The following is a 57671-nucleotide window of genomic DNA, read 5'->3' as shown; positions in this document are numbered from 1 at the left end:
TTGTTACTCTCTCGAAGAAAATAGCGGAACTTTTTGCCCTTATTCGGGGCAACGCTTGAAAAACGGCTTTTTTATCCCCATCTTACTAAAATAGGGACAAAAAAATCCTCTATTCTCGCCACACTCCTTTTTTGACGAGAATAAGGACCATTTTTTCCGTTATTTTTCTGGGCCTTTACAATAAGCCTGTTGCCTGCGGTTTGCAGGAACAGGCCGATACTGGTGAACCGTCCGGAATCAATCGGCTCGATTGTACCGAATTTAAGCGATCCCCGCGTTGCTGCGGGCCCGGCAAATCAAGGACTGCTTTCCAGACCTTGAATCACTGCCTTATCTTCTTGTTTTGGGACAAGCACCGTAAACGAATCGTCGTGAATGGTCAGCTGCACAATCTTTTTGCCTTTCTCGTAAACTCGGGTTGAACCGGCGCGTTCCTCTTTTTGTTCGGTCCAGCCCCATTCTTTTATGACCTTCTCATAAGCATCCGGTATGCCGCCGCTTTCGCTTAACCCCTTCAGCGAGTAGTGAACATAGTCCATTTTTGAGTTATTTAATGCGTTATCCGTCTGATCGGCTTCTTTGGGAACCGGGAAGCTTTTTTCCACAGCCGCCCCTACGTAATTTGTCCACGAAGGCTCGGAAGACGCACAGCCCGCGATGACGAACATCATCATCAAGACTCCCCACATGAAGCATAAGGAATACGCAACTCCTCTGCGCTGCATGATCCATTCCTCCTTACCCTGCCTATATACTGTAAACGTTATCCCATGTTGTCGATGCCTGATATAGAATTCGGAAGGCTATATGCCCTAGACAATAACATATCATTACAATTATAACGGTTGACTTGCCGTTGTCGGTAACAAAAAGGTTACATTCTTTTTGATAGGTTCTAAGTATAGTAAACCCGTATAGCTCAAAATGCAATACTGAAGCGAAAAATCGCGTGATTTAAATGTTATGTTATTTTACACAAACTTTCAGTTACTTTATTTAATGATTGCACGAATTCGGGAGATTTATAAAGCATTATAAATTAAATCAATTATGTATGCGCTTATTTGAAGTTAAAGTGGCTTTGTCATAATACCTTACATCTATTTATGATGGTATCCATATTCTTTACATACGATTTCAGGAGAGGAGAGAAATAAAGAGATGAAACGACATCGTTGGAATTGGAAAAAAAGCAGTTCCCTGCTATTAACCGGGGTTCTGATGACCGGGCTATGGACCGGCGGCATACCAGCGGAGGCCGCTTCGGCCTCTGCTGCGGCTTCTTCCGCAGCTAGTAGTGCCAGGGCTGGGAAAACCCAAGGTTTTATCACGGCAGATCAATTTTACCTTTCGATGAAGGAGGCCGCCGCCGAAGCGGGATCCGCCCTAACGCTCGACGTTCCTCAAGGCGCGAAAATGCAGCGCAGCAACGCCGCCGTCTTCCTTCAGCAATGGCTGAATTTGAAAGATGCAGCGGAAACCTTCGATGATGTAGCGGACGATGCCTCCTATGCACCGGCGGTTGGGGCTGTTGTCAAAGCCGGCTTAATGGAGGGGTACTCCAAAACCCTGTTTATGCCGGGGCAACCGCTAACGGCTGAGGACTTGACGATTTTGCATGATCGCGTCACGGGTTATTTGAAACCGTTTGTGCTCGAAGAGGCGACGATTGCCGATATGCAGTTAGCGATAGATCAGGGCAAGCTGACCTCCAAGCAACTCGTTCAAATGTATTTGGACCGCATCGCCAAATACGACGACCAGGGCGTCTCGCTGCAGGCCGTTCTGACCTTAAATCCCGACGCTTTGAGCATTGCCGAAGCTCTCGATCAGGAACGGGCCGCGAAAGGGCCGCGCGGACCGCTTCATGGCATCCCTATTTTGGTCAAGGACAATTTCGATACGGCTGACATGCCTACCACCGCTGGCTGCCTATGCTTGAAAGATTCCATTCCGGGCAAGGATGCCGAGCAAATCGCCAAACTGAAAGAGGCCGGCGCCATTATTTTGGGCAAAACCAACCTGCATGAGTTCGCTTTCGGCATCACGACCTCCAGCTCCCTTGGCGGGCAAACGAAAAATCCGTACGCGCCCGACCATTATCCCGGCGGCTCCAGCGGCGGCACCGGTGCGGCGGTCGCGGCCAATTTCGCCGCAGCCGGCCTTGGGACCGATACCGGCGGATCGATTCGCATCCCGTCCAGCTTCAACAGCCTGGTGGGCATACGCCCTACGGTCGGTTTGTCCAGCCGCGACGGCATCATCCCGCTGGCCCTGACGCAGGACGTCGGCGGCCCGATGGCCCGCTCGGTGGAGGATGCCGCTATCATGCTGGACGCCACCGCCGGGTATGATCCGGATGATACGGCAACCGCGTACAGCGTCGGGCATATTCCCGCAAGCTATACCGCGTTTCTGGATGCGGACGGTTTAAAAGGCGCCCGGATCGGTGTCGCCGTCGAATTGTTTCAAAACGGCAATGATCGGGAAAAGACCGTCTCCGATGTCGTTTACCATGCGGTCGATGAGCTGAAGGCCCTGGGAGCTGCGGCCATTCCGGTCACCATTCCGAACCTGGCGGAAATCAACGAGTACCCCAGCCTAAGCGGATACGAGTTCAAATTTCAATTGAATGAGTATCTTCAGGAGCTGGGAGACGGCGCACCTTATTATAGCCTGGCGGAAATTATCGCATCGGGAGAGTATGACAAGGCTCAGGAGCAGTCCATGAAAGCCCGCGAGGCTCGGGAAACGCTGGAAACGGAGGAATATAAGGATATTTTGCTGAACCGGACCAAATTGACGCGCGATGCCCTTCTAAAAGTGATGGCCGATTACGACCTGGATGCCATCGTTTACCCGACGACGACGCAACCGGCCGCGTTCATCGGCGAAAGTCAGGCTTCCGGCAACAACAACCGCCTTAGCCCATTCTCCGGTTTCCCGGCCATCACCGTTCCAGCCGGGTTTACCCCAGACGGTTTGCCCGTCGGCATTGAATTCCTGGGCCGGGCTTTTGACGAAGGGACCCTGATTAAGCTGGCATACAGCTATGAACAAGGGACTCATCATCGTCACGCCCCTAAATTGACACCATAACGAAAAGCAAAAAGTACGGTCCGGGGTGTAGCCCGCTTCGGCCGTACTTTTTTTGTGCGTTATATTTCCAGTATTCAAACCCCGTTCCGGAAAAGAGAACCTACAACAAACCGTCCACTTCCCCCCGCTCATCCAGACGGATTCGTTCCGCCGCCGGAGATTTGGGCAAACCGGGCATCGTGACGATATTGCCGGTATGCGCAACGATAAAGCCCGCTCCCGCGGACAGCGTTACGTCCCGCACCTGGACAGTAAAATTGTCCGGGGCTCCGAGAAGCGTTGCCTGATCCGAGAAGGAATAAGGGGTTTTCGCCATGCACACCGCCAAGCGGCCAAATCCGAGGCGCTCGAGCTCCCGTATCTTCGCTTCCGCCTTAGCGGACAGCTTGATGCCTTTGCCGCGGTAGATTTCCCTCACGATGGCTTCGATTTTTGCCCGGATATCAAGCTCTTCCGGATACAGCGGCGCATACCGCGAAGGCTCCCCCCGCAAAATATCCTGCAAGGCCCGGGCCATTTCCAAACCGCCCTCGCTGCCTTTAGCCCAGACATCGGACAACTCCGCCCGAACCCCCATGCGGCGGCAGGCTTCGGTAACCAGCCGGATTTCATCTTGCGGATCGTCGGCATAATGGTTTATAGCCACCATCACGGGAACTCCGAATTTCCCGATGTTCTCCAAATGCCGTCTAATGTTGGCAAGACCGGCTTCCAGCGCCGCGGGATTCGGTTTGTCCAGCTCCGCTTTGGGGACCCCGCCGTTATATTTGAGCGCTTTTACGGTAACGACGAGCACCGCGGCGTCCGGCGTTAATCCGGCCTGACGGCACTTGATATTGAAAAATTTCTCCGCGCCTAAATCGGCTCCAAAACCGGCTTCCGTAACCACGATTTTGGCCAGCTTCAGGGCGGCCTTCGTACCGATCACACTGCTGCAGCCGTGGGCGATGTTGGCGAACGGGCCTCCGTGAACAATGGCCGGGGACCCTTCGGCCGTTTGCACCAAATTGGGCTTGATCGCCTCCTTGAGCAAAACGGTCATCGCGTCGACCGCGCCGATCTGCGCCGCGGTGACCGCTTCCCCGGACATGTTGCAGGCCACAACCATACGGCCAAGCCGCCGTTTCAAATCGTCCGCGTCCTCGCTGAGGCACAGCACCGCCATAACCTCCGAAGCGCTAGTAATCATAAAGCCGGATTCATGAACCTGGCCGTTCCCGTCACCCAACCCGACGACGATTTGCCGAAGACTCCGGTCGTTCATATCCATCGCGCGCTTCCACAAAATGCGCCCCGGGTCGATTTGCAGTGCATTCCCTTGAAAAATGTGGTTGTCGATCATCGCCGCGAGCAGGTTATGCGCGGAAGTGATGGCGTGCAGGTCGCCGGTAAAATGCAAATTAATGTCCTCGAACGGTAAAATTTGCGCTTTACCACCGCCGGTCGCTCCGCCCTTCATGCCAAAGCACGGTCCCAGCGACGGCTCCCGCAGCGCAGCGATCGACGGCTCGCCGATCGCGTTCAGCGCCTGCGCCAGGCCGATCGTCGTCAGTGTTTTTCCTTCCCCGGCCGGCGTAGGATTCATAGCCGTCACCAGCACTAATTTCCCGTCGGGCCGATCTCGCATATCGCTTAGCAGCCGAAGATCCAGCTTACCCTTATAACGGCCGTACAATTCCAAGTATTTATCCGCAATCCCAAACGTATCGGCTATCTCCAAAATCGGCTTCATTCCCGCAAGTTACCTCCAGCAATATGATTCGTGCAAAATAAGGCAAATATCAAAACACAATCATATTGTACATGAAAACAACCGGGATAGGCGTGACGGAATTGGCATCATAATAACCTTAGGCCGCTCTCTCAAGAGTGTAATCAACCGGATTCCGCGTTATTTGAAGGAGGCAAACGGACTACTGCCTTTCGGGAGCAATTCGTTCCAAGCAAAACTAAACTCCGGAAAACCGGCGGCATAAGGCGTGTATTCATATAATTGGAAGAAAATTTGCACGCGGCCCGGCAGCAAATAGAAATCCGGATTGTCCTTTAACCCTTTGAAGCCCCCCATATAACCGGGGTCTGCTTTCAACTCCTTGCTTAGCCGGGCGTTCATCCGCTTTTCATAATCCTTATTCGCGCCCAGCAAGTCCTTAAGTTCCAAAAGCTTGCCGTCTTTCAACGAGAAAGTGTATCCGGTGCGGTAACTCATACCATGCGCTCCGCCCGTATACTCTGTATATTGGAACAAAAGGCTGAGCACGCCATTTTGGTTATAGGTGACAAGATACGAGCTCTCAAAACTATTCGGATTCGTTATATTCTGATCGCCGAGATCCTTCATGACCTCGTCGATGTACCCTTTGTGATCTTCCATTTGCTTTTCAAAAAACGTATTGATCGCCTTCTCCGCTTTCGCATCTCCCATGCCGTCCAATTGAGGATATTGGAGATGAACCGAAACCCGTTTGCTTTCCTTGTCATAGCTTGAAGTGGTCACCGTGATTTTATTCTCTCGGCTCTTGATGACGTTTAACTGCTTAGCGCCATTATTCCAGACCGCATCATAACCGAGGTAATCCTTGACCCATTGAAAAGGAATGTAGATTTTACCGTTAATGAGCTTGACCTCTCCATCTATATAGAAACCGTTAATGGCGGGTTCCACGCTCCCTCCGGCCACCATCATTGTTAGCTGCCGGTAACCTTGGCCAATCTTCCAGGTCTTCGTTTTTGAGTCATAGTTAGTGGGAATTTTCAACGCATCCCGCAAAAAAGCGACCGGAACCAAGGTTTTTCCGTTTAGCAGCAGCCCCTTAAGCCCCGTATTCTCCCCATTAACTTTAAGGTTAATGGCATCGCCGGCAGCGCTCTTGCTCTTGCTCTTGACCACGGCCGCATTGAAATTCCCTTGCCGGACGTCTGCAGCCGCTTGGCCCGGGTTAACCGGCAGCAATATTGCGGAACATAACAAACCTGTTGCTACACCCACAGTCCCTAAACGCATCAATTTGTTCATCTCGGTTTCTCCTCCTGCCAAATACCACTTTTGTATTTACAGAGCCGCTTCTTCATTCTCTGTTGTTGGTCACCTTAATCATTATAGTGACTGCTTAGGCGGAATAAGTTACATCCCACCTTACAGTTTTTTTTCTCTTTCGTCCGGATTTCGCCCGAATATTGACGTTTTCTTTACGTCTTTTTAACTGATTGACAAGCGGAATCGTAAAGCAGAAAACAAAAAAGCACAGCCAAAGGGTTCGGCCGTGCTCTTCCGGGACTGTGCGGTATTCTTAACGCAAACTGACTTTTTTCGCGCATGTTATAAACTCTAACGGACTGAAAAGACCTTATCTCCCCATTTCTCGAGTATTTCCACTGGCGTTGCATTAACTTTTGCTCAAGCTTTCCCGTAAAAGCTATCCGAAATCTAACGGTTGTAGCAGCGGCTATTTCGCGAAAAAAGCCCTTTTCTAAATTCTAACGGTTGCGAGCGCCGTTATTTGCCTGAATCCAAGTAAAAATTACCGGTTTTCAGCGAAATAAGCACCATGGCAACCGTTAGAATTTGAAATCAACGGTATTGGAACAAATAGCGCTTGTGGCAACCGTTAGAATATTGGTGTGCCCAGAAAATGTAACTTGTCAGATTTAAATGCAAACGCTTGTAGAGTATTTCCCGTTCTAACGGACCCAGATGACGCTATCGGGCTAAAAATAACGCCATTCACGCTAATCTGAGGGAAATAAGGTCCGCTCGGTCCGTTAAAATTTTTAGTCCTTCACTTTGGAACAAATAACGCGCTCAGGTCCGTTAGCCTCGTTTGCTACGTCTCCTCTCCATCGCAACCCATCGCTAGTGACCATCCCCCGGTGTCCGCTGTACAACGTTCTATCCATCTCATCCCGCTGCAGCATTCCGACAATGCAAAAAAAACACCGCCGATCACTCGGCGGTGCTCTTCTTCATGCTTGGCGGCGTCCTACTCTCCCAGGACCCTTCGGTCCAAGTACCATCGGCGCTGGAGGGCTTAACGGTCGTGTTCGGGATGGGTACGCGTGGAACCCCTCCGCCATCGCCACCAAACGATTCAAGGCGTTAATCCTTGAAAACTGGATACGAAACTTGATTTGCGTGTTAGCCCCTATTCAGTTCCCGGGGTCCCCGAAAAGTAATCGAAATTACCTTCGAAGCCTCGCGTCACTTTTTGGGGTATCTTTTTGGATAAGCCCTCGACCGATTAGTACCTGTCAGCTCCATGCATTGCTGCACTTCCACCTCAGGCCTATCAACCTCGTCGTCTTCAAGGGGTCTTACTAATTGGGAAATCTCATCTTGAGGGGGGCTTCACGCTTAGATGCTTTCAGCGCTTATCCCGTCCGCACTTAGCTACCCAGCTGTGCTCCTGGCGGAACAACTGGTACACCAGCGGTGCGTCCATCCCGGTCCTCTCGTACTAAGGACAGCTCCTCTCAAATTTCCTGCGCCCACGACAGATAGGGACCGAACTGTCTCACGACGTTCTGAACCCAGCTCGCGTACCGCTTTAATGGGCGAACAGCCCAACCCTTGGGACCTACTTCAGCCCCAGGATGCGATGAGCCGACATCGAGGTGCCAAACCTCCCCGTCGATGTGGACTCTTGGGGGAGATAAGCCTGTTATCCCCAGGGTAGCTTTTATCCGTTGAGCGATGGCCCTTCCATGCGGTACCACCGGATCACTAAGCCCGACTTTCGTCCCTGCTCGACTTGTCAGTCTCGCAGTCAAGCTCCCTTTTGCCTTTGCACTCTGCGAATGATTTCCAACCATTCTGAGGGAACCTTGGGGCGCCTCCGTTACTCTTTAGGAGGCGACCGCCCCAGTCAAACTGCCCGCCTGACACGGTCCCCGTACCGGCTTACGGTACTGGGTTAGAACTCCGATACGATCAGGGTGGTATCCCAACGTCGCCTCCATGGAAGCTTGCGCTCCCACTTCCTAGGCTCCCACCTATCCTGTACAAATCGTATCAAAGTCCAATATCAAGCTGCAGTAAAGCTCCATGGGGTCTTTCCGTCTTGTCGCGGGTAACCTGCATCTTCACAGGTATTAAAATTTCACCGGATCTCTCGTTGAGACAGCGCCCAAGTCGTTACGCCATTCGTGCGGGTCAGAATTTACCTGACAAGGAATTTCGCTACCTTAGGACCGTTATAGTTACGGCCGCCGTTTACTGGGGCTTCGGTTCACAGCTTCGGGTTTAACCCCTAACCGCTCCCCTTAACCTTCCAGCACCGGGCAGGCGTCAGCCCGTATACTTCGCCTTGCGGCTTCGCACAGACCTGTGTTTTTGCTAAACAGTCGCTTGGGCCTTTTCACTGCGGCCCCCTCGAGCTATTCACTCTACCGGGGCACCCCTTCTCCCGAAGTTACGGGGTCATTTTGCCGAGTTCCTTAACGAGAGTTCTTCCGCGCGCCTTAGAATTCTCTTCTCGCCTACCTGTGTCGGTTTGCGGTACGGGCACCTTCTCCTGGCTAGAGGCTTTTCTCGGCAGTGTGAGATCATGACCTTCGGTACTGTAAATTTTCCCTCCCCATCACAGCCCAGCCTTACGGTGTGCGGATTTGCCTACACACCAGCCTCACTGCTTGGACGGGGCATTCCATCGCCCCGCGTCACTACCCTCCTGCGTCACCCCATCGCTCATAACGGATTATGGTGGTACAGGAATTAGAGCCTGTTGTCCTTCGACTACGCCTTTCGGCCTCGCCTTAGGTCCCGACTTACCCTGAGCGGACGAACCTTCCTCAGGAACCCTTAGGCTTTCGGCGGATCAGATTCTCACTGATCTTTTCGTTACTCATACCGGCATTCTCACTTGTGTACCGTCCAGCTGTCCTTCCGGTCAACCTTCAACCTATACACAACGCTCCCCTACCCCTGATGCAAAGCATCAAGCCATAGCTTCGGTGGTGTGTTTAGCCCCGTTACATTTTCGGCGCAGAGTCACTCGACCAGTGAGCTATTACGCACTCTTTAAATGGTGGCTGCTTCTAAGCCAACATCCTGGTTGTCTGTGCAACTCCACATCCTTTCCCACTTAACACACACTTGGGGACCTTAGCTGATGGTCTGGGCTGTTTCCCTTTTGACAATGGATCTTAGCACTCACTGTCTGACTCCCGGTGAATCAGTCTATGGCATTCGGAGTTTGACTGAGCTTGGTAACCCTTGCGGGCCCCGCACCCAATCAGTGCTCTACCTCCACGACTGTCACACCGAGGCTAGCCCTAAAGCTATTTCGGGGAGAACCAGCTATCTCCGAGTTCGATTGGAATTTCTCCGCTACCCCCACCTCATCCCCGCACTTTTCAACGTACGTGGGTTCGGGCCTCCAGTGCGTGTTACCGCACCTTCACCCTGGACAGGGGTAGATCACACGGTTTCGGGTCTACGCCTGCAAACTAAATTCGCCCTATTCAGACTCGCTTTCGCTGCGGCTCCGGCTTCTCGCCTTAACCTTGCTTGCAAACGTAACTCGCCGGTTCATTCTACAAAAGGCACGCCATCACCCATATAGAGGGCTCTGACTTCTTGTAAGCACACGGTTTCAGGTTCTGTTTCACTCCCCTTCCGGGGTGCTTTTCACCTTTCCCTCACGGTACTGCTTCACTATCGGTCGCTAGGGAGTATTTAGCCTTACCAGATGGTCCTGGCAGATTCATACGGGGTTTCACGTGCCCCGCACTACTCGGGATCCGTCTCGGAGGGCAGAGACTTTCGATTACAGGGCTTTTACCTTCTCTGGCCGGCCTTTCCAGACCTGTTCGTCTAACCTCTGCCTTTGTAACTCCATGTGAGACGTCCCACAACCCCGAAGAGCAAGCTCTTCGGTTTAGGCTAATCCGCGTTCGCTCGCCGCTACTGACGGAATCACTATTGTTTTCTCTTCCTCAGGGTACTTAGATGTTTCAGTTCCCCTGGTATGCCTCTTCACCACCTATGGATTCAGTGATGAGTGACTAGGTATTACCCCAGCCGGGTTTCCCCATTCGGACATCCCCGGATCGATGCTTGCTTACAGCTCCCCGAGGCAGTTTCGTTGTTCGCCACGTCCTTCTTCGGCTCCTAGCGCCTAGGCATCCTCCGTGTGCTCTTAGTAGCTTAACCATAATTTTTCCCGAAGGAAAAACATCAAACCACTAATATCTTCACTTGTTTTGACACAAGTTCAGCTAAAAGGATTGTTCTAAAACGCAAATTTCGTTTCGTTATCCAGTTTTCAAGGATCAAGTTTCTTCGCCGTTTTACCGGCAGAAGAATATCTTATCATCTCCTGCCTTACCGTTCAACCGGTAAGTGTTGGAAAGATAAGCTTGAGAGTTGAACTCTCAAAACTGACCAACGAGTGAGTAAGTTCGCTAACCCGAGTTAGCTATTTGAATGCTTCCATCGCAGGAAGCGATTCTCCATAGAAAGGAGGTGATCCAGCCGCACCTTCCGATACGGCTACCTTGTTACGACTTCACCCCAATCATCTACCCCACCTTCGGCGGCTGGCCCCTTGCGGTTACCTCACCGACTTCGGGTGTTGTAAACTCTCGTGGTGTGACGGGCGGTGTGTACAAGACCCGGGAACGTATTCACCGCGGCATGCTGATCCGCGATTACTAGCAATTCCGACTTCATGCAGGCGAGTTGCAGCCTGCAATCCGAACTGAGACCGGCTTTTCTAGGATTCGCTCCAGATCGCTCCTTCGCTTCCCGTTGTACCGGCCATTGTAGTACGTGTGTAGCCCAGGTCATAAGGGGCATGATGATTTGACGTCATCCCCACCTTCCTCCGGTTTGTCACCGGCAGTCACTCTAGAGTGCCCACCATTACATGCTGGCAACTAAAGTCAAGGGTTGCGCTCGTTGCGGGACTTAACCCAACATCTCACGACACGAGCTGACGACAACCATGCACCACCTGTCTCCTCTGTCCCGAAGGAAAGCCATATCTCTACAGCGGTCAGAGGGATGTCAAGACCTGGTAAGGTTCTTCGCGTTGCTTCGAATTAAACCACATACTCCACTGCTTGTGCGGGTCCCCGTCAATTCCTTTGAGTTTCAGCCTTGCGGCCGTACTCCCCAGGCGGAGTGCTTAATGTGTTTACTTCGGCACCAAGGGTATCGAAACCCCTAACACCTAGCACTCATCGTTTACGGCGTGGACTACCAGGGTATCTAATCCTGTTTGCTCCCCACGCTTTCGCGCCTCAGCGTCAGTTACAGCCCAGAGAGTCGCCTTCGCCACTGGTGTTCCTCCACATCTCTACGCATTTCACCGCTACACGTGGAATTCCACTCTCCTCTTCTGCACTCAAGCCGTCCAGTTTCCAGTGCGACCCGGGGTTGAGCCCCAGGATTAAACACCAGACTTAAACAGCCGCCTGCGCGCGCTTTACGCCCAATAATTCCGGACAACGCTTGCCCCCTACGTATTACCGCGGCTGCTGGCACGTAGTTAGCCGGGGCTTTCTTCTCAGGTACCGTCACTCTCCTGGCAGTTACTCCAGAAGACGTTCTTCCCTGGCAACAGAGCTTTACGATCCGAAAACCTTCATCACTCACGCGGCGTTGCTCCGTCAGACTTTCGTCCATTGCGGAAGATTCCCTACTGCTGCCTCCCGTAGGAGTCTGGGCCGTGTCTCAGTCCCAGTGTGGCCGTTCACCCTCTCAGGTCGGCTACGCATCGTCGCCTTGGTGAGCCGTTACCCCACCAACTAGCTAATGCGCCGCAGGCCCATCCGTAAGTGACAGATTGCTCCGCCTTTCCCAAGCCTCCCATGCGAGAGACTTGATTATCCGGTATTAGCTACCGTTTCCGGTAGTTATCCCGGTCTTACGGGCAGGTTGCCTACGTGTTACTCACCCGTCCGCCGCTAACCATCAGGAGTGCAAGCACTCCATCAGGTCCGCTCGACTTGCATGTATTAGGCACGCCGCCAGCGTTCGTCCTGAGCCAGGATCAAACTCTCCAATAAAGGTTGGATGAACGAATCATCCAAGTTTATTCGAAAGAGCGATTAGCTCAATCAGTTACTGACGAGAATTTTAATTCTCATTTATACTCACTCGTTGTTCAGTTTTCAAAGATCAACTCATTTTTCGCTCGTTGCCGTGTTTCAGCGGCAACTCTTATAATATATCACCCTTTAAACAATATTGCAAGACTTTTTTTATAACAACTAATTCCAGTCGTTTTTTATCGCCTTGCATTTTTGCAGCGGGTGTCTATTAATATACCTCAAAAGCCGGTGCAATATCAACCCTAGGAAAGAACTTCCTCAATATGCAGCTCTCTTGTCAGCACAAGATTCACGATTTCCCCTTTGACCGAAACCATCGGACGAGTCGGGTGATTGCGGTCGGAGAACACGATTTCGCCTACGCTGCCGTCGCTAAGCCGTACACGCGTCCCGTTATGAAACTGCGTCACCTTATCAACAAATGATTGGACTACGCCGGGATCCAGCTTTCCAAAAGCCTCGGAGCGGATCTCTTCCAGGACCAAGTAAGGCGACTTGGCTTTACGGTACCTCCGGTTTAACGTCATGGCGTGGAAAATATCCGCTACGCTGACGATTTTGGCGTAGATATGGATTTTATCTCCGGTTAACCGGAACGGATACCCGGTGCCGTCCATCTTTTCATGATGCTGAAGCGCCGTCAATCTGACCCCTTCATTAATTGCCGCCGTTTTGCGCAGCTGCTGATAGCCGTAAGTTGTGTGCATACGCATTTCCTCCGCTTCGTCAGAGGTTAGCGGGGACGGTTTGTACAGAATCACCGGATCGATTTTCGTATTCCCGATATCATGCAGCAAACCGGCAAAAGCGACCTGCATCCAATCCTTCTGCGGCAATCCGTGCCATTGCGCCAGCTGATAAGACGTCAGCGAAGAAAGGATCGCATTGTGGTACAAATAATCATATTCATTCATAAATTGCGGCGTAAACGTAAGCACATTATAGTGCTTCAAATGACGGATCAACGCCTCAAACTGATGGCGGAGCTCATAAATCGGGAGTTCGGCGGCCAGTACGGATTGAAAAGCGCTCTTCGTCAAATGCAGCATACGATCGTATTCCTTGTGTAATGCAGCATAGGGAGAAACCGTCTCGTTTTCCGCAGATCCGTTTGCAGAAGCGGAAGGAGCGATAGAAGCGGAGTATCCCTCTTTGGAAGCTTCCTTTACCGTCTCCGCTGCTTTACGTTCAGGGAGTTGCTGCAAATCTTCAATCTCTACCTGTTCGATCATAAAAGCGCGCAAAATATCCAAATCTCTCGGAAGCAAAACCTTTCCCTTCTGCAGTAAAAGACCGCCCAACGGGCTATGCACATGATTTGACAATTTGACTCCAGGCTTTAATTCCGTGATTGAGATACTAGTCATCTTTTACTCTCTCCTCAAGGTCCAAAACTAAAAATCCGCCTTCATTTCTCCCAAATCTAGGGATTAAGAACTAAGGTTCGTCTACTGTCATTATAGTACGGCGGCAAAATAGCAAGCAATCTTTCTTTCTATAATCAACTAAAAAACAGCCTTCCCGCCCATAAGCTGGGAAGACTGTTTTCATATGCTGCTTATTCTTCAGCGTTATCGGTGGCCGGCTCGGAGCCCGATCCTTCCAGCGGCGGATTTTCGGAAACGGCCGATTCTTCGCCTTCTCCTTCCGGCTCATCCTCGCTCTTGTCCGTCCGGCAGACGGTCGCTACGGAATCATCCTCACGGATATTGATCAGCTTCACGCCCTGCGTATTCCGGCCCATTGTGGAAATGCCTTCCATGCTGGTCCGGATCAACGTCCCGCTGCTTGTGATGATCATCAAATCTTCCTCGTCCTTAACGACTTTCAGGCCGACGACCGAACCGTTTTTCTCCGTAACGTTGATCGTCTTGATCCCTTTGCCGCCCCGGCTTTGGATCCGGTATTCGGAAACCGGCGTACGTTTCCCGTAGCCTTTGGCGGTTACGATCAACACGTCCTGACCCGGCACCACGACATCCATGCCGATCAGTTCGTCGCCGTCATCCAGCGTAATGCCTTTAACCCCGGTAGCCGATCTGCCCATGGAACGAACGTCGCTTTCCGGGAACCGGATGGACATCCCTTGCGCCGTACCCATGATGACTTCCTGCTGGCCGTCGGTCAGCTTCACGTCGATCAGCCTGTCGTCCTCGCGCAAATTCACGGCAATCAGGCCGCCTTTGCGGATGTTGATGTAATCTTCGATCGGCGTCTTTTTAACGATCCCCTGCTGGGTCGCAAAGAACAGGTATTTGTCCTCATCAAAACGCTCGACCTCGATCACCGCATTGACGGTCTCGCCCTGTTCGATCTGGATCAGGTTGATGATCGGCGTACCGCGTGCCGTACGGCCCAACTCCGGAATTTCGTAAGCTTTCAGGCGGTAGGCTTTGCCGCGGTCGGTGAAGAACATCAGATAATGGTGGGAGTTCGTCACGAACAGATGCTCCACAAAGTCATTATCTTTCGTGTCCATCCCCACAACGCCGCGCCCGCCGCGTTTTTGGCTGCGGTAGGTCGTAACCGGCAGCCGTTTGATGTAACCGGTATGCGTAAGCGTGATGACGACCTCTTCCTGCGGAATCAGATCTTCGTCGAGAATGCTCTCTTCCCCGATCGTGATTTCCGTCCGGCGAGGATCGGCGTACTTCTCGCGAATTTCCTGAAGCTCCTGCCCGATAATTTCCAGCACAAGCGATTCATTGGCCAAAATCTCACGGTATTCCGCGATCTTTTGCAGCAGCTCGTTATATTCGCTTTCGATTTTCTCGCGTTCCAATCCGGTCAACCGGCGCAGTCGCATATCGAGGATAGCCTGAGCCTGGTCAAGGCTCAAACCGAATTGCGTCATCAAACCTTCGCGGGCTTCTTCATCGGAATTGGAAGCGCGAATCAAGGCGATAACTTCGTCAATATGATCCAAAGCGATGCGCAGGCCTTCAAGGATATGCGCCCGGGCTTCGGCTTTTTTCAAGTCGAATTCCGTGCGCCGGCGAATAACTTCGATCTGGTGCTGCAAATAATGACTAAGGACTTCCTTCAGCGTCAAAAGCTTAGGCTCGTTATTAACGATCGCTATCATGTTGATGCCGAACGTGCTCTGCAACGCCGTATGTTTGTACAAATTGTTCAAGACGACGTTAGGGTTCACATCGCGGCGGAGCTCGATGACGATGCGCATCCCGGTGCGGTCCGATTCATCGCGCAAATCGGTGATGCCGTCAATTCTTTTTTCCCGTACAAGCTCGGCGATTTTCTCTACCAAACGAGCCTTATTGACCATATAAGGAATTTCTTCCACAATGATCCGGGCTTTGTTGTTATGCTCCTCAATTGAGGTTCTAGCCCGCATCGTCACGGCTCCCCGGCCTGTCGTATAGGCCTGCCGAATGCCGGAACGGCCTATGACGTAACCTGCCGTCGGAAAATCCGGCCCTTTGATATAATCCATCAATTCCAGCGAACTGATGTCCGGATTTTCGATCAAAGCCTGGACCCCATCGATAACCTCGCCCAAATTATGCGGCGGAATGCTGGTCGCCATCCCGACGGCGATCCCCGAAACCCCGTTTATCAGCAGATTTGGAAAACGCGCCGGCAATACGACGGGCTCCTTCTCCTCACCGTCATAGTTTGGCATAAAATCAATCGTCTCTTTATTGATATCGCGAAGCATTTCCATCGCGATTTTGGATAAACGCGCTTCCGTATAACGCATCGCTGCAGCAGAGTCACCGTCAATGGAACCAAAGTTGCCATGACCCTCCACCAGCATATTGCGCATGGAGAAATCCTGCGCCATGCGCACCATCGATTCATAAACTGCAGAATCCCCATGGGGATGGTATTTACCAATGACTTCGCCGACGATTCTCGCCGATTTCTTAAACGGCTTGTCCGGATGCATCCCCAGTTCCGACATCGCAAACAGTATCCGGCGATGCACCGGTTTCAGACCATCCCTTACATCCGGCAATGCACGGCTGACAATAATGCTCATGGCATAATCCATAAAGGATTCGCGCATTTCCACATTGATGTCCCGGTCAATGATTTGAGAGAATTTTTCTTCCGCCATGCTGGACCTCCTTCATTTCTACCCACATGCCAATCTATGGGAAAAGCCCGAAAAACCTCCACTTTCATTATATTACTTTCACAAAGCAAGCTCAATTAAACGTGGGCCGGTTTTCATCACACATTCCATAAGGACAGCAAAAAAATAGGGATGTGTCCACTCCCATCGAAACGTTCGTACATACACTACGGATATAGGCCAAAAAAGCTTATAAAATCCCCATATCTTATAATTATATCATTGTTTATCTCTTCTGTCCTATGTTTTTCGCACTCGGAAGTTGGCTCGGCAAAGAAGACTGAGGAAAGGAAGGATCTCGTTTTGGCGATTCAACGCATCGCAAGCAAATGGGAAAAAACGAAAGTAATCCGGCAGAATGAATCACTTCGTCCTTATATCCCGGATACCCGAAAATTCGCTCTGGAGCCTCTCCGGGATATGTTGAACGAGTACGGGTTCGTCTTTGTCAAGCCGGACAATGGAACCTACGGCAACGGGGTCATGAGCGTAGAACTCTGGCGGGATGAACTTGCCCCGGACAGTCCCATGCAATACAGGTTAAGGTACGGAACGGAATCCGAACTGTTCCCGGCGTTGGAGGAATTGTACGAGGCGCTTGAGAAAAGAATCGGACAGACGCCTTACCTGATTCAAAAAGGGATTCGCGCGCTTACGTATCGGCGGCGTAAATTCGACATCCGCGCCCTCGTACAGAGAACCCCGCGCAAAACCTGGGAAACGACCGGATTTATCGGCCGGGTGGCGGCCCAGCAAAAAGTAATCACCAACTATCACGGCGGCGGCAGCGTCATGCTGATCGAAGATCTTCTGGCTCCTTACACGAACGCCAAAGAATTCGCCCGCCTTTACAAGGATATGAAATGGATCGGCGAACAGGTGGCGGCCCAACTGGCCCGTAAATTCCCCAGGCTCAAGGAAATCGGCCTGGACATCGCCATTGACGAATACCATCATATCTGGATTTTGGAGGTGAACACCCTCCCCGCCCTATTCCCTTTCAAAATGCTGCACCCGAAAGAAGTCTATAAAAAAATCCGGCGTTACGCAGTGGCGTACGGCCGGCTGAAGGCTTCTTCCAAATAGCGAAAACCGTTCATGCGTCTGTTCAATCCATCCGAATCACTTTTACTTGGCCCGTAAACGTTTTGATGCGGATCTCATTTTGCCCCACATCCACCATTCCGGAGGGCTCATGGACGCTTTCCGGCGGGCTGTTGCGGGCGCTTTTTTTTGCTCCCGGACAAGCCGGATTTCCGTATATGGCGGCAATCAGCCAATGGTTGCCCGGCCGAAGACGGCCCCGAAGCGTAGGAATGACGGTCCGCGGATACAACACATTCGTGTTGGCGTTCGGGTATATCAGTTCCGCCTGCCCATACCCTAGTTTGCCGGCGACGCCGCTGCTCCCCAGCGAATTGCCGATCAGCACACCGCCCTCGGACAACGTCCCGATTTGTTCGCCCTGCGCAGCCGGTTCAAGCCCCAGGGCAAATCCGCCTTCGGCAACGTCCAGCTCCCGGTCCGTGCTGATCCGGTGAATCCGGTAATGCCACGGCAAACCGGCGACGATCCAGGACTCAACGCAAACGTTATGCCACGGTCTCCACCGGGCATAAATGAGGTTCTCCTCAATCCCTGTCTCCTCGTTGCTCCTTCTGACCCGGTACAGATTGTCCCCTTCGCTGAGCGCAAGCATCGAGTCGAAAGCCCCTTGCCCAAGCCCCCACTCCGCTCTCGGCACGCTAAAGCCGAAGGCGGTCGAATAGGCGAATTTTCCATATTTTGCCGATGTATGCGTGTGTTCATTGGTCGAGAGGTGGCCGCTGTTGAACGCGGCGACATGACCGCTTCTCTCCTGCCGGCAAACGACGAGATGCGGCGGCAGCTGCACCGCGACGGGCCCGGCAGCGGGCAGCGCCTCCTCTTCCGCCTGCCAGAAGGGATGGCTTTCCGGAAAAGCGAGCGGCAAAAAAGCTTTAAAGGCCCAATAAGGCGACCCCGGCGAATTGTAATTTTCGGCCATCACCAGGTTAGGATAGGCGTAACCGACCGTCAGCAGTCCGCCCGCATCCAAAATCGGCTGCCGAAACCACCAGCGCAAATTCCGCAAGACGAGACCTTTGATCACCCCCGGCGAAAAAACGTCAACCTCGGCGTAAGCCAGCGCGCTCCAGAACGCCGACTGGGCAAACCGGTACGTCAGGCTTCTCCCATAGGGCAGCGCCGAACCGTCCGGCGCAAACCACAACGTGAAATCGGCGGCAAACCGCGCCGCCCTGTCCTTAAAGCGGGCTGCCCGCTTCGGGTCCTCATCCCCCATCAGCTTGGCGTACAGCAAACCGTAAAAATGCAGGGCAAACGGCACGTAGTAATCGCTGTGCCCGCCCGGCCCGTCGCTGTACCAGCCGTCGGATAAGTAAAATTCGTCAATCCGGCTTAAATTGCGCGCCACTTGCTCGCGGTCATACGGAAGTCCGGCCTTATGAAACCCGATATTGACGAGCACCTGGAAAAAAAGCCAGTTGCAATCGTAACAAGCGCGGTGGTTGATCTGATTCAGCCAGGCGTACAGATGCTTCCGTTCCCGCTCATCCAACGGCCCCCAGAATCGCTCCGGAGCCAGCGCCAACGCGAACCCGAACGCCGCCATTTCCACCAGGCGCTGGTCGTAATCGTTCACGTCGCCCCAGTATTCCTCATGACCTGGATCGGTACCGTGGCGGATCCCCTCCAGGCAGATGTCCTCTAATGGGGTTTCTCCGCCCCCCGCCAGAAAAGGAACCAAGCCCCACAACACGCGGGAAAAACCCTCCATCCCGGCGACGGAGTCCGGATACCCCGCTCCCGCCGCTCCCAGTTTTAAACGGGCGCGGCCGCCCGTGTAATGTCCCACCAGCGGCCCGGTAAGCTGGTGGAACGCCGCCTGCAGGTCCCGCCGCGCGGCCAAAGGATTTTCCCGAATGGACTTCGAAATTGCCTCCGTTTGTATCCCTTTTCCTTTTCCCATTTCCGCCGCCATGTTCCGACGCTCCTCTCCGCAAATTCGCCTATTCCCAATAAAAAGGCCCTTTCCCCAGCAGCCGGGCCAGCCCTTCGACATAGAAGAAGTCCCCGTAGATCAGCGGCACATCGACGTTTTTACCTTCCGGATAATGCCCCGTGCCGTGCAAAATCAAACCTTCCTCGCGCTCATCGTCCCAAGCGCCGTAGTTCCGGTACAACGAATCCAGAATGCGGATCGCCGCCTCCCGGTAAACCGCGGACTCCAAAGGATCGACTTGATCCGCCAGCAGCAGCAGGCCGCTGGCCGCGCAGGCCCCCGCCGAGGAATCGCGGATATGGCGGAGCTCCTGCGGCGCGCGAAAATCCCATGGCGGCACATGGTCCTCCGGCAGCCCGGCCAGAAAGAAGTGGGCGGCCCGTTTGGCTGCGTTAAGATACGCCGGCTTGCCGGTGTGATGATACGCCAGCGTCAAGCCGTAAATCGCCCAGGCCGTACCCCTGGACCAGGCCGACTCCGGCGCATATCCTTGGCCTCCGAGGGGTTCGAGGCGCTCGCCCGTTTCCGCATCGAACCGGACGATATGGTACACCGAACCGTCGGGGCGGATAAAATGCTCCAGCACCGTATCCATATGCGCCTCCGCAATATGGCGGTAGCGAGGATCGCCCGTGTTGGCCGAAGCCCAGAACAAGAGAGCCGTATTCATACTGCAATCGATAATGGCGATCCCGGCATTGTCCTCTCCTTCGGTCCACGGATTCCAAGCCCGAATGTAGCGCCCCTTCAGGTTAAAGCGAGCCGCCAAATAATTGGCCGCTTTCAGCGCGCGAACGCGCGACTGCTCCTTGCCCAGCAGCTTATACGAAGCTACGCTCGTTAAAATCCACATAAAGCCGGCGTCATGATCCAGCCTCGTATACCCGTCGAGCACGCCGTCCAGCGTCTCCTCGCACCGCTCGGCCAGCGCCTTGAGACGCTCATCCCGGGTGCCGTTGTACAGCAGCCATAAAATCCCCGGCCAAAACCCGGCCGTCCACCAGCCCGGATCGGCAAGCTCGTATACCCCGTTATGGCTGGCGTGGGGGAATCCCGCTCCGATCCGCCCGCTGGTTCTTTGTATTTTTCGCAGCGCCTTGCCCCATGCTTCCTCCGCCCAATCCGCCCGGTTCCTCTCCAGCGTGTGTTCCGCTGCTTGCATGCCATCCACCTTCCCCTTTCGTTGTTCAAACAAATTCGAATTTCAGCCGCACCCGCTCTGTTAGTCCAGGCTGCTTGACGATAAAATCAAGCGAATACCAGCTTTCGTCCCGGCCGAAATGATTGCGGAACGTGTGCGGCTGCGCGGCCGGCTCGAGGCGCTGCCCGTCATAAACGATGCGCAGCGCCCGCTTCCCGCCGCCTGCTGCCAGCAGGACCTCGCCATTTCCGTTCATCTGAGGCGAAAGCGGCGTCACCACCCGTTCCGCCAGCGCTTCCGGCGGTGAGACAAAGCGGAATTCATCGGTCAGCTCCAGCGTCGGCAGCTCCGTTTTGTCCCAGACAAACGACCGGGTGAATCGCTTTAGCCCCGGTTCTTCATAAGCTCCGGTCAAATCAAGCCTCAGCTCATCCCGCGTTTCGCCGGTAGCCGCCTCCAATACCGCCGCCGCGTGCCGCTCCCCTTCGGCCTGATGCCGGCCGTTGATGATCGGCACCGAGTGACCCTGCGACCCGTTGCAATCATAGCGGTACCGGCCTGCTCCGAAATAATCGGCGGTATATTCGCCGCTGCCCAGATCCGCGGCAAAGGTGTCCCCGTCTGCGATCAGGATGAAATGCCCCAGGTCGTTATGGTTGTGCGGCTCCCCGTTGTGCCCGCCCTTGGCGGCAAAGCCAAACGCTCCGGCCGCGCTCCGGTGACGGGAGACCAGCCACTGGGCATCGGGCAAATCATAGCTCGCCGCAGGCCAATCGCGGTCCTGCTCCCCTTCCGCCGCACCATCCTTCCAGACCAGGTTGCGGAAGGCCGGCGCCCAGCGGCTGCAATGGTCGTCCCGGTAATCGGCCCGCAGGACGGGCGGCGGAAGCTGCACGCTCTTGTAACGGCGGGCGAGCTCATGAGATAACCCGATCTGCACGCGGCAATGGGGGACGGCATTGGAGAAATTGGCCACCCGGTCGCCGCCGAGGTAGCATTTTTGCTGAAACTCGGCGATCCGCCGCACCTTGTCCCCGGCAAACCAGTCGGCCTCTCCTAACGTGCGCCGCGCGAGCAAATCGGCAAAATACACGAAATAGCCGAACCCGTAGTTCCAATACCCGGGCCCTTCCGGGCAGGCCCCGTCTGCGCCGAAGCCTTGCAGGTAGCATTCGAGGCTGGCATGCGCGCGCTCCAGGATGGCGCTCAATGCCTCCGGGTCCCGCAGGAGCAGCAGCGCGGCGGCGCCGACGGAACCGGCGCATACGGCCGCCCAATTATGCCTGGCCGTCTCCCATTCGTACGGCCCGCTCCGCAGGAAAGGCTCGAACAACCGCCGGTTCACTTCCGCCTCGATGCGCGTTTGCAGCAGCCTGGGCAGCCGCCCCTGCAGCAGCAAGGCGATTTCGCCTAGCGTAAACCCAGTTTCGGCTGCAAATAGGTCGATGGCCCGCTCATGACCGACCTCGCCCAGATGGGCCGGCAGGCACCATGTATACTCGCCGCAGACCGACCAAATCATGTCCAGCAGCTCGTGTTCCGCAACCTGATCGTCCGGATCAAGCAGGGCCAGCAAAGCGAATGTATTTAACCGCCGTCTCCGCTCGAAGTAAACCCGCTCATACTCCAGCCGCGTCCCCCGCTGCGCAAAGACCGCAAACAACGAATAGGTGAGCTCCGGATTTTGTTCGTGCCGCAGCCGTTCCGCTTCCGCCCGGATTTCCAGGACTTCTTCCCGGTACTCCCCGGACTCCCTCACCCGCCGCCAAAACGCGGCCTGATCTCCGCCCGGATAATACAAACGAAGGTCAGCCGGAGCCATACGCCCTACGATCGCAAGCCAATCCTCACGTTCCAACGTTCGTCCCAACGAATTCATGATGATCCCATCCTCCGCTTCACCGCCAGATTCCCAACGCCCTTCATCTCCGGTACTCCATAGGAGTGGCGCCCGTGTAACCTTTGAACGTTTTAATAAAATAGCTCTGATTGTCGTAACCGAGCATTTCGCCGATCTCCCCGACGGAATACCGGGTCCCGTCCAGCAGCTCCTTGGCCCGCTCCATTTTCATGCGCGTAATATACTCTATGAAGGTCATGCCGGTTTCCTTCTTGAACAGCCGGCTGAAATAGCTCGGGTTCAAATGCAGATGCCCGGCCGCCTCGTCGAGGCTGATTCGCGTATGAAGGTGAAGGGAGACGTACCGGCAGGCCTCCGCCACCTCGGTTCGCCGGCTCGCCCCCGAACCCGCCTCCGTCAGGGCCGCAATCCGCTCCAAATGACCCTTCAACCAAGCGCCAAGCTCGGACAGCGAATAAATGTCGACCAACTCCTTATGCAGGGACTCGGCGGAATAAGACGGGCGGATCGAATGCAGCGAATGCAGCTTCAGCTTCAAATCGAGCAGCAGCTTCAGCGTCCAGTCTTTGACGGTCTCCGGCGCATACCGCGCCCGGCCGATCATGGACATCCATTTGTCCGCTATGCTATCGGCCAGGACCGGATTTTTGCCGAGCAGCGCTTCCCTCAGCTCCGTATTGGCCCGGTCGTAAAAAGCGAACAGATTCGGCCGCTCGCCATCCCCCGCGCTTTCCAAGGTCTTTTCGCTCCGTTTGGCAATTTCCCCGGGTTCCAGATAAAATCTCACGCTCTCGCCGTTAAGCAGCTCACCAAGCTTCTGTTTCAGGCTTTCCGCGCCGCCGCAGCTCTCTCCCAGCACAAAGGACATGCCGACCTTAAGCACGCGGCGCAGCGTGAATTGCATCTCCTGCAGGCAAGCGGCCGCTTCGTCCGCAGCGTTCCGCTTCAGCGATGGCGTATGAGAGAACAGCAAAATCGACGTCCCCGTGTCATATCTGACGTGAAGGCCTTGCAACGGCAGCCCGTTCCATACTTCCCCCAGCACATTGCCGATCGCAAAATGCAGCGTCCGGTCGGATGCGAAGCGGTGCTTCACCGTCTGGTAGTTCTCCACGTAACCGATCGCCGGCAAACAGGACTGCCCCGGCAGAAACAGGCCGTATTCCCGCGCTTCCTGTTCCCACTTCTGCGCCGAGAACAGCGGCTGATCGATCAGGCTCGCCAGTATCTGCTCCTTGCGCAGCTCGCTCGCCTCCACGACCAGTTGCTTCATCCGCGATTGCTCCCAGCCGTTGTGCGCCTCTTCGTCCATATGGTCCTTGAACCGTCGCAGCACCGCGGCCACATCCTCCGGATCGAGCGTATCCTTGAGCAAATAATCCTGCACATTCAGCCGCATCGCTTGCTGGGCGTATTCGAATTCGCTGTGGCAGGACAAGATGGCGATCCGCACATGCGGTGACATCCGCCGAATCCGGGCCGACAGCTCCAGTCCGTCCATTCTGGGCATCCCGATGTCCGTGATCAGAATGTCCGGCATTTCCCGCTGCGCCTGCTCCCAGGCGCTCCAGCCGTTTTCGTAGGAACCCATCAGCCGCAGCCCAAGCCCTTCCCAGGGGATCGCCTCCGACAGCAATTGGGTTACGGGATAATCGTCATCCACCAGCATCACGTTATACACTAGCGCTCCCCCTTATCGTGAGGAATGTACATCTCGATCACCGTTCCGAGTCCCGGTTCGCTGCGAATTTCCACGTGGAACATTGGCCCGAACCTCAAGCGCATCCGCTCCATCACATTGTGCAGGCCCATCCCGGAAAAATGGCCTTTCGGCTTGATACCGGCTTGTTCAGGCGCCGCCCCCGCATCGTTCATCCTGCGCAGCGTGGCCTCAAGCTTCGCTTCTTCCATCCCGGCGCCGTTATCCGCGACGGTGAGCAGCAAACCGTCCTGTTCCATCGAAGCGGCGATCCTGATGACGCCGGCCTGCTGCGTAAGCCCGTGAATCAGCGCGTTTTCCACGAGCGGTTGCAGGATGAGCCGCGGCACTTTCACGAGAAAAGCCTCCGGCGCCACGGCCAGCTCCAGCGTCACTTCCTGCTTCTGGCGCAAATTCATCAGCCGCACGTAATGCGAAACGAGCTCGATTTCCTCGTGCAGCGTGATTTCATCCTCTTCGCGGCTGATCGTCATCCGCAGCAGCGTGGACAACGAACCGATCATCTTCCCGCTCTCGAGATCACCATGCTTCATCACTTTCATGCGAATCGAATTGAGCACGTTAAACAAAAAATGCGGGTTGATCTGCGCCTGCAGCATTTTCAGCTCCGCCGTCCGTTTGCGGGCCTGGGTCGTGGAAATTTCCGCGATCATTTGCTTTACCCGGTCCAGCATCTGGTCGAACAGCAGCCCCAGCCGCCCGATTTCGTCATTGCCGCGAACGCCGGAGCGCACCTCCAGGTTGCCCCGCTGCACCGCCGACGCCGCCTTGCCGAGCCGCACCAGCGGCCGGGTGAACGTTCTGACCAACACGATCAGCATCGCCATAAACACGATAAACGAGATGATCTGGAACAAGAACACACGGTTGAAGATCGAGCTGATGTTGACCGTCGCCTCCTGGTAGGGCTGGGTAAGGATCAACCGCCAGCCGTTCAGCGCGATGCTCTGCTCAGCTACGAGCAGCGGCTTGCCATCATCCCGCAAAATAAAGGCGGTTTCCGCCGCCGCACGCCCATGCTCATACTCATACTCATGCCCAGCCCCAAGCCCATGCCCCAGTTGCTCCTGCTTCCCGCCGGGATACGCGCCGCCGATGTTGTCCTTGTTCCGGTCCGCCACGATCCTCCCCGCGGCATCCACCAAACGAACTTCCTGGCCCGCGGTCAGTTCGCTGAAAATATCGCTGACCTGATCCTCCATCACCGTCACGACGACATACCCGTAAATGTCCGAATTGGCCAGCCGCAGCGTGCGCGCCACCGACACCTGGTACGGATGGTCGAACCGGTCATACTTAAATTGCGTCGGCTCCGCGCCGATCCAGTAGGAATCCAGCCCCTGCAGCTCGTCGAGCTGATCGAACCACGGTTCCTGCAGCAAATCGAGCGGATTGTAATCGCTTACGGAATAATTCATGAAATAGGATCCGTCGGTGAGCAGCACCGTCACATAGCTTTTTTCGCCAACCACGGTCAGGCTGTCCAACTGTTCCAGCACGCGGTTGGCGTCGGTAAATTTCCGGTAAGGGTCCGGCTCCTGATATCCGGAGGCCATTAGCTTGAAATACGTGTTCAGCCCCGCATTGACCTGGATGTAGTTGGCGATGTCCAGCATGCCTTTTAATAAATGAGTCGCCGATCCGTTCACCAGTTCGAGCGAATTTTCCGCGTTGGCGATGGCCTGCTGCTTGACCGCCTTTTGCGTCAGCGCATGATACACGTTTAAGGTGAAGGCGGCGGGAACGAGAATGCAGGCCACCGCAGCCAAAATCAGTTTCGCGCGGATCGACCGGGGCGCAAAGTGCCTGAGCCGCTTGAACATTCCACCTCACCCCTCGGCGAAAAGGGGGACGCTGCCGCCCCCTGTTTTGGATCATTTTACCACTCATTTTTTGTTGGATTCAATAATTTGGTTAACGCGTTCCTGACAATTTTTGATCGTCGTATCGATGTCCTGGTTGCCCAAAATCAGCTTCTCGTATTCCTCGTTGATCGCCTTGTACACTTCGGCCTGATACGAAGATGGCGGGATGATCGCGGAAGCTTTGGAAGCCATCAGCGTGTTCACCAGCGATTCTTTGTCGACCTTCTCCGGATTTTTCGTACCCGCCAGAATCGTATCGATGATCCCGGTGATTTCCTCGGCCTTTACGCCGTTCCATGCCGGAATGTTTTTGCCCTGCACGACTTGCCCTTCCGTCGTATACCAGCGGACAAAGCGGTACGCCTCTTCCTTATGCTGCGATTTGGCGGCGACGGCCACATAATCGGTGGTCACCGGCGTCAGACCGATTTCATCCTCGGGATTGTTTTTCGGGAACGGGGCGACCGCCACGTTAAAATTCAACGGGACTTTATCGGTGCCGCCGATTTCCGTGTTCATCCAGCTCCCGATCGTCAGCATGCTGGCCGATTCGTTGAAAAACTGCGTCCGGTAAGCAAGCTTTTGCGAGATCATATCGGTATACGGCACGGAAGACTGATCCTCCTTCTCCATCCGCACACGCAACTCCAGCGATTTGCGAAAATTCGGGTCATCCAGGTTGGACGAGCCGTCCGCCTTCAGAAAATCGGCGTTTTGCGGCTGGTTCAGCATCATCAGCTTGACGTATTCCATCCATCCGCCGGCTTGCGGCCCGTGAAAATACGTCCCGTACCGTTTGTTTGCACCTTCCCCTTGGGTCAGCTTTTTCGCATAGTCGGCATATTCGTCCCAGGTCCAGTCGGTAGGCACCGTAAGCCCCGCCTCTTCTAGATGATCCTTGTTCAACAGTACGTACCACGGATTGAACTTCCCTGGAAGCGCATACACTTTGCCGTTCAAATGGGTATCCACTTTGTAGTCCTTTTCCACGGTATAACCGTCTTTGGCGATGTAATCGTCGAGCGGCTCGGCCATGCCTAACGCCACGCGCTGCGCGTATCCGGCGGCATCGCTGAACATCAGGATGTCCATCTGCGCCGACGAAGCCGCTTCCAGGTCCAGCTTCTTGGACGCCTCCTGGGTGTCCCCTTTTTCGCTCAATTGCACCAGCTCGACCGTCACGCCCGGATTCGCCTGCTCATAGGCCGCCAGTGTGTGCTTCCAGTTGTACGCCTCCTCGGTTCCGTACGTGTACAAGCGAAGGTTCACCTGGCCGCCGCCACCGGCTCCGGATTTCTCTCCTTCCGCCGCCGGAGATCCCCCGCCGTTGCCGCCGGCCCCCTGGTTGGCACTGCCGCCCCCACAGCCCGCCAGCAGCCCAATCAGCAGCATCGCGGCCAGCACGGCCGACCATAACTTTACCTGCTTTGCCCCCGTTTTCCGTTTGTTCATGTGTTACCCTCCTTGGTCAGGATATATATGGATTCCCCCGTGCGGTTCGTATGTCTTTTCTTATGCCTTTAACCTTTCACCCCGCCGAGAGCAATTCCTTCAATCACGCTTTTTTGCCCGATGATGAAAATCATCAGGAGCGGAAAGATCGCGGACACCGCCCCGGCCATAATCAGCGAATAAAACTCCCCGCTCATGGACGTGAACTTCTGCATCGCCAGCGGCAGCGTAAACCATTTGTCCGTCCTTAGAAAAATCAGCGGGTTCTGATAATCGTTCCACGTCCAGATAAACCGCAGGATCGCATAAGTGGCCACGGCCGGCTTCACCAGCGGCAGACCGATCGAACGGAAAATCCGGAAATGCCCGGCCCCGTCGATTTTCGCCGACTCGATGAAATCCTGATGCACGCCCATAAAAAACTGCCGCAGCATAAACGTCCCCAACACGCTGAAGCTGCTGATGATAATCAGGCCGAGATGGCTGTCGAACAGCCCGATGTTGCGGTACAAAATAAACTGCGGCACCAGGATCGCCTGGCCCGGAATCATGTACGTGGCCAGCACGATCAGGAACAGCCCCTGGCTGGCGGCGAACTTGATCTTGGAGAAGCCGTAGGCCGCCAGGCTGGAGACAAGGCTGGAAATAAACGTCGTCGCCACGGCCACCTTAATCGAATTCCAGTAATACACATAAAACGGATAATCGCCGAACCATACCTCCTTGTAGTTCTCCACCGCATTCCAGGTCCGGGGAATCCACTCAATCGGGTAGACGAACACCTCGGTTTCGATTTTGAACGACGTCATCAGCATCCAGAAGAAAGGGAGCAGAAACAGGATGCTTGCGGCAAACATCAGCAGCGTCAGAACGGCTCTCGGCCACTCGATACGGCGGCTTGCTATCATCGAAGCCCACTCCTTCCCTCAGTAGTTGACCCATTTTTTCTGGGCGATCCATTGGATGAACGTAATCAGCATGACCAGCCCGAACAGCACGGTGGCGATGGAGGACGCGTAGCCCACCTTCAAATTGACGAAGGCCGTATCGTACAGATACCACACCATCATCGTCGTCGAACCGATCGGTCCCCCCTGGGTCAAAACGGCGATGATGTCAAACACTTTAAACGTGGAAATAATCCCGGTGACCATCAGGAAAAAAGACGTCGGCGACAGCAGCGGAAACGTAATGCGGCGGAACTTCACCCACCCGTTCGCACCGTCGATATCGGCGGCTTCGTACAGATCCTTGGGGATCGATTGCAGCCCGGCGATATATATGATCATGTTGAAGCCGATGGAGATCCAGACGGTGATCATCATGATCGAGACGAGCGCATAGTTCGGATCGGCGATCCATTTCGGCGGATCGGCGAAGCCGATCGTCTTCAAAAGCTCGTTGATCGGACCGTAGGAAGGCTGAAACAGCACCTGCCAGACGACGGCTACGGCGACGATGTTGGAGATGTAAGGCATAAAGTAAGCCACCTTAAAATAACCCTTCATGTACACATAGCGGTCGATCAAAATCGCCAGCACCATCGAAATCAGCATATAGGCCGGGACGGTCAGCAGAAAGATCAGATTGTTGCGGAGCGAACGAAGGAACATCGAATCTTGCATCAGGTTGCGGAAATTTTCAAGGCCGACAAAGCGGATGCCGTCCCAGCCCTGCACGAAATTCCAGTCCGCAAACCCGAGCACCAGCGTGGCGACAATCGGCAGCAGCACCAGCACGGACACGCCCAGCAGCATCGGGCTGACGAACAATATTCCGGCGATCGTTTCGCCCCGCTGCAACGACTTCATTTTGCGGCCGCTGGCGGCGTGAGGCCGCTTCACCGCCGGTTGAGCCCGACCAGCCATGGAAATCACCTCGGAATGAAGTAGTAAGTTGTAATGCATCTCCATCGTAAAAAAAAATACCGCCACCACAGTGACGGTATTTTGATCAATTTCACGCTGATTTTTACTTTTTCGCCCACCCGCCCCCGTGAAGTCCCCCTGGTACTTTATATCCGCCGCCGCCGAATTTCCCCCCGGCATGCAGCACGGTCATGACGACTTCGAGCGTCGATTTCTGCAGCTTCTCATTCAGCGGATCACCGTGCAACACATGCTGTATAAATTCGGTGTCCACCCACACCGATTGAGACATACGTTCTGCCGTGAACTCGTCAGCACCCCCGGTGTAGATATTGCCACGGTCGCGGAGCTGGCCGGACACGCCGACAATAACATAACCAGGCGATACGCGAAACCGACAGAGGCAGAAATCATAAAGGCGGTTGATCAAGCTTTTACGTAAGCCCTGCTTGTGGTATAATGTGCTTAGAAAATACGCAAAATGAAAAATGCCGCGATGCTGGATCGCGGCAGACAAGGGCCGATGGGTAACCACGGCGAGATTTTCAACCTATCACAGCCGAAAAACCACCGGGCGGTTCTCCAAACCTATTCCCGGTGGTTTTTTTGCATTTACGTAATTTCTTCTGTCCGCCACAGAGCAAAGTCTTCAGGCCAGCAAGAATGCCAATCCCACCGGTTACTCTGTCTTTCCAATTAGACCATTATTTCTAGAAGTTGGACTCATAATACTGCATATAGTATTGCTCATTTTGAGTAATACAACATATAGGGAGTAGCGATTACTCATTATATGCACCCGATTGCTCAAAATGAGCAATCGGTAAATACGGGGGTTCTCATTGGCCGTTTGGTGACTACACCGGAGCGATCCGGCCAACAAAAAAGCACCCGAATGGTTTTCCCCATTCGAGTGCTTCATCACTTGTATCAGCATTTGCCGTTCCTCACAAGATTTCAAAAAGTCCCAAGAACGGCGGCCCGCATATTCAACAAAATATGAACTATTTTTTTTCAAAAAAATATTCTATTAACAACAAAACAAATGCAACCAACGAAACTGCTAATGAAAAATAGAACGGAAGTAGTAAATGATTATCACTGATAAGTGTCCATAGTTTCCCATAGCTTTCACGCCATACTGTTAAGTCTTTGGAGTATTTAAATCCATACCCTAATATAGTCAAACATACAATAACCCCACAATACAGTAAAGCGATACTAATAATTGTTCTCTTCATTTTTTAGTTTTATCGTTTTATCTGTTCAAAATACAGTCCAACTGATGTATGAAGATAGTCAGTACCTCTATTATAGTCTAGTCCGTTTATTAATTCCCAGAGTTCATAACTCTTTTTTCTGTAATTTGTGTAGATTCTAAGCTCAATAGTTTCATTACTAGCAACTTTAAATGAATATTTCGTTGATTGTGTCTTCTTTTCACCAAGTGTAACTCCAAATTTTAACTCAACAACCTTTGGGAACTTCAATCCCAATTCACCAGTAAAAGCTTGGGAATCCTCTTTTGAAAAAGTTTGTTCTACACTAGCAGGACCATCAAAAATATGTGATATATAGTTATTTTTAAAGATCCAACCTGTGCCCAGATCTTTTACATTTTCTATGTGTGGTTTACTAGTTACTGCTGAAGGCTTATTATCAGACGAAGAGGGTTCTGAATTTAAAAGTACAGAATCAAACCGTATCTCTTTAATTGAATCTGGATCAGCTAAAGATTGTTCCTCAGCTACTGCATTAATTGTATCCCGGTCTGTAATTACAATTGACTGATCAGAAGCATCACTACCACTTAACTGATTAAAGTTATTAAAAAAATCTGTTAAATGGAGTTCATTTTGTGATTCATAAGTTTCTGTAACTTCATTCTGTGCTTCAGCTTTTGTTACATTAACTCCAGGAAAAACAGCTAACAAAGATACCGAAAGAACAGCAGTTCCCATTAATTTACTAACTTTCTTAAACAAATTACCCATCTCCTGTTTTAATTTTTGAAATAACCCTTAAAACCACCAGAATCCAACCTTAGCTCGGCTCCTCCTCCCTCTACTTAAAATCCGATATACACATCATTAACATAACACAAAATAACCCTAATATGGTGATTTTAGACAATACTTGTCACGATACTACATACTTCAACAGACTTTTCACAACAAGCCCATAAACATTAAAAGTATCCGGTAGCAGGGAAGCAATGATTAAGGGGAAACGTCGGCATATGCCAACTTTTCAGGCTGTCAAGAATGTGTAGCGCTGAATTTTAGTTTCCAATAAGTTATCATTCAATGCCATGGTAGCCGGAACTAAAGTCGATAAAAGAAGCACCGATCCTCCAACAGTGACTAAAGTCTTTCCTATTTTCATAAATAAACAGCCTCCCAAAAAAGTAATTTCATCACAAGGCATGTTACTCAAACTGGGTATAAAAGGAGTTCTATACTATGATTGGTTTATATACTTTCTTCTAGGATGGGAGTTTTCATTATGAGAGGGATATTTAAAACATTTCGTTTTTGGCTCGCCTTTATTTCATTAGCGATCGTCATTATAGAAATTTTCGGATTTGATGAGTATGCAATCCTCTTAGCCCTGATTAGCCCTGTAGTGTGGATATCAATTAATTTTCCAGTTTTCAATCAAATAGTGGTATTCTTCCCAATTGTCCTCACTTACGTAATCACTGTGTTTTTTTGGTTCATGGTAGGTATGGTTCTAGATCGGATAATACGAAGATTAAAATCAAAATCACACGACGAACAGTAGAATACTACCCATTAACATATCATCCATCCATACTCACCTCCTTCTACGGGCTTTTTTGAATCTATTATTACATCTCTCATTATTACCCAATTAGGAGGTGGTTGGTTATTTATTACAAAATTTTATTTATTTAGTAAGAAAACGGTCACAAATGCATCATGACAGAAAAACCACCGGAATTCACTATTGGCCCTCTTCTTCTTTCATAGCACGAAGTAGTTGGCTGACTCTCGACGGCGAAACTACGATCCTATTCGCCCATTGGGATTGATTTTCTGACGGATAGGTAGCCATCACTTCATTGAGCTTTCGGATTAATTCGCTCGTCTTCTGCCGGGGCCGCCGTGCAGCTCCTGCAACTGAATCGCTTTGATTTTCCAACACCACCGCAAATTCCTGGTTGGCCGATTGTTGACTCCCAGCTTCTTTCATAGCACGAAGTAGTTGGCCGACTCTCGACGGCGAAACGCCGATCCGTTTTGCCCACTTGGATTGATTTTCAGACGGGTAGGTAGTCATCACTTCATTGAGCTTTCGGATTAATTCACTCATCTTTTGTCGGGGCCGCCGTACAGCTCCTGCGTCTGGATGGTTTCGATTTTCTAACGCCACCGCAATTTCCAGGTTGGCCGTTTGTTGACTCCCAGCCTGCTGTGTAGAGAACAGTTCCTGTAAGCATGCCGCGCAAATGAAGCGTTCCCGGAAGTATATAAGTTGCTCCATCGATTGGCAGAACAGGCACTCTTGCGTCCGGTATGGGCGCATCATGATTCTTTGGGATGCATTGTCAATAAAAAACTCTATGGTATCGCCCTGGCCTATCCCAATAAAACGGCGTAATTCAATAGGGATAACGATTCTCCCAAGCTCATCAAGTGGCCTGACAATCCCGATGCTTCTTATCATTCTGGATTCCCCCGCTCCTGGTAGAAAAACCACCGGAGCCTTGTGTGGAATCCGGTGGTTTTTAGCTGATATGTAAATTAATCATAGCGACTTGCCCTCTAAAAATCATGATAGAGATTCGAATTAACCTCCAACATGTACGCCAAACGTCCCCATAAGTGGTCCTGCATTTACTCCTACACTTACCACCAATACGAATAGAAAATTAATGGCGTACAACAGAGTATTTTTTTTCATGGCCATCCCCCATTTCCACTAATTGATGATACTCTACTTTTGATTCAGCCGACGCAACGTTTCTAAAACGTTCAAACAATCTCATACACCGAAGCATAGAGCTTTCGTCATTTATCATAGTAGATTTTTTTAGGCCATCTATCAAGAATTTAAATCCTTGTTTGTGATCCCCTTTAATTAAAAAATATTCAGTTAATTCACACAGCAAACCAACGAGCTGATCGTCGGTATTTTGTTGGTTGTATATTTCGTTTTCTTTATGCTCCAGGACGTTAGACAACACGGTTTCAAACTTAGTAAGGACATGATCGACGTTAATCTTGTATCGGTTAGCTACTATCATGATATTCCATAAACCCATGAGTATTTCATTTTCCTTCATTTCGAAGTAACTCACATATTCCGGCAGCGACTCCTGTTGCCGGCCATTAATTGGGTCAATAAAATATTCGCCTGAGTCCATTCCTGGAACAAGTTCTTCCAGTATAATGTTTCTTCATCCGTCTCCTTGACCCATTCTAAATCGGCGGCTTCACTGAAAATTTGCAGAGCCAATTCATAATCCTCTTGTTCATAATAAGCGCCACCTACTAGCATTTGACCAAAGAGAACATAAAAAAACAATGGCCTGGGCAGCTTTTTAACAAGGCCTTGATCATTCTTTTTCCGGGAGTGGAACAAAGAGTACTGAATTTTAGCCAGCTGCTTTAACTTTTCACCATTTTTATAGACCTTATCCCAGCGGCGCAAAGAACGATAAGCATCAGCCAAATCCTTCAATGCTACCAGTTGGTCGATTTCCTCAAGCCGCTCCGCAAAAGGCTCAAACTGGATCGCTGCCCGGTAATTTTGTTCCTGATCGGGGCCAAGTCTAGTTAGGAACAACTTGTACTGGCAATAAGCTAACCGCTCTGAATGCTGACTTTTTTCGCTTAGAGCTACACTCTCGTAAAGAATCGCTGCTGCCATCCGTTTTCCTTGCGCAATTAACTCTTCTGCTACCTCAAACAGCGGAGATGCATATAAAGGGTTATCCAGCAATAGATTTACGATTTGCTTAATGCAATCCAACTTGTCTAGCTCTGCGCACCGGTAAAAAAAAGGTTTGATTCTGCGCCAATTCGGCGCCACTTCATTCAAGTACTCCTGGATGTACTGCTCATAAAAATGCCCATCGGGTAGATTCATCACCTTAGTAATGCGGTCCAGTTGATGCACGGAAAGCACTCGCTGACTGTTTAAAATAGCACTCATCGTACCCGTATTCAATCCAGTCAGCCTGGATAGTTGACTAATATTTAACCCATGCTGTTTTGAAAATTGCTCCAGCGCTCCGAGAATCGTGGTTGTATTATTCAAACTAACCACCTCTGATAAATTTTGGGAATATATTATAAATATAACCATATTTTGAACAATGGTCAATACAATTTACGCAGGATTGTACGAATGCATACGCTTTTGCCTCACCAGTTGCAAAGCTTTCATCATCTGTTAAAATAAAAGGGCGAGCAACCCAGCAAAGATTCTCGCCCCTAAGTCGATTGTTCACGCAATCGGCTTTTTTATGTTACGTCTATGAAGCTGGTAATACTGATTAATGAGTTCATCAAGGATCATAGATTGATGAATCACGCGCGGATGTCCAAACTGTCCATTGTATTTTTCCGTTAATACATGCAATTTGTTTCGCTCTCGCTCAATCCTTGCCTGAATACCATCTTCATTCATTGGCGTGTACCTCCCTAGTGTAATATCCTAGGGAAATATGCCTTTTTTTGAAATTTTTTATAGGAGACAAACCTCCCCCTCTTTACTATCCGGCAAAAAGTGCTTTCAAGCCAGAGGTGATCTGGCTTTTTTTATTATACAACTAAAAATAGTTGACGCAATATTTTTCATGAAAAATTTACCGTGATTAAAAAATTTCAACTCCTCTATCATAAAAAGAAGAGACGGAATAAAAATGAGGAGCTGTAGCATTTGAGGATCAAGGAAGCAAGGGAAGCCGCAGGGTTTACCCAGGAATCACTCGTACAACACATCAACAACACCATGAAATGCACATTGCGAAACTATCAGAATATTGAGTACGGTATTGTGATTCCGAACGCCACCTTAGCGCTGTTGATCGCCCATGTGCTGCATGTGGACCCGCGAGATATCGACGAATGGAAGTTTAAAACCCCAAACACTGATTTGTAGATATGTAACGCTGGATGTGTTATACTAAGGACAAATTATGAAGGAACAACCCCTATGTCATATCTTCATCTGCATGTGGGTAAAATAAAAATAGTCGTGATGCTACCAACATCACGACTATTCCGACAAAGCTCCAGTGGGCAACCACGGCGAGATTTTCATTCAAAGAGAAGAAAAACCACCGGTCAAGGGCCCAACCTATCGCCGGTGGTTTTTCTTGTCTCTACGTGCTTTCTTCTGTTTTTTGCTGCAAAACAAAGTCTGAAGGCCAGCAAAAATGCCAACCACTTTAAGCAGCAAGTCCAGAATCTTCACGAACAAGTCAAGTGACACAGCGTCACCCCCTTTCGGGTAGTCGCCATGTCATTCCCACCGGTTTACTCCGTCTATGACTGATTATAGCAAGTTTCAGGACAAGCCGGAAGGCTTGACAATTTAAGTAACCTTCCTCGTCGTCTTCCCTCTTGCGTACCTCCATATTAAAAAAATACCGCCACCACAGTGACGGTATTTTGATCAATTTCACGCTGATTTTTACTTTTTCATCCGGCTAGATATCGAGGTTCTTCACGTATTTGGCGTGCTCGTGAATGAAATCGCGGCGCGGCTCGACGTTGTCGCCCATCAGCGTATCGAAAATCGCGTCCGCCTGAATGGCGTCGGCAATCGATACCTGCTGCATCGTCCGGCTTTCCGGATCCATCGTCGTCTCCCACAGCTGCTCCGGGTTCATCTCGCCCAAACCTTTGTAGCGCTGAACGTTGACTTTTACCCCTTCGCCGAATTCGGCGATGATTTCATCGCGTTCTTTCTCGGACTGGGCGTAGCGCACCGTTTTGTTGCGTTCGATTTTGAACAGCGGCGGCATCGCGATATAAACGTAACCGGCTTCGATGATCTTCCGCATGTAGCGGAAGAAAAACGTCAGCAGCAGCGTGCGGATATGGGCGCCGTCGACGTCGGCGTCGGTCATGATGATGATTTTATGGTAACGCGCCTTCGCAATATCGAACTCCTCGCCGATCCCGGTGCCCAGCGCCGTGATGATCGCGCGGATTTCGGCGTTGCCGAGGATGCGGTCCAGACGCGCTTTCTCCACGTTCAAAATTTTACCGCGCAGCGGCAAAATCGCCTGAAAGTGACGATCCCGCCCCTGTTTCGCCGAGCCGCCGGCCGAGTCGCCTTCGACGATGTACAGTTCGCTGATCGAGGCGTCCTTGGAGGAGCAGTCCGCCAGCTTGCCCGGCAGGGCGCTGACTTCCAGGGCGCTCTTGCGGCGCGTCAGCTCGCGCGCTTTACGGGCCGCTTCCCGCGCCCGCGAAGCCTGCAGCGATTTCTCCAGGACGCGCCGGGATACGGCCGGGTTTTCCTCCAAAAATTCCTGTAACTTCTCCGCAAACAGCGATTCCACGATTCCCCGCACTTCGCTGTTGCCGAGCTTCGTTTTCGTTTGCCCTTCGAATTGGGGTTCGGGAATTTTTACGGAAATAATCGCCGTCAATCCTTCGCGCACGTCGTCCCCGGTCAAATTGTTGTCATTGTCCTTGATCATCCCGGCCTTGCGGGCGTAATCGTTGATGATGCGCGTCAGCGCGCTCTTAAAACCGGACTCGTGGGTGCCACCCTCGTGCGTATGAATGTTGTTGGCAAACGAATAGATATTTTCGGTATACCCTTCGTTGTATTGCAGGGCGACTTCCACCTGAATCATGTCGCGTTGACCTTCCACGTAAATCGGCTCTTCATGCAGCACTTCTTTGTTATGATTCAGGTAAATCACGTATTCCTTGATGCCGCCTTCGTAATGGAACGAATCGCTGGCCCCGGTGCGTTCATCGGTCAGGGAGAGGTTGATGCCTTTATTCAAAAAGGCCAGCTCTCGGATCCGCGTCAGCAGCGTGTTGTAATCGAATACGGTCGTTTCCGTGAAAATTTCCGGATCGGGGTAAAATCTCGTCTTCGTCCCGGTTTCCTCCGTGTCGCCAATGACCCGCACATCGTATTGAGGCACGCCGCGGTGATACTCTTGCTGATAAATGTGCCCGTCGCGTCTTACCTCAACGACGACTTTCGTGGACAGCGCGTTGACAACGGAAACGCCGACCCCGTGAAGTCCCCCTGACACTTTGTACCCGCCGCCGCCGAATTTCCCCCCGGCATGCAGCACGGTCATGACGACTTCCAGCGTCGATTTCTGCAGCTTCTCATTCAGGCCGACCGGAATGCCCCGGCCGTTGTCTATGACAGTCACACTGTTATCTTCATGAACGATGACGTCGATTTTGTTGGCATAGCCGGCAAGCGCCTCGTCTATACTATTGTCTACGACTTCCCATACCAAGTGGTGCAAACCGCGGACGCTGGTGGATCCGATATACATCCCCGGCCGTTTCCGGACCGCTTCCAGGCCTTCGAGCACCTGTATGTTACTCTCGTCATACGTTTGTTCGTTCATCGACAATGCCTTCACCTACTTCTATAGATTCAACCACATCTTGTAAACCCCTGAACTTATATTATAACGCTAAACCGCTAATATAACGTTAGCCTTTTTTTTCAACGTCGCCGAGGAAATGGGCGAATAGTATATTTCAGTTTGGGTCACGACGATCGACTTGGCCTCTTCTTCGCCGATGCGCACGACATTTTTTTGCTCAAGCGCGTGGCTGATAAACTGTTTGGATATTTTCGAAGACTGCTCGATGGAAATATCAAAAATCGCAACCAACTCCGAAGAGAGAATGACTTTTTCTCCGCCCAAATGAATATACATTTTACTCCTTCGCCCCTCCTTGGACTTGTCCGTCCTGAACATGAAAAATGCTGGCGTCCCGCAGCCGGCTTGCATTGATGCTTTCGATGCCGGTCGCCGTAATGAACGTCTGCACTTTGCTCTGAAACGTTTCGATCAATTGGGTTTGGCGGTAAGGGTCCAGCTCGGACAAGACGTCGTCCAACAGCAGGATGGGGTATTCCCCGATCTCCTCATGAATGAGCTCGATTTCCGCCAGTTTCAAAGATAACGCCGTGGTCCGCTGCTGCCCCTGCGACCCGTATACTTGGGCTTCGTTCCCGTTAATATAAAAAGAGACATCGTCGCGATGGGGGCCGCAAAGCGTCATGCCGCGGCGGATTTCCTGATCCTTCACTTGTGATAACTTTATCATAAATTGCTGTAATAAGACAGCTTCATCTTCTTCTTCGGCTTCTCCGAACGAGGGAAGATAGGATAATTTCAGCTTTTCACCGCCGCCGGTGATGCCTTCGTGGATCTGCTCCGCCCATTTTTGCAGTTTTCTTATAAATTGTTTCCTTTTTTTGATGATTTTAACACCATGCTCCGCAAGCTGCTCGTTCCAGATTTCCAGCATCGTGGAAAGCTCGGGTCCGGCGCCCCAGGCTTGTTTCAGCAGGTTGTTCCGCTGCACCAAAACCTTCTGATATTGCTGAAGATGATATAAATATCCGGGCTGCACCTGGCCGATTTCCATATCGAGAAAACGCCGCCGCACTCCCGGCGTGCCCTTGACGATTTCCAAATCCTCCGGGGCGAACATGACGACGTTCAGCGCGCCGATGAAATCGCTGAGCTTACGCTGTTCAAGGCCGTTGAGCTTCGCTTTTTTGCCTTGCGAAGCCAAGCGAAGCTCCAGGCGAACGGCTCCGTACTTCTTCTCCACTTCCGCCTCTACCACGGCGTGATCGCTGCCGAACGAAATCAGCTCCTTGTCTTTGCCGGTCCGGTGCGATTTCGTCAAAGCCAGTACAAACAAAGCTTCAAGCAGATTCGTTTTGCCTTGGGCGTTGCGTCCGATGATCAAATTGACGGCGCCAAACGAGTTTAGCGAGAGCGTATCATAGTTCCGGTAGTGCCGCAGTGATAATTGATTGACATACACGATAGCTTAAGCCCCCTCGTTTTCCGCTTGCTTCGTGCGGATTTAAGGCTGCGGAGCAGCCGGTCAGGGAGCCTTCGGTCCGGCCACCTGGAAGGATCCGCTTCCTTCCACTTCGACCTTGTCGCCGGGATACAGCTTCCGGCCCCGGCGTTCTTCCGCTTCCCCATTGACTTTAACCGCTCCGTCCGCCAGCAGCGCTTTGGCCATGCCGCCCGTCGGCACGCAATCCGCCAATTTTAAAAATTGATCCAATTTAATATATTCACTGGAAATGGAGATTATTTTCATGGCGCCGATTTCCTTTCAGATCAGTGGGTAGTCCGGTATGGCAAAATCAGATACAGGCTCTGCGTGTCGTCCACCGGCTTGATAATGATCGGGCTCATTGCGCCCGTAAATCCGATATGCAGCTGTTCGCTCTCCACGACTTTGAGCACATCCAGCATATATTTCGAGTTGAACGAGATGCGCAGCGGTTCCCCGGTGAATTGGGCGACCTCCATTTGCTCGGTGACTTTCCCCAGTTCCGAAGAGCTGGAGGAGATTTCGATCGAGCCGTCCTCCAGCGTCTGCAGGCGCACGATGTTTGTTTTTTCCTCGCGGGACAGCAAATAAGCGCGGTCGATCGAATCGCTTAATTTTTTGGTGTCCAAAATCAGTTCTGTTTTATAGTTTGTCGGAATAATCTTGGAAGTATCCGGGTATGTCCCGTCGAGAATACGCGTATAAAACAGGACGCGGTCGATTTTGAACAGCACCTGGTTGTCGGCAACGACGATCTCGATGCGCGTATTTTGATCGGGAATGATTTTGCTCAGCTCGTTCAGGGTTTTACCGGCAATAACGATATTGCTGAAGCGCGCCCCTTCGGCGTCATCAAGCCCGGCCACGCGGCTGGCCAGCCGGTGACGGTCCGTCGCCACGAATTTAAACTGGTTGTCGCTCAAGTTCCACAATACCCCGGTCAAAATTGGCGACGTTTCGTTGGTGGAAATAGAGAACACGGTCTGCCGGATCATGTTTTTCAGCAAATCGCCGGGGATGCTAATGACCTGGTTCTCCTCAATGCTTGGCAATACCGGGAACTCCTCGGGGTCGAGGCCAACCATTTGGATGTCTGTCGAACCGGAGCGAATGAACGTTTGGAAGCCGTCCTGAACCTCCATTTCGATATCCTCCGAAGGCAGCTTTTTGATAATTTCGACGAAAAATTTAGCGGGCAGCACCACGCTGCCGGGACGTTCGACTTGAACGATCTGCTTGTCCTTGTCTTCCGCCGGAATATAGGCCTGGATGGAGATGTCGGTGTCGCTGGCGGTTAACGTCATCCCTTGAAAATTCACTTCCAGCTTGATCCCCGTCAAAATCGGAATTGTCGTACGGCTGGAAATCGCCTTGGATACATGCTGAATCGACTCGTTAAGATCATGTTTTAAAACGCGGATTTTCATAAATTCAACTCCTAAAAGTTTTATGAAGCATACGCTTCTTTGGAATAACATCGCAATAAAACTACTTCGGAAGCATAAGCTTAAGTTTTATGAAGCATATGCTCCTTTAGAAATAACATCGCAATAAAATTTACTTCGGTAACTTTAAATCTATTAGTAATAAAACTTGCTTTATACGCATAAGCTTGTTTTATGTAACGGGATTACTCCCCCGGTTCTTGCGGTTCTTCGGGTTTTACGAGAGCGCGCGAATTGTGCTGATTGCCGTTTGCGTTGGTCCCCGAAGTCAAGTTGTGCGCTACCACTTATTAAGATGTGTATATTTTAATATATTTAGAAGAAGTAGTAGGGGCCCTGAATATGTGGATAACAACCCGGAAAATATGAAATGAAGCCTATCCACATGTGCATATCATGTGCATAGGCTTATCCCTTATTCAGGTGGCGTTTTTTATTTTCTCGGTAATGTTGTTTACGATCTTGTACAGTTCCTGGTCGTTCTTGAGCTGCTGGGTGATTTTCTCGTGTGCGTGAATGACCGTCGTGTGGTCCCGTCCGCCAAAGGCGTCGCCGATCTTCGGCAGCGAGAAATCGGTTAGTTCGCGGGCCAGATACATGGCGATTTGCCGCGGAAAAGCGATCGCTTTGGTCCGTTTGCGAGCTTTGAAATCGTCCAGCTTCAAATTGTAGTAATCGCCGACCTTTTGCTGAATGTCCTGGATCGTAATCATCTTCGGACGGCTGGAAGGAATGATATCCTTGAGCGCTTCCGCCGCCAGATGAGTGGTGATGTCTTGATTGATCAGGGAGGAATAAGCGACAACCCGGATCAAAGCGCCTTCCAGCTCGCGGATGTTCGTATCGATTTGATTGGCGATATAGATCATCGCTTCGTTCGGAATATCGAGATTTTCGGCCTTGGCCTTTTTGCGCAAAATCGCGATCCGCGTCTCCAAATCCGGCGGCTGGATATCGGTGATCAGTCCCCATTCGAACCTCGAGCGCAGCCTCTCCTCCAGCGTCGGAATCTCTTTTGGCGGGCGGTCGCTGGAGATGATGATCTGCTTCCTCTCTTCGTGCAGCGCGTTAAACGTATGGAAAAATTCCTCTTGGGTCGATTCCTTGCCGGCCAGGAACTGAATATCGTCGATCAGCAAGATGTCGATGTTGCGGTATTTGTTGCGGAAGCTTTCCGCACGGTTATCCCGGATGGAATTGATGAATTCGTTCGTAAATTTCTCGGAGGAAATGTATACGACTTTGCTGCTGGGGCTATGCTCCAAAATATAGTGGCCGATCGCGTGCATCAGATGGGTTTTGCCTAGACCTACGCCGCCGTAGAGGAAAAGCGGGTTGTACGCGCGGGCCGGCGCTTCCGCGACAGCCAGGGAAGCCGCATGGGCGAAGCGGTTGCCGGACCCGATGACGAACGTGTCGAACGTATACTTCGGATTAAGCATGTTGGAAACGCTTTCCTCGCTTGGGACGGGAGCGGGAGGTTCCTTGTACACCTGGGTTTGTTCGGCCGGAGCGGATTCTTCAATGACGAAGGAGACGTCGAGCTGTTTGCCGGTAAATTCGAAAATCGTCGTTGCGACCAGCTTCGTGTAGCGGCTTTCCAGCCACTCTACCGCAAACGTCGTCGGCGCGGAGATGACGATCGCTTTGTCGGTCATGGTGACGATCTTCGTTGCTTTGAACCAGGTGTCAAAGCTGGGTTTGCTCAGTTTGGTATTAATAATTGCTAAAATTTGCTGCCATATTTCCGAAGTATGGCTGTCCACAGACTGTCACTCCTTTTAAAACTTCCAATTGTGGCTTAAGCCATGCGAAAGAAGTCGAAAAAACATAAATAATGGGGAAATTTATCCCCATAGTCCAGTTCCATATGATTATTATAAACGTGAATAAATTCGAATTGTTCACAATTTTATCCACAGGTTGTGAATAAACGATACTCAAAACTTAGATATTCACAACAAAAGCAATATAATCATAGCAAACCAAGGCTTATATTTCAATGTATTGTCTGCTTTTATCCACAAATTCAATAACTTGTGCATAATTCTCATGCACACCACTACATATTGTTTATAATTTGTTTAAATTTCGACATGATGAACGAAAAACTCAAAAAAATTATGCACAGGTTATTAATGGCAAGCCCTGACCGGCCTTTCTTCACCTGTGCATATATTTTTTTAATGGGATAATTGACTTAACCTGGAAATCGGTGCTTGACTGAGCTTGACTGCTGGTTGCTGGACTGGGGAACCGGTGGCTGGGACTTTAAAATAGCGGCACTTTATGTACTTATTATCCGTTGCCAAGCACGTTCAACCTCATTAGCGGCATTTTATGTACCTATATTCCTGTGAATGGACCGGAACGCCGGCATCACCCTTCGTTTCGTCAATATAGCGACATAAATTGCCTCTATTTCTCTCCAATGGACGGATATTGCCGGAATAACGCCCTTTTTTACACTTATATTTTTCGTTGCAGTTAGGCAGCAGAAACTATCAAGATTTTTATTTTTGCCTCTGGCAGAATATATGTTGAACAAAAGAATAAAGGGTTTGGCAAGCGATGTGAAATGATTCTGAAATGATTCTGAAGAAAAGGCAGTGGTCGAAGCAGGAGAACCGGAATAATAAAAACTCATTGTGCATAGGAGGAACCGGATGATTAAAAAACAAGCTTATACGGTAGAATTGCGAGGAACGAATTACGAAATCGGCTGGGGCTTTGGCGAATTTACAAAGGAGAACCCTGCGCTGAGAGCTTTTCACACTGCTGGATTTGATCATTTTGATGAAGCGGAGGCGAAGAAGCCGCCGAATTGTTCGACCGCTGGTGTCCGGGCCTTGCCGAGGAACTGCGGGGATTTGCCGATGCGCTGGAGGCCAAGCCGTCGCAAATCGTCTATTACGCCATGACTTACTTGCGCCCGCGGTGCAGCCAGATCGCCGTTTTGCCGGGGATTTGCCGCAAGCGGAAACCCGCTGCTCGCTCGGAACTATGAATTCAGCTCCGATTCGGAGGATTTTACGCTGGTGAAAACCTCCCTGACCGGAAAGTATGCGCATCTTGGCACCAGTGTGCTGCATTTCGGCCGCGATGACGGTTTTAACGAATGCGGGCTTGCCGTGACGATGAGCTCCTGCAGCTTTCCGGTTGGGGCGCTGCAAATCGACCATTCCAGCACCGCCCAGCTTCTTTACGCCACCAATCATCCGCTGCTGCCCGAGCTGGTGCCTTATGAGTCGCAGGCGATGCGCAATTCTTTGCAGCGTTACGAACTGATCGGGCATACTCTTGAAGGGAAGGGGCAGGTTTCGGAGGACGATTTGAAGCAGCTGTTATTGGGAAAATTCCCGGCCGGTCTCAACTGCCCGTATTATGAAGACTTTTTCGGTACCACCAAAAGCATGATCATGAACCCGGCCAAAGGGACCATGGAACTGTGCTGGGGCGGACGAAGCGCCAACGGGTGGCGCAGTTATGATATTCACGAACCGCTTGGCGAGACCGTGCTGGACATCGAATTGTATGCGGAAAAAGCACATCCTGAATTTTTCGAGTTCGTGCCTATTCCAGCGAATTGATGGGGAGGCGCGGACGCAAAGTCAAAAACGTCGGCTGACGCTTCTGCAGGAGGCACCTGCGTCCCGGATCTGAGCACTAGTGCTGAATTAACGGGTGCACAACTCCGGATAATTTTCAGATCTCCCGCAAAAACGTAGGTTTTCGAATTGAAATTAGGCCCGCCTGAAATCTAACGGTTGCCACAGCTGTTATTTTGCGAAAAAAGCCCTTTTCAAAATTCTAACGGTTGTGATCGCCGTTATTTGCCTGAATCTGAGCAAAAATAGCCGGATTTCAGTGAAATAAGCGCTGTGGCAACCGTTACAATTTGAAATCAATGTTTTTGGCATAAATAGCGGCTGTGGCAACCGTTAGAGCGACGGATTCGGTTTGAGGACAGCAAAAAGCCTGCCGGTTCTGAAAGGACCAGCAGGCTTTTCTCTTAATGTTCCTCGCTCACCCCTCGGTCAAATGGCGTTGGAGCTTGGCGATCGCTTCGTATTCTTCTTCCAGCTTGCGCGAAATGCGGATGTAGATCGGCAGTATCTGTTTATAAACGGCGGTATGCTTGGCGTTTGGCGAATGCATGTACGTTCCCCCGACCATACTTTTGACAATATCGAAGGAATCGATTTCGCCCAGCGCATACAAGCCGAGGACGGCCGCGCCGAGACAAGAGCTTTCGATGCTTTCCGGGATTACGACCTGCTGGTCGAAAATATCGGCCAGCATCTGCCGCCACAGCGGGGAGCGGGCAAAGCCGCCGGTCGCCTGGATTTTGCGGGGCCGTCCGATCTGCTCTTCCATCGCCAGCAGCACCGTGTACAGGTTGTAAATAACACCCTCCAACACGGCGCGGATCATATGCTCTTTCTGATGATGCAGCGTCAGCCCGAAAAACGAACCACGCGCGTTCGGATTCCACAGAGGCGCCCGTTCGCCGGCCAGATAAGGGTGGAAAATAAGGCCGTCGGAGCCGGGGTTCACACGCTCGCCGATTTTGGTCAGCACATCGTAAGGGCTGATCCCGAGCCGTTTCGCGGTTTCGACCTCGGAAGCGGCGAATTCGTCGCGGACCCAGCGGAAAATCACCCCGCCGTTGTTGACCGGCCCGCCGATCACCCAGTGTTTGTCCGTGAGCGCGTAGCAGAAAATCCGCCCCTTCGGATCGGTTTTCGGCCGGTCGACCACCGTGCGGATCGCGCCGCTGGTGCCGATCGTGACGGCGACGACCCCGGGATCGATCGCGTCCACCCCGAGATTGGACAGCACGCCGTCGCTCGCTCCGATCACAAACGGAGTCGAGGTGGACAAGCCCATATCGTCGGCGTATTTTTGCGAAAGCCCCTGCATAATATGCGTCGTCGGCACTAGCTTCGACAAATGCTCCGGCGTAATGCCGGCCACGCGCAGCGCTTCCTCGTCCCAATCCAGCTTCTCCAAATTCAGCAGCCCCGTGCAGGAGGCGATCGAATAATCGATCACGTATTCCCCGAACAGCTGGAGAAAAACGTATTCTTTAATGGAAATAAACTTCCGCGTTTTCTGAAAAATGTCCGGTTGCTCTTGGCGCAGCCACATCAGCTTGGTCAGCGGCGACATCGGATGGATCGGCGTTCCGGTGCGCAGATAGATCTCATGGCCGCCCAGCTCGTTTTTGAGCCGCTCCGCATAGTCCACGCTCCGGTTATCTGCCCAGGTAATGCAGCGCATCAGCGGTTTGCCGTCTTTATCGACCGGGATGACGCTGTGCATCGCCGTGCTGAACGACACGAAGCCGATTTGCTCCGGAGCCAGCCCGCTTTTTTTCATAATTTGGCGAACCACTGTCACGACGGCGGAGAAAATTTCATCCGGATCCTGCTCGGCGATGGAAGCGGAAGGGGTGTACAGCGGATATTCTTCGTTGGCGGAGGCGACCACCTTGCCGCTCCGTTCGAACAGAACCGCTTTGGTGCTGGTCGTTCCAATATCCAGGCCGATCATATAGGTCAGGGAATTCATTTCAAAACCTTCTCTCTACGTTTATATCTGTATAAGTTGAACAAATGATTGAACGAATTGAAGCAACCCTCTTGCCTTTATCATTCCTAATTCAATAGTTCAACTTATCCGGCTAACTCCATTCTAGGCATGACGTTTTTAAAAAATAAAGCTCAGAATCAAGATCAATACCAGTCCGACGACGGAAAGAATCGTTTCCATGGCCGTCCAGGACTTCAAGGTCTGCGGGACGGACATATTGAAAAACTCCTTCACCATCCAGAAGCCGGCATCGTTGACGTGGGACAGCACGATCGAACCGGCCCCGGTGGCCAGTACGGCCAGTTCCACATTCGCTCCCGGCGTCAGGGCGAGCACGGGCGCGACGATGCCCGCGGCCGTCGTCATGGCGACGGTGGCCGAGCCGGTGGCTACACGGATCAACGCGGCCACCAACCAGGAGAAGAAAATAATGTTGATATTCGCTCCGGTGGCCATTTCGGCAATCGCCTGGCCGACGCGCTATTGATCAGCACCTGCTTAAACGCGCCGCCGGCGCCGATGATCAGCACGATCGATGCGATCGGCGCCAGACATTCGCTCGTAAATTTGGAAATGTCGTGCTTCGAAAATCCGCGGCTGTATCCCAGCGAAAAGAAGGAGAACACTACGGCGATCAAGAGCGCCATGATTTCATGGCCGATAAATTCGCAAAACAGCGTGATTGGGCTCGTTGCCTTGGGATCAATGATGCTTGCGAGCGAACCGATCAGCATCAGGATCACGGGCAGCAAAATCGTAAACAGCGTCATGCCGAAGCTCGGCAGCTTGCGGCCCTCCTTGACGGCAAATTGTTCGGCCAGCTCGGCCGGCGGCTGCAGCGCGATACGTTTGCCGATATATTTGCCGAACAAGGGACCGGCGATGATCGCGACCGGCAGCCCGACGAGGAGCGAATACAGAATAGTCCGGCCCAGATCGGCCCCGTAGGCGTCGATTGCAATCATAGGGGCCGGATGCGGCGGGACGAGCCCGTGCACGGTGGACAAGCCGGCCAAAATCGGTATGCCGATCTGCAGCAGCGACATTCTCGTCTTTTTGGCGACGGTAAATACGATCGGAATCAGCAAAATGACGCCGACTTCAAAAAAGACGGGGATGCCGACAATAAATCCGACGAGCATCATCGCCCAGTGCACTCTTTGTTCGCCGAAACGGTCGATCAAGGTCGTGGCGATCCGTTCGGCGCCGCCGGATTCGGCCATCATTTTGCCCAGCATCGTGCCGAGCCCGATGACGATGGCGATCGTGCCCAGCGTGCCGCCGAGGCCGCCCGTGATCGAACTAACGACGTCGAGCGGCTTCATGCCGGCCAGCAGCCCGAGCAGCAGGGCGGAGATCAACAGCGTAACAAACGGATTCCATTTATATTTGGAAATCAGCAAGACAAGAAAAACGATCACAATTAAGGTCCATAACAGCAGCGTGGCGTTATGGCTCATTCCGAACAGCGTACCCAAATTGAAGTTCCTCCTTTATAGTTAATGCCCATATTGCAACGCTTTCATTTCAATAGATTGATTGGATTTTAGTATGAGCTAAAATCCAATTCCCATTAATGTATACTTGTCGACAACATAAACGGCCAAAGGCCGCACAAGGCCAGCCTTAAATCATTTAGGGATACTCTTATGCAGCGTACGGCGGGAATCGGCAAAATACTCTTCAATATTGCGCTGAATGGTCTCGCTGTCCCGCGATTTAAAACTTTCCAACAGCTTGCGGTGCTTGCCTACGACATATTCAATTTTTTCCTCGCCTTGCGATAGGACCTCGCGGGTCGTAATCAGCATGACCGTCATCACCACTTGCCGGATGCTGGTCCATAGCTGCTCGATTCGCGAATGGCGGGCCCCGGTAATGATCGTTTCATGAAAACAGAGGTCCTGATAAGCAAAATCCACCGTATCCCGGTGTTTGCCGGCCAGCTCCATTTTGTCGACGATTTTGTCCAATTGGGACAACAGCTTCTCCGGATCGGCGGCGAGGCGCTGCCAGGCAAAGCTTTCAATCAAATAGCGGACATCGTAAAGCTCTTCGATATCCTGTAAATTCAGGCCGCGAACGACGGCCCCCATGCGCTGCAAAGTGATCAGGCCTTCGCCGGACAGCGTTTTCAACGCTTCCCGGACCGGAGAGCGGCTTGTTCCGAAATCCGCGGCAATGCGGTTTTCGGACAAGATCTCGCCCGGTTTGATCGCGCCGTTTACCATTTGCAGCCGAAGTTCGGCGGCGATCGACTCGCCTAAAGAGCCGCTTTTTAGCCATGAAGCAGGAAACTGCATGTATCATATCTCCTATTCAGATGAAATTTCCCGTGTGATCCTTTTTACTTGGTCACTTCGATCATAGCATGAAAGCGTCCTGGCGGTCAGCCGATATCCGTACGTTTTAAACCGTTTATTTCGCCGATTCTACCGCGTGACCGCCGAATTCGTTGCGCAGCGCGGCGACGACTTTGCCGTGAAATGCGTCGCTATCCAGCGAGCGGTACCGCATAAACAGCGACATGGCGATAACCGGCGCGCTGGCTTGAAGATCGAGCGCCGTTTCGACCGTCCACTTGCCTTCCCCGGACGAATGCATGACCCCGCGGATGCTTTCCAGCTTCGGATCCTTGGAAAAAGCGTTTTGCGCCAGCTCCATCAGCCAGCTGCGGATGACCGAACCGTTGGACCATACGCGCGCCACCTGCTCGAAATCGAATTCGAACGGGCTTTTGTCCAGCACTTCAAAACCTTCGGCAATCGCTTGCATCATGCCGTATTCGATTCCGTTGTGCACCATTTTAAGAAAGTGGCCGCTGCCGGATTTCCCCGCGTACAAGTAGCCGTTTTCAACCGCCAGATCGCGGAAAAGCGGTTCGATATGGCGGAAGGCCGTTTCGTCCCCGCCGATCATGAAGCAGGCGCCATGCTCCGCGCCTTCAACGCCGCCGGAAGTGCCGACATCAAAGAAGTGGATGCCTTTCTCCGACAGCTGTTCGGCCAGGGCCAGCGAATCTTTATAATGCGAATTGCCTCCGTCGATGACGATGTCTCCTTGTTCAAGCAGCGGGGTAAGCGTTGTTACGACCGAATGCAAAGGTCCGCCGGCGGGGACCATCGCCCAGATGACCCGCGGAGCCTCCAAGGAAGCGACCAGCTGTTCCAAGCTGTTGGCGGGAACGGCTCCTTTATCGGCGGCATGGCTGACGGAATCCGGATTCATGTCGAAAGCTACGACCTCATGCTTGTGCTCAAGCAAATTGGAAACCAGGTTCATGCCCATCTTGCCAAGGCCGATCATGCCAATTTTCATGATAATAAAGCACCTCTTTCTTTTATCAGTATACTTGTATACAACTTCTCTTGTTCAATATACTCCTTAGCCCGAAACCTGTAAACCGGGGATGCCGGAAATTTGTGAATGGAGCGGCGCAAATCCCGTAGACATACTTTTCCACATGTGCATAACTTATATGCTTGGCCGAATATTTTATTTATTTGTGGACAACTTTTTTTTGAAACGACGGATTGTGGATTGTGTATAATTTTTAAGAAAAAGAATGCGCCCGGGAAAAAGGGACGGTCTGTTGACTTTTTACAGGCGGTATGATTAAATGGAAAAAGGCATTTTCTGTGGATATGAAAATGATGAAATCGATAGTGAATCCTGTAAGGGGGTGCGATAGATGAAACCGACTTTCAAACCGAATGTGAGCAAGCGTAAAAAGGTTCATGGTTTCCGTAAAAGAATGAGCACGAAAAACGGCCGCAAGGTTCTCGCTGCTCGTCGTCTCAAAGGCAGAAAAGTATTGAGTGCGTAAAGCGTGCGTTAAAGACCACTGCGGTGGTCTTTTTTTTGTATGCGGCTTTAATTGCGGAAATGTTGGTCTATAATACTTTAGAAGTTACGCCCTTTGAAATGGATCGGGAAGTTTGAACCAAGGAGATAACTCGTGCATAAAAAACTTCGTTTAAGGAACCGGGCCGACTTTAATCGCATTTACCGGTTCGGAAAGTCCTTCGCCAACCGCCAGCTTGTCGTTTATTGGTCCAATAAGCCGGATATCGAACGGTTCCGGTTAGGGGTATCCGCCAGCAAGAAGATCGGCAACGCCGTGGTCCGCAACCGGATGCGCAGGCTGCTCAAAGAAATCGTCCGCCTGCACGAAGCCGAGATCCGCGACCATGTCGATCTCATCTTAATCGTCCGCAGCGGCGCCGTCGGGATGGAATACAAGGAACTGGAGAAAAGCGTGCTCCATGTGCTTCGGAAAGCCTCGTTGCTGCGGGCCTCCGGACGTTAGGCAGGCTTGTTTCTTTGTCCTTTTAAATATGTTATGATTTACGTTGAATGGATAGGTTAAGAGAGGGGTTTTGAAGTGTCGCGATTGATGACGAACAGAAGAAGATGGCTTCTTCTCCTTCTTGCGGTCGGGCTGGTGGCGGTTCTTGCCGGCTGCGCTCCGCAAAATGCTCATTTGGCTACCACGACGGAAAGCATGAAAACAAGCGGATCGTGGTGGACCGCAAACGTCGTTTACTATTTTTCGTTGGCCCTGGATACGTTTGCAAAATGGTTTAACGGTGAATACGGGATCGCGATTTTGATTATGGTGTTAATCGTGCGGACGCTGATTTTGCCGCTTACCCTTAAGCAGGTGAAGAGCTCCAAGGCGATGCAAGCGATCCAGCCGGAACTGCAAAAGATCCGCGAGAAATACAAGGATAACCCCGAGAAGCAGCAGCAGGAGACAATGAAGCTGTTCCAGGAGAACAAGGTGAACCCGATGGCGGGTTGTTTCCCACTGATCATTCAAATGCCGGTGTTTATCGCGTTGTATAACTCCATTTATTACAATTCGGCTATCCGTGAGCATTCCTTCCTGTGGCTGCAGCTCGGAGAACCGGATAAGCTGTTTATATTGCCGGCGATTGCGGCGATCACAACATTTATTCAGACCAAGATGATGTCGAATGTCAATCCGTCGGGCATGCAAGGGCCCATGGCGTTTATGATGTGGGTGTATCCGATTCTGATCTTTGTCATGGCGTACAATTTTGCCGCGGCGCTTCCGCTGTACTGGATTTTCAGCAACCTGTACACGATCGCGCAAAACTTCTTCATCTACCGTAAGAAGGACCCGGTTCCGGCCGTGGCAACCGCCGGCGGCGGCGGGGGAAGTTCTTCCGGCAAGAAGCGGGGCGGCTCGAATTTGAAAGCCGGTCATCCCGGCAAAGGCGCCAAGGAGGCCAAAAAATCGAAATGAATAAAATCGTGACGTCGGGAAAAACCATTGAAGATGCTGTAAGACAAGGACTGGCCAAGCTCGGCACCACCGAGGACAAAGTCGCCGTAAACGTGTTGGAGCAGCCGTCAAAAGGATTCCTGGGATTGATCGGGGTCAAGGAGGCAAAGGTGGAGCTTACTTTGCTTGAAGCCCCTGTTTCAGTACCATCCCCGCAAGGGAGCGCTCCGGAACCCCCGATGCCTGCTTCCGCGGAAGCGGAGGAATTGCATCAGGGGAATGAGGATCCCTATGAGGAGGCGGCGTCATTCGTACGGGACGTCGGCAAAAGCATGGGATTGGATCTCAACGTCGAGACCATCCATGGCAAAGACAGCACCGTGCTAAACATTTCGGGCCATGATTTGGGTCTCTTGATCGGGCGTAGAGGGCAAACCCTCGATGCTCTGCAATATTTGGTGAATATTATCGCCAACCGTTACTCGGATAGTTTTATTCGGATTGTATTGGATGCGGAAAATTTCCGCGAGCGCCGCAAAAAAACGCTGGAGGACCTAGCCGTAAGGCTGGCCGGAAAAGTCGTTCGTACGCGAAAGGAAGTCACGCTTGAACCGATGTCGCCGCAGGAGCGCAAAGTGATTCATTCCAAACTTCAGGATCATCCGGAGGTCAAAACGTACAGCAAAGGCGAGGAGCCGAACCGGCGGGTCGTTATTACACTGAAGCAAAGCAAATGAATGGGACGCAATGACGTTTGCTACGGCGTAAGCCTGTAGAACGCCATTGCGTTTTTCTGTGTCTCAACCCTCCCAAACCCTCCCTTACCGTAAGGGAGGGCTCCCAAGGGCTCGCTGCCCTTGGGGATCCCGCAAATTGGAGTAACGTGGGAGGGAAAGAGGTGCTCCTGCTCGCTGTTCCCTGCGGGAATACGCTTTAGCTGCGTGCTTGGAACGCTTTTCCCCCTTCGGGTACGTCTTACTTTGAGTGCTCCCGGGTAACCTGAAAACATGCTGGAGGTACTGCTGCTTTCGAAGCACCCGGGGTTACAGTGGCGAGTGGCTCGCTTGTCGCCCCTTCGGGGCACGCTCTACTTTCGGTGCTCCTGCCTCTTTGCGGGAAATCACAGGGAAGCGGGAGTTTAGAGTTACTGATGCGCGTGGTGGAGCGACTACCTGCAAGAAGGCCGCTGTCCCTGCGGGATGCGCTTAGGGTGGCACAAGGCACGCGGGTTGATGCTTCGAAGGGTCCGAGGTGCAACGGGTGCTGGAGTGGATGGACTACCTGCAAGAAGGTCGCTGTCCCTACGGGATGCGCTTAGGGTGGCACAAGGCGCGCGGGTTGAAGCTTCGAAGGGTCCGAGGTGCAACGGGTGTGGGGGTGGATGGACTACCTGCAAGAAGGTCGCTGTCCCTGCGGGATGCGCTTAGGGTGGCACAAGGCACGCGGGTTGAAGCTTCGAAGGGTCCGAGGTGCAACGGGTGTGGGGGTGGATGGACTACCTGCAAGAAGGTCGCTGTCCCTGCGGGATGCGCTTAGTGTGGATCAAGGCGTGAGGGTTGATGCTTCGAAGGGTCCGAGGTGCAACGGGTGTGGGAGTGGATGGACTACCTGCAAGAAGGCCGCTGTCCCTGCGGGATGCGCTTAGGGTGGATCAAGGCGTGAGGGTTGAAGCTTCGAAGGGTCCGAGGTGCAACGGGTGTGGGAGTGGATAGACTGTCGTGCAAGTAGGCGCTATCCCTATGGGATGCGCTTAGGGTTGAGTTGTCGGCCGGATCGAGCTTTGCGATGATCCGGGAATATGGCTGGCGAACATTTTTGTGAGCCGGCGTTTGTGTAGAAACAATTGAGTGAATGGGGAATAGCGGAGAGGGGCGTTTGAATCTGGAGAAGTGAAAGCTTTCCGGAGGAAAGCTGCATCGGAAGCATATGCTGTGGTCGCCTTTGCCATTGGATTGTAACCCTGTAAGGTGTTATTAAATGAAGACAATCCAATGGCAACAGCGATCGGAAGATCAAACGAGCAGCGCAGCGTCACATTCACGAACCTGATTTTATTTACAATAATGCGAGGTGAACAAAAATGCTGAGCGATACGATTGCAGCCATATCCACCGCCGTAGGCGAAAGCGGCATCGCCGTCATCCGCGTCAGCGGACCGGAGGCGATCGCCGAAGTAGGGCGCGTGTTCCGCGCCAAAGTACCGCTGCCGGAGGCGGAGACTCATACGGTCCATTACGGGTTCATCGTCGACCCGCAGACGGGCGAGAAGCTCGAAGAAGTGCTGGTCAGCGTGTTTCGGGCGCCCCGTTCGTTCACAACGGAAGACGTGGTCGAGATCAGCACACACGGCGGGATCATCTCCGTCAAACGCGTGATGGACCTGCTGCTGCTGCAGCCCGGCATTCGCCTTGCGGAGCCGGGGGAATTTACGAAGCGCGCGTTCTTGAACGGGCGGATCGACCTGTCGCAGGCGGAAGCGGTGATCGACTTGATCCGCTCCAAGTCGGACCGGGCTTTTTCGGTGGCGCTGAAGCAGGTGGAAGGCGATTTGTCGCGGAAAATCAAAGCGCTGCGCCAGACGCTGGTGGAGACACTGGCGCATATCGAGGTCAACATCGATTACCCGGAGCATGATGTGGAGTCGATGACGATGGCGTTTATCAAGCAAAAATGCGCGGAAGTGTCGGAAGGCATTGACACGCTGCTGAAAACGGCCAGTCAGGGGAAAATTTTGCGTGAAGGCATCACGACAGCGATCGTGGGACGGCCCAATGTGGGCAAGTCCTCGCTGATGAACGCCCTGGCCCGGGAAAACAAAGCGATCGTGACGGACATTCCCGGAACGACGCGGGATGTGATCGAAGAGTATGTGACGATCAACAACATCCCGCTGAAATTGCTTGATACGGCGGGGATCCGCGAAACGATGGACGTCGTCGAGCAAATCGGCGTGGAGCGCTCAAAAGCGGCGGTGAACGAGGCCGATTTAATCCTGCTCGTGCTTAATAGCGCGGAAGCGCTGCATGAGGACGAAGTTGCTTTGATGGAGCAGCTGGCCAGCCGTTCCGCCATCGTGCTGCTCAACAAAATCGATTTGCCGCAGCAGCTCAATCGGGAGGTCGTGCGGCGTTATTTTAAAGAGGAATCGATTGTGGAGTTGTCGGTGAAAACGGAGGAAGGGCTGGATCATCTGGAAGAGGCGATCGCTCGCCTGTTCTTTGGAGGTCAGCTGGAGTCCAACGATTTGACCTATGTCAGCAACGTCCGGCATATCGCTTTGCTGAAGAAAGCGAAGCAGTCGCTGACCGATGCGTACGAAGCGGCGGACAGCGGGATACCGATCGACATTTTGCAGATCGACGTTCGGCTCGCCTGGGAGCAGCTTGGCGAAGTGATCGGCGACTCGGCGCCGGATGCGCTGATCGATCAGATTTTCTCGCAATTTTGCCTGGGGAAATAAAGATTTCGAACGTATCAGCCGAGTCCGTTCATGGTATGATGATACAGAAGATTTTAATGATTTATTTTTTAAAAATAAGCGGATAGAGGGTTCTCTTTCTGTGGGATATAAGGAGGTTGTTTGTGATGGGGTATGCTGCCGGAAGCTATGACGTCGTCGTCGTCGGCGCGGGACATGCGGGCTGTGAGGCGGCTTTGGCCGCGGCGCGGATGGGTTGCCGTACGCTGATGGTGACGATCAATTTGGATATGATCGCTTTTATGCCGTGCAATCCTTCGATCGGAGGTCCGGCGAAAGGCCATGTGGTTCGTGAGGTGGACGCGCTGGGCGGTGAAATGGGCCGCAATATCGATAAGACGTTCATTCAAATGCGGATGCTGAACACGGGGAAGGGGCCGGCCGTGCACGCGCTGCGGGCGCAGGCGGACAAGTTCCTGTACCAGCACACGATGAAAGAGACGATGGAGAAGGAACCGAACCTGACGATGCTGCAGGGGATGGTGGAGGAGCTGATCGTGGAAGACGGCCAATGTGTCGGCGTGATCACGAAAACCGGCGCCGAATACCGGGCCAAAGCGGTTGTGCTGACCACCGGCACCTATTTGCGCGGCAAAATCATCATGGGCGAGCTGATGTACGAGAGCGGGCCCAACAATCAGCAGCCGTCCGTCAAGCTGTCGGAAAATTTGCGGGACCTGGGCTTTGAACTAATCCGCTTCAAAACCGGCACGCCGCCGCGGGTGCACAAGGATACGATCGATTTTTCGCAAACGGAAATTCAGCCGGGCGACGCAAAACCGAAGTTTTTCTCCTACGAGACGAAAAGCTCCGACAACGAGCAGCTGCCTTGCTGGCTGACCTATACTTCGGAAGAAACGCACAAAATTATTCAGGATAACCTGCACCGCGCCCCGATGTTTTCCGGCGTTATTGAAGGAACCGGACCCAGATACTGCCCGTCCATCGAGGATAAAATCGTGCGCTTCAGCGACAAGCCGAAGCATCAGATTTTTTTGGAGCCGGAAGGCAAAAATACGTCCGAGTATTACGTGCAAGGCTTCTCCACGAGCATGCCGGAGGAGGTGCAGCTGAAAATGCTGCGGACGCTGCCGGGCCTGCAAAATGTGCAGATGATGCGGACCGGCTATGCGATCGAATACGACGCCATCGTGCCAACGCAGCTGTGGCCGTCGCTGGAGACGAAGCGGCTGCCGGGCTTGTTTACGGCGGGGCAAATCAACGGCACATCCGGTTATGAGGAAGCGGCCGGTCAAGGGATCATGGCCGGGATCAACGCGGCGCGCAAGGTGCAGGGCAAAGAACCGGTCATTTTGGACCGTTCGCAAGGGTATATCGGCGTGTTGATCGACGATTTGGTCACCAAAGGGACGAACGAGCCTTACCGTTTGCTGACGTCCCGGGCGGAATACCGTTTGCTGCTCCGCCATGACAATGCCGACCTGCGGTTGACGCCGATCGGTTATGAGATCGGATTGATCACCCAGGAGCGGTACGACCGTTTTCTCGATAAAAAACAGAAAGTCGAGCAGGAAATCGAACGCCTCAAAGCAACAAAGGTCCGTCCTTCGGAAATCAATCCGCTGCTCGAGTCGGTCGGTTCGGCCCCAATCCAGGACGGCAGCAATTTGCTGACCATTTTGCGCCGGCCGGAAGTGACGTATGCCCATATCGGCTCGCTTTCTCCTTCCGATTTGGACTTGGATGAAGAAATGCAGGAGCAGGTGGAAATTCAGATCAAATACGCGGGATACATTGAAAAGCAGCTGCTTCACGTTGATAAGTTACAGAAAATGGAAAAGAAAAAAATCCCGGAAAATATCAACTATGAAGATGTTCAAGGGCTTGCGACGGAAGCGCGCCAGAAGCTGGCTAAAATTCGCCCGATTTCGATCGGCCAAGCGTCGCGGATATCCGGAGTAACGCCTGCGGATATTTCCATTTTGCTGGTGTATCTGGAACACTATAATCGTGTGACCGCAGCGGGAGGTTGAGGTTACTCTTGGATTCGATACAATCGGAATTCCTTACACTGCTCAAAGATCATGACATCGAGCTATCGGAAAACCAGCTAAGCCAGTTTGAGACTTATTTTAAGGAACTTGTTTCCTGGAATGAAAAAATGAACTTAACCGGGATTACAGAGCGGCATCAAGTGTACATCAAGCACTTTTACGACTCCGTCACTCTAGCTTTCCACATACCTATGGGGGAGATTGTTACGATGGCGGATATCGGGTCCGGCGCCGGTTTTCCCGGGATCCCTTTAAAAATTTGTTTTCCTCATTTGCAGCTGACGATCATCGATTCGTTGAATAAGCGCATCCAATTTTTGCAACATGTCGTTGATCAGCTCGGGCTGCAGGACGTTCAGCTGCTGCATGGCAGGGCGGAGGATTTGGGCCGCCGGGAAGGGTTAAGGGACTCCTTTGATTTGGTGACCGCGAGAGCGGTCGCACGAATGGCTGTTCTGAATGAATTTTGTTTGCCTTTTGCCAAAGCGGGTGGTGTTTTTGTGGCGATGAAGGGCAGCGATCCGGAGGAAGAGGTCAAAGAGGCGGCGTACAGTCTGTCACAGCTTAAGGGCCAATGGGTAAACACCGTACCGTTTACGTTGCCGATGGAAAACTCCGATCGTCATCTTG

At 52.2% G+C, this 57671-nt stretch carries 41 protein-coding genes, 3 rRNA genes and 2 pseudogenes (1 of these 46 cut by a window edge); 13 read left to right on the top strand and 33 right to left on the bottom strand.

The genetic code is table 11. The features are described from left to right. Positions 1-296: 296 nt before the first annotated feature. A complete protein-coding gene (locus NYE69_RS03140; protein WP_340923823.1) occupies positions 297-725 on the bottom strand; it encodes a hypothetical protein in 429 nt (142 codons plus the stop codon). A 436-nt stretch (positions 726-1161) separates the two neighbouring features. On the opposite strand from NYE69_RS03140, the gene NYE69_RS03135 reads away from it, so the two are divergent. Next, the gene (locus tag NYE69_RS03135; RefSeq protein WP_340923820.1) at positions 1162-3099 is read left to right on the top strand and encodes an amidase family protein; all 1938 of its coding nucleotides are present in this window, start codon (positions 1162-1164) and stop codon (positions 3097-3099) included. A 100-nt stretch (positions 3100-3199) separates the two neighbouring features. Here NYE69_RS03135 and NYE69_RS03130 read toward each other — a convergent pair whose 3' ends face one another. The 7 genes from NYE69_RS03130 to gyrA form a co-directional block, all read right to left on the bottom strand. Beyond that, complete coding sequence (locus NYE69_RS03130) at positions 3200-4831, bottom strand: formate--tetrahydrofolate ligase (protein ID WP_340923817.1); 1632 nt, start codon at positions 4829-4831, stop codon at positions 3200-3202. Between the two features lie 159 nt (positions 4832-4990). Next, a complete protein-coding gene (locus NYE69_RS03125; RefSeq protein WP_340923814.1) occupies positions 4991-6115 on the bottom strand; it encodes a PdaC/SigV domain-containing protein in 1125 nt (374 codons plus the stop codon). Positions 6116-7066: 951 nt separating this feature from the next. Continuing rightward, a 5S ribosomal RNA gene (gene rrf / locus NYE69_RS03120) occupies positions 7067-7183 on the bottom strand. Between the two features lie 134 nt (positions 7184-7317). Then, positions 7318-10249, bottom strand: a 23S ribosomal RNA gene (locus NYE69_RS03115). A gap of 305 nt (positions 10250-10554) precedes the next feature. Next, a 16S ribosomal RNA gene (locus tag NYE69_RS03110) occupies positions 10555-12108 on the bottom strand. Together the 16S, 23S and 5S rRNA genes form the textbook arrangement of a ribosomal RNA operon. A 287-nt stretch (positions 12109-12395) precedes the next feature. After that, positions 12396-13520, bottom strand: coding sequence for an HD-GYP domain-containing protein (locus tag NYE69_RS03105; RefSeq protein ID WP_340923811.1), 1125 nt, complete (start codon positions 13518-13520; stop codon positions 12396-12398). A gap of 191 nt (positions 13521-13711) precedes the next feature. After that, positions 13712-16234 (bottom strand): DNA gyrase subunit A, encoded by a 2523-nt coding sequence (gene gyrA, locus NYE69_RS03100; protein ID WP_328272857.1) that lies wholly within the window; start codon positions 16232-16234, stop codon positions 13712-13714. Between the two features lie 321 nt (positions 16235-16555). On the opposite strand from gyrA, the gene NYE69_RS03095 reads away from it, so the two are divergent. Next, a complete protein-coding gene (locus NYE69_RS03095; RefSeq protein ID WP_328272855.1) occupies positions 16556-17338 on the top strand; it encodes a YheC/YheD family protein in 783 nt (260 codons plus the stop codon). 22 nt (positions 17339-17360) lie between these two features. On the opposite strand, the gene NYE69_RS03090 is transcribed toward NYE69_RS03095, so the two are convergent. The 9 genes and pseudogenes from NYE69_RS03090 to NYE69_RS03055 all read right to left on the bottom strand — a co-directional run bounded on the left by NYE69_RS03090 (position 17361) and on the right by NYE69_RS03055 (position 29145). Further along, complete coding sequence (locus NYE69_RS03090; protein ID WP_412761758.1) at positions 17361-19274, bottom strand: DUF2264 domain-containing protein; 1914 nt, start codon at positions 19272-19274, stop codon at positions 17361-17363. A gap of 28 nt (positions 19275-19302) precedes the next feature. After that, positions 19303-20457 carry a glycosyl hydrolase gene (locus NYE69_RS03085; RefSeq protein ID WP_340923804.1) on the bottom strand — a complete coding sequence of 385 codons (1155 nt, stop codon included), beginning with the start codon at positions 20455-20457 and terminating at the stop codon, positions 19303-19305. A gap of 25 nt (positions 20458-20482) precedes the next feature. Further along, on the bottom strand, positions 20483-22315 hold the full coding sequence (locus NYE69_RS03080) for a heparinase II/III domain-containing protein (protein WP_340923801.1): 1833 nt from the start codon (positions 22313-22315) through the stop codon (positions 20483-20485). Positions 22316-22358: 43 nt separating this feature from the next. Then, the gene (locus NYE69_RS33620; RefSeq protein WP_445744814.1) at positions 22359-22901 is read right to left on the bottom strand and encodes a helix-turn-helix transcriptional regulator; all 543 of its coding nucleotides are present in this window, start codon (positions 22899-22901) and stop codon (positions 22359-22361) included. Positions 22902-23651: 750 nt separating this feature from the next. Next, a pseudogene (locus NYE69_RS33615) lies at positions 23652-23966 on the bottom strand (response regulator); the annotation flags it as partial. Positions 23967-23977: 11 nt separating this feature from the next. Beyond that, the gene (locus NYE69_RS03070; protein ID WP_340923796.1) at positions 23978-25840 is read right to left on the bottom strand and encodes a cache domain-containing sensor histidine kinase; all 1863 of its coding nucleotides are present in this window, start codon (positions 25838-25840) and stop codon (positions 23978-23980) included. A gap of 63 nt (positions 25841-25903) precedes the next feature. After that, positions 25904-27334, bottom strand: a complete 1431-nt coding sequence (locus NYE69_RS03065; RefSeq protein ID WP_340923793.1) for an ABC transporter substrate-binding protein — start codon at positions 27332-27334, stop codon at positions 25904-25906. Between the two features lie 68 nt (positions 27335-27402). Then, positions 27403-28242, bottom strand: a complete 840-nt coding sequence (locus NYE69_RS03060) for a carbohydrate ABC transporter permease (protein WP_326044527.1) — start codon at positions 28240-28242, stop codon at positions 27403-27405. 18 nt (positions 28243-28260) lie between these two features. Continuing rightward, positions 28261-29145: a carbohydrate ABC transporter permease gene (locus NYE69_RS03055; RefSeq protein WP_411831160.1), complete on the bottom strand. Its 885-nt coding sequence runs from the start codon at positions 29143-29145 to the stop codon at positions 28261-28263. A 235-nt stretch (positions 29146-29380) separates the two neighbouring features. On the opposite strand from NYE69_RS03055, the gene NYE69_RS03050 reads away from it, so the two are divergent. Continuing rightward, the gene (locus tag NYE69_RS03050; RefSeq protein ID WP_155619208.1) at positions 29381-29644 is read left to right on the top strand and encodes a site-specific integrase; all 264 of its coding nucleotides are present in this window, start codon (positions 29381-29383) and stop codon (positions 29642-29644) included. A gap of 808 nt (positions 29645-30452) precedes the next feature. On the opposite strand, the gene NYE69_RS03045 is transcribed toward NYE69_RS03050, so the two are convergent. The 6 genes from NYE69_RS03045 to NYE69_RS03020 all read right to left on the bottom strand — a co-directional run bounded on the left by NYE69_RS03045 (position 30453) and on the right by NYE69_RS03020 (position 34860). Further along, positions 30453-31187, bottom strand: coding sequence for an enterotoxin (locus tag NYE69_RS03045; protein ID WP_036618190.1), 735 nt, complete (start codon positions 31185-31187; stop codon positions 30453-30455). 265 nt (positions 31188-31452) lie between these two features. Next, the gene (locus NYE69_RS03040) at positions 31453-31587 is read right to left on the bottom strand and encodes a hypothetical protein (RefSeq protein ID WP_255310288.1); all 135 of its coding nucleotides are present in this window, start codon (positions 31585-31587) and stop codon (positions 31453-31455) included. A gap of 582 nt (positions 31588-32169) precedes the next feature. After that, positions 32170-32892: an AbrB/MazE/SpoVT family DNA-binding domain-containing protein gene (locus NYE69_RS03035; protein ID WP_328269680.1), complete on the bottom strand. Its 723-nt coding sequence runs from the start codon at positions 32890-32892 to the stop codon at positions 32170-32172. Between the two features lie 205 nt (positions 32893-33097). Next, positions 33098-33511, bottom strand: a complete 414-nt coding sequence (locus NYE69_RS03030) for a hypothetical protein (RefSeq protein ID WP_340923778.1) — start codon at positions 33509-33511, stop codon at positions 33098-33100. 11 nt (positions 33512-33522) lie between these two features. Next, the gene (locus NYE69_RS03025; RefSeq protein ID WP_340923775.1) at positions 33523-34488 is read right to left on the bottom strand and encodes a transcriptional regulator; all 966 of its coding nucleotides are present in this window, start codon (positions 34486-34488) and stop codon (positions 33523-33525) included. A 189-nt stretch (positions 34489-34677) separates the two neighbouring features. Then, positions 34678-34860, bottom strand: a complete 183-nt coding sequence (locus NYE69_RS03020) for an aspartyl-phosphate phosphatase Spo0E family protein (protein WP_036618195.1) — start codon at positions 34858-34860, stop codon at positions 34678-34680. Positions 34861-35112: 252 nt separating this feature from the next. On the opposite strand from NYE69_RS03020, the gene NYE69_RS03015 reads away from it, so the two are divergent. Next, positions 35113-35334: a helix-turn-helix transcriptional regulator gene (locus NYE69_RS03015; protein WP_036618197.1), complete on the top strand. Its 222-nt coding sequence runs from the start codon at positions 35113-35115 to the stop codon at positions 35332-35334. Positions 35335-35884: 550 nt separating this feature from the next. Here the strand turns inward: NYE69_RS03015 and gyrB are convergent. The 6 genes from gyrB to dnaA all read right to left on the bottom strand — a co-directional run bounded on the left by gyrB (position 35885) and on the right by dnaA (position 42468). Beyond that, the gene (gene gyrB / locus NYE69_RS03010; protein ID WP_340923768.1) at positions 35885-37789 is read right to left on the bottom strand and encodes a DNA topoisomerase (ATP-hydrolyzing) subunit B; all 1905 of its coding nucleotides are present in this window, start codon (positions 37787-37789) and stop codon (positions 35885-35887) included. A gap of 69 nt (positions 37790-37858) precedes the next feature. Then, a complete protein-coding gene (remB, locus tag NYE69_RS03005) occupies positions 37859-38107 on the bottom strand; it encodes an extracellular matrix regulator RemB (RefSeq protein ID WP_328270948.1) in 249 nt (82 codons plus the stop codon). Between the two features lies 1 nt (position 38108). Then, positions 38109-39233, bottom strand: coding sequence for a DNA replication/repair protein RecF (gene recF / locus NYE69_RS03000; protein WP_328270947.1), 1125 nt, complete (start codon positions 39231-39233; stop codon positions 38109-38111). 63 nt (positions 39234-39296) lie between these two features. Next, positions 39297-39521, bottom strand: coding sequence for a S4 domain-containing protein YaaA (gene yaaA, locus NYE69_RS02995; RefSeq protein ID WP_328270946.1), 225 nt, complete (start codon positions 39519-39521; stop codon positions 39297-39299). A 20-nt stretch (positions 39522-39541) separates the two neighbouring features. Then, complete coding sequence (dnaN, locus tag NYE69_RS02990; protein WP_328270945.1) at positions 39542-40684, bottom strand: DNA polymerase III subunit beta; 1143 nt, start codon at positions 40682-40684, stop codon at positions 39542-39544. A 437-nt stretch (positions 40685-41121) separates the two neighbouring features. After that, positions 41122-42468 carry a chromosomal replication initiator protein DnaA gene (gene dnaA, locus NYE69_RS02985; RefSeq protein ID WP_036618207.1) on the bottom strand — a complete coding sequence of 449 codons (1347 nt, stop codon included), beginning with the start codon at positions 42466-42468 and terminating at the stop codon, positions 41122-41124. A gap of 900 nt (positions 42469-43368) precedes the next feature. Between dnaA and NYE69_RS02980 the strand changes: the two genes are divergently transcribed. Then, positions 43369-43623: a hypothetical protein gene (locus tag NYE69_RS02980; protein WP_328270944.1), complete on the top strand. Its 255-nt coding sequence runs from the start codon at positions 43369-43371 to the stop codon at positions 43621-43623. Between the two features lie 66 nt (positions 43624-43689). After that, positions 43690-44292, top strand: a complete 603-nt coding sequence (locus tag NYE69_RS02975) for a carcinine hydrolase/isopenicillin-N N-acyltransferase family protein (protein WP_328270952.1) — start codon at positions 43690-43692, stop codon at positions 44290-44292. A 436-nt stretch (positions 44293-44728) separates the two neighbouring features. Here NYE69_RS02975 and gntK read toward each other — a convergent pair whose 3' ends face one another. The 4 genes and pseudogenes from gntK to gnd all read right to left on the bottom strand — a co-directional run bounded on the left by gntK (position 44729) and on the right by gnd (position 49615). After that, a complete protein-coding gene (gene gntK, locus NYE69_RS02970) occupies positions 44729-46276 on the bottom strand; it encodes a gluconokinase (protein ID WP_328270943.1) in 1548 nt (515 codons plus the stop codon). A 138-nt stretch (positions 46277-46414) separates the two neighbouring features. Next, positions 46415-47775: pseudogene (locus tag NYE69_RS02965) on the bottom strand (GntP family permease). Positions 47776-47928: 153 nt separating this feature from the next. After that, a complete protein-coding gene (locus tag NYE69_RS02960) occupies positions 47929-48600 on the bottom strand; it encodes a GntR family transcriptional regulator (protein WP_340923757.1) in 672 nt (223 codons plus the stop codon). Between the two features lie 115 nt (positions 48601-48715). Continuing rightward, complete coding sequence (gnd, locus tag NYE69_RS02955; protein WP_328271543.1) at positions 48716-49615, bottom strand: phosphogluconate dehydrogenase (NAD(+)-dependent, decarboxylating); 900 nt, start codon at positions 49613-49615, stop codon at positions 48716-48718. A gap of 373 nt (positions 49616-49988) precedes the next feature. Here gnd and rpmH point away from each other — a divergent pair, with 373 nt between their 5' ends. The 7 genes from rpmH to rsmG all read left to right on the top strand — a co-directional run. Further along, a complete protein-coding gene (rpmH, locus tag NYE69_RS02950) occupies positions 49989-50123 on the top strand; it encodes a 50S ribosomal protein L34 (protein ID WP_009223341.1) in 135 nt (44 codons plus the stop codon). A gap of 132 nt (positions 50124-50255) precedes the next feature. Then, complete coding sequence (rnpA, locus tag NYE69_RS02945) at positions 50256-50606, top strand: ribonuclease P protein component (protein ID WP_036618220.1); 351 nt, start codon at positions 50256-50258, stop codon at positions 50604-50606. A gap of 75 nt (positions 50607-50681) precedes the next feature. Beyond that, entirely contained in the window at positions 50682-51569 is an 888-nt protein-coding gene (locus tag NYE69_RS02940) for a YidC/Oxa1 family membrane protein insertase (RefSeq protein ID WP_036618221.1), read from the top strand. After that, positions 51566-52285, top strand: a complete 720-nt coding sequence (jag, locus tag NYE69_RS02935) for an RNA-binding cell elongation regulator Jag/EloR (protein WP_036618223.1) — start codon at positions 51566-51568, stop codon at positions 52283-52285. The genes NYE69_RS02940 and jag overlap by 4 nt, the downstream gene beginning before the upstream one ends. Before the next feature lie 1343 nt (positions 52286-53628). Further along, entirely contained in the window at positions 53629-55008 is a 1380-nt protein-coding gene (gene mnmE / locus NYE69_RS02930) for a tRNA uridine-5-carboxymethylaminomethyl(34) synthesis GTPase MnmE (protein ID WP_328271541.1), read from the top strand. A 125-nt stretch (positions 55009-55133) separates the two neighbouring features. Next, the gene (gene mnmG / locus NYE69_RS02925) at positions 55134-57020 is read left to right on the top strand and encodes a tRNA uridine-5-carboxymethylaminomethyl(34) synthesis enzyme MnmG (protein WP_340930254.1); all 1887 of its coding nucleotides are present in this window, start codon (positions 55134-55136) and stop codon (positions 57018-57020) included. An 8-nt stretch (positions 57021-57028) separates the two neighbouring features. Continuing rightward, positions 57029-57671: the 5' portion of a 16S rRNA (guanine(527)-N(7))-methyltransferase RsmG gene (gene rsmG / locus NYE69_RS02920; RefSeq protein ID WP_328271540.1), read on the top strand. It continues 80 nt past the right edge of the window; only the first 643 of its 723 coding nucleotides appear in the window; the start codon lies at positions 57029-57031; the stop codon falls past the right edge of the window.

The sequence above is a fragment of the Paenibacillus sp. FSL R5-0527 genome, assembly GCF_038008055.1.
Taxonomy (GTDB): Bacteria; Bacillota; Bacilli; order Paenibacillales; family Paenibacillaceae; genus Fontibacillus; species Fontibacillus macerans.
The sequence above is the reverse complement of the archived record's forward strand: the minus strand, read 5'-3'. Positions and strand labels throughout refer to the sequence as shown.

Coding starts and splice junctions, on each gene's coding strand:
- NYE69_RS03140 (WP_340923823.1), bottom strand. CDS start 725: ATGCAGCGCAGAGGAGTTGCGTATTCCTTATGCTTCATGTGGGGAGTC.
- NYE69_RS03135 (WP_340923820.1), top strand. CDS start 1,162: ATGAAACGACATCGTTGGAATTGGAAAAAAAGCAGTTCCCTGCTATTA.
- NYE69_RS03130 (WP_340923817.1), bottom strand. CDS start 4,831: ATGAAGCCGATTTTGGAGATAGCCGATACGTTTGGGATTGCGGATAAA.
- NYE69_RS03125 (WP_340923814.1), bottom strand. CDS start 6,115: ATGAACAAATTGATGCGTTTAGGGACTGTGGGTGTAGCAACAGGTTTG.
- NYE69_RS03105 (WP_340923811.1), bottom strand. CDS start 13,520: ATGACTAGTATCTCAATCACGGAATTAAAGCCTGGAGTCAAATTGTCA.
- gyrA (WP_328272857.1), bottom strand. CDS start 16,234: ATGGCGGAAGAAAAATTCTCTCAAATCATTGACCGGGACATCAATGTG.
- NYE69_RS03090 (WP_412761758.1), bottom strand. CDS start 19,274: ATGGCGGCGGAAATGGGAAAAGGAAAAGGGATACAAACGGAGGCAATT.
- NYE69_RS03085 (WP_340923804.1), bottom strand. CDS start 20,457: ATGCAAGCAGCGGAACACACGCTGGAGAGGAACCGGGCGGATTGGGCG.
- NYE69_RS03080 (WP_340923801.1), bottom strand. CDS start 22,315: ATGAATTCGTTGGGACGAACGTTGGAACGTGAGGATTGGCTTGCGATC.
- NYE69_RS33620 (WP_445744814.1), bottom strand. CDS start 22,901: ATGATCGGCCGGGCGCGGTATGCGCCGGAGACCGTCAAAGACTGGACG.
- NYE69_RS03070 (WP_340923796.1), bottom strand. CDS start 25,840: ATGTTCAAGCGGCTCAGGCACTTTGCGCCCCGGTCGATCCGCGCGAAA.
- NYE69_RS03065 (WP_340923793.1), bottom strand. CDS start 27,334: ATGAACAAACGGAAAACGGGGGCAAAGCAGGTAAAGTTATGGTCGGCC.
- NYE69_RS03060 (WP_326044527.1), bottom strand. CDS start 28,242: ATGATAGCAAGCCGCCGTATCGAGTGGCCGAGAGCCGTTCTGACGCTG.
- NYE69_RS03055 (WP_411831160.1), bottom strand. CDS start 29,145: ATGAAGTCGTTGCAGCGGGGCGAAACGATCGCCGGAATATTGTTCGTC.
- NYE69_RS03050 (WP_155619208.1), top strand. CDS start 29,381: ATGCAGCACGGTCATGACGACTTCGAGCGTCGATTTCTGCAGCTTCTC.
- NYE69_RS03040 (WP_255310288.1), bottom strand. CDS start 31,587: ATGAAAATAGGAAAGACTTTAGTCACTGTTGGAGGATCGGTGCTTCTT.
- NYE69_RS03035 (WP_328269680.1), bottom strand. CDS start 32,892: ATGATAAGAAGCATCGGGATTGTCAGGCCACTTGATGAGCTTGGGAGA.
- NYE69_RS03030 (WP_340923778.1), bottom strand. CDS start 33,511: ATGAAGGAAAATGAAATACTCATGGGTTTATGGAATATCATGATAGTA.
- NYE69_RS03020 (WP_036618195.1), bottom strand. CDS start 34,860: ATGAATGAAGATGGTATTCAGGCAAGGATTGAGCGAGAGCGAAACAAA.
- gyrB (WP_340923768.1), bottom strand. CDS start 37,789: ATGAACGAACAAACGTATGACGAGAGTAACATACAGGTGCTCGAAGGC.
- remB (WP_328270948.1), bottom strand. CDS start 38,107: ATGTATATTCATTTGGGCGGAGAAAAAGTCATTCTCTCTTCGGAGTTG.
- yaaA (WP_328270946.1), bottom strand. CDS start 39,521: ATGAAAATAATCTCCATTTCCAGTGAATATATTAAATTGGATCAATTT.
- dnaN (WP_328270945.1), bottom strand. CDS start 40,684: ATGAAAATCCGCGTTTTAAAACATGATCTTAACGAGTCGATTCAGCAT.
- NYE69_RS02980 (WP_328270944.1), top strand. CDS start 43,369: ATGATTAAAAAACAAGCTTATACGGTAGAATTGCGAGGAACGAATTAC.
- gntK (WP_328270943.1), bottom strand. CDS start 46,276: ATGAATTCCCTGACCTATATGATCGGCCTGGATATTGGAACGACCAGC.
- NYE69_RS02960 (WP_340923757.1), bottom strand. CDS start 48,600: ATGCAGTTTCCTGCTTCATGGCTAAAAAGCGGCTCTTTAGGCGAGTCG.
- gnd (WP_328271543.1), bottom strand. CDS start 49,615: ATGAAAATTGGCATGATCGGCCTTGGCAAGATGGGCATGAACCTGGTT.
- rpmH (WP_009223341.1), top strand. CDS start 49,989: ATGAAACCGACTTTCAAACCGAATGTGAGCAAGCGTAAAAAGGTTCAT.
- jag (WP_036618223.1), top strand. CDS start 51,566: ATGAATAAAATCGTGACGTCGGGAAAAACCATTGAAGATGCTGTAAGA.
- mnmE (WP_328271541.1), top strand. CDS start 53,629: ATGCTGAGCGATACGATTGCAGCCATATCCACCGCCGTAGGCGAAAGC.
- mnmG (WP_340930254.1), top strand. CDS start 55,134: ATGGGGTATGCTGCCGGAAGCTATGACGTCGTCGTCGTCGGCGCGGGA.